The organism is Spirosoma profusum (assembly GCF_014699005.1).
GTDB classification, from domain to species: domain Bacteria; phylum Bacteroidota; class Bacteroidia; order Cytophagales; family Spirosomataceae; genus Spirosoma; species Spirosoma profusum.
In genome coordinates this window covers 1-53,513 of the sequence record NZ_JACWZY010000040.1, presented here as the reverse complement: position 1 = coordinate 53,513, position 53,513 = coordinate 1, and the positions used below count along the sequence as shown (strand labels likewise).

Annotated in this window: 29 protein-coding genes and 2 pseudogenes; 12 read left to right on the top strand and 19 right to left on the bottom strand. The window is 43.2% G+C overall.

Going from position 1 to position 53,513, the window contains the following annotated elements:
- Positions 1-168: 168 nt before the first annotated feature.
- From IC229_RS30280 to IC229_RS30250, 7 genes and pseudogenes are all read left to right on the top strand, one after another.
- A pseudogene (locus IC229_RS30280) lies at positions 169-1,292 on the top strand (IS3 family transposase); the annotation flags it as partial.
- Between the two features lie 98 nt (positions 1,293-1,390).
- A complete protein-coding gene (locus tag IC229_RS30275; protein ID WP_190891938.1) occupies positions 1,391-1,660 on the top strand; it encodes a hypothetical protein in 270 nt (89 codons plus the stop codon).
- A 177-nt stretch (positions 1,661-1,837) separates the two neighbouring features.
- Complete coding sequence (locus IC229_RS30270; protein ID WP_190891936.1) at positions 1,838-3,238, top strand: tyrosine-type recombinase/integrase; 1,401 nt, start codon at positions 1,838-1,840, stop codon at positions 3,236-3,238.
- Complete coding sequence (locus tag IC229_RS30265) at positions 3,235-4,482, top strand: hypothetical protein (RefSeq protein ID WP_190891934.1); 1,248 nt, start codon at positions 3,235-3,237, stop codon at positions 4,480-4,482. The genes IC229_RS30270 and IC229_RS30265 overlap by 4 nt, the downstream gene beginning before the upstream one ends.
- A gap of 99 nt (positions 4,483-4,581) precedes the next feature.
- Positions 4,582-4,869 carry a helix-turn-helix domain-containing protein gene (locus IC229_RS30260; RefSeq protein ID WP_190891932.1) on the top strand — a complete coding sequence of 96 codons (288 nt, stop codon included), beginning with the start codon at positions 4,582-4,584 and terminating at the stop codon, positions 4,867-4,869.
- A 1-nt stretch (position 4,870) separates the two neighbouring features.
- Positions 4,871-6,313 carry a hypothetical protein gene (locus tag IC229_RS30255; protein WP_190891930.1) on the top strand — a complete coding sequence of 481 codons (1,443 nt, stop codon included), beginning with the start codon at positions 4,871-4,873 and terminating at the stop codon, positions 6,311-6,313.
- A gap of 350 nt (positions 6,314-6,663) precedes the next feature.
- The gene (locus IC229_RS30250) at positions 6,664-7,008 is read left to right on the top strand and encodes a helix-turn-helix domain-containing protein (protein WP_190891929.1); all 345 of its coding nucleotides are present in this window, start codon (positions 6,664-6,666) and stop codon (positions 7,006-7,008) included.
- A 257-nt stretch (positions 7,009-7,265) separates the two neighbouring features.
- Here IC229_RS30250 and IC229_RS30245 read toward each other — a convergent pair whose 3' ends face one another.
- The 4 genes from IC229_RS30245 to IC229_RS30230 form a co-directional block, all read right to left on the bottom strand.
- A complete protein-coding gene (locus IC229_RS30245) occupies positions 7,266-8,198 on the bottom strand; it encodes a ketopantoate reductase family protein (RefSeq protein ID WP_190891927.1) in 933 nt (310 codons plus the stop codon).
- A 59-nt stretch (positions 8,199-8,257) separates the two neighbouring features.
- A complete protein-coding gene (locus IC229_RS30240) occupies positions 8,258-9,034 on the bottom strand; it encodes a class I SAM-dependent methyltransferase (RefSeq protein WP_190891925.1) in 777 nt (258 codons plus the stop codon).
- A gap of 77 nt (positions 9,035-9,111) precedes the next feature.
- Positions 9,112-11,028: a CocE/NonD family hydrolase gene (locus IC229_RS30235; protein ID WP_223834282.1), complete on the bottom strand. Its 1,917-nt coding sequence runs from the start codon at positions 11,026-11,028 to the stop codon at positions 9,112-9,114.
- Positions 11,025-12,470, bottom strand: coding sequence for an aminotransferase-like domain-containing protein (locus tag IC229_RS30230; protein ID WP_190891923.1), 1,446 nt, complete (start codon positions 12,468-12,470; stop codon positions 11,025-11,027). Before IC229_RS30230 ends, IC229_RS30235 begins: the two co-directional genes overlap by 4 nt.
- Positions 12,471-12,669: 199 nt before the next feature.
- Here IC229_RS30230 and IC229_RS30225 point away from each other — a divergent pair, with 199 nt between their 5' ends.
- Both IC229_RS30225 and IC229_RS30220 read left to right on the top strand, forming a co-directional pair.
- A complete protein-coding gene (locus IC229_RS30225) occupies positions 12,670-13,869 on the top strand; it encodes an aminotransferase class V-fold PLP-dependent enzyme (RefSeq protein ID WP_190891921.1) in 1,200 nt (399 codons plus the stop codon).
- A 47-nt stretch (positions 13,870-13,916) separates the two neighbouring features.
- Positions 13,917-14,444 (top strand): annotated as a pseudogene (locus tag IC229_RS30220) (DUF1572 family protein).
- Between the two features lie 669 nt (positions 14,445-15,113).
- Here IC229_RS30220 and IC229_RS30215 read toward each other — a convergent pair.
- The 9 genes from IC229_RS30215 to IC229_RS30175 all read right to left on the bottom strand — a co-directional run bounded on the left by IC229_RS30215 (position 15,114) and on the right by IC229_RS30175 (position 35,350).
- Positions 15,114-16,835 (bottom strand): hypothetical protein, encoded by a 1,722-nt coding sequence (locus IC229_RS30215; RefSeq protein WP_190891919.1) that lies wholly within the window; start codon positions 16,833-16,835, stop codon positions 15,114-15,116.
- A 112-nt stretch (positions 16,836-16,947) separates the two neighbouring features.
- Entirely contained in the window at positions 16,948-22,269 is a 5,322-nt protein-coding gene (locus tag IC229_RS30210) for an FtsK/SpoIIIE domain-containing protein (RefSeq protein WP_223834281.1), read from the bottom strand.
- A 12-nt stretch (positions 22,270-22,281) separates the two neighbouring features.
- Positions 22,282-23,688, bottom strand: coding sequence for a hypothetical protein (locus tag IC229_RS30205; protein ID WP_190891917.1), 1,407 nt, complete (start codon positions 23,686-23,688; stop codon positions 22,282-22,284).
- Between the two features lie 175 nt (positions 23,689-23,863).
- A complete protein-coding gene (locus IC229_RS30200) occupies positions 23,864-25,765 on the bottom strand; it encodes a hypothetical protein (RefSeq protein WP_190891915.1) in 1,902 nt (633 codons plus the stop codon).
- A gap of 21 nt (positions 25,766-25,786) precedes the next feature.
- On the bottom strand, positions 25,787-26,596 hold the full coding sequence (locus tag IC229_RS30195; RefSeq protein ID WP_190891913.1) for a phosphoadenosine phosphosulfate reductase family protein: 810 nt from the start codon (positions 26,594-26,596) through the stop codon (positions 25,787-25,789).
- Entirely contained in the window at positions 26,580-28,559 is a 1,980-nt protein-coding gene (locus IC229_RS30190; RefSeq protein ID WP_190891911.1) for a hypothetical protein, read from the bottom strand. The genes IC229_RS30195 and IC229_RS30190 overlap by 17 nt, the downstream gene beginning before the upstream one ends.
- Positions 28,560-30,938 (bottom strand): sensor histidine kinase, encoded by a 2,379-nt coding sequence (locus IC229_RS30185; RefSeq protein ID WP_190891909.1) that lies wholly within the window; start codon positions 30,936-30,938, stop codon positions 28,560-28,562.
- Positions 30,939-30,974: 36 nt separating this feature from the next.
- Complete coding sequence (locus IC229_RS30180) at positions 30,975-34,403, bottom strand: hypothetical protein (protein WP_190891907.1); 3,429 nt, start codon at positions 34,401-34,403, stop codon at positions 30,975-30,977.
- Positions 34,404-34,414: 11 nt separating this feature from the next.
- Positions 34,415-35,350, bottom strand: a complete 936-nt coding sequence (locus IC229_RS30175; RefSeq protein WP_190891905.1) for a DUF4007 family protein — start codon at positions 35,348-35,350, stop codon at positions 34,415-34,417.
- Positions 35,351-35,461: 111 nt separating this feature from the next.
- Between IC229_RS30175 and IC229_RS30170 the strand changes: the two genes are divergently transcribed.
- The gene (locus IC229_RS30170; RefSeq protein WP_190891903.1) at positions 35,462-36,643 is read left to right on the top strand and encodes a cysteine desulfurase family protein; all 1,182 of its coding nucleotides are present in this window, start codon (positions 35,462-35,464) and stop codon (positions 36,641-36,643) included.
- A gap of 1 nt (position 36,644) precedes the next feature.
- Here the strand turns inward: IC229_RS30170 and IC229_RS30165 are convergent, their stop codons facing one another.
- The 5 genes from IC229_RS30165 to IC229_RS30145 form a co-directional block, all read right to left on the bottom strand.
- Entirely contained in the window at positions 36,645-37,724 is a 1,080-nt protein-coding gene (locus IC229_RS30165; protein ID WP_190891901.1) for a nucleotidyl transferase AbiEii/AbiGii toxin family protein, read from the bottom strand.
- A gap of 25 nt (positions 37,725-37,749) precedes the next feature.
- A complete protein-coding gene (locus tag IC229_RS30160) occupies positions 37,750-38,655 on the bottom strand; it encodes a DUF6577 family protein (protein ID WP_190891900.1) in 906 nt (301 codons plus the stop codon).
- A 316-nt stretch (positions 38,656-38,971) separates the two neighbouring features.
- The gene (gene argH / locus IC229_RS30155) at positions 38,972-40,321 is read right to left on the bottom strand and encodes an argininosuccinate lyase (RefSeq protein WP_190891898.1); all 1,350 of its coding nucleotides are present in this window, start codon (positions 40,319-40,321) and stop codon (positions 38,972-38,974) included.
- 25 nt (positions 40,322-40,346) lie between these two features.
- Positions 40,347-41,027: a B3/B4 domain-containing protein gene (locus IC229_RS30150; RefSeq protein ID WP_190891896.1), complete on the bottom strand. Its 681-nt coding sequence runs from the start codon at positions 41,025-41,027 to the stop codon at positions 40,347-40,349.
- 77 nt (positions 41,028-41,104) lie between these two features.
- Positions 41,105-42,166 carry a fatty acid desaturase family protein gene (locus IC229_RS30145; protein WP_190891894.1) on the bottom strand — a complete coding sequence of 354 codons (1,062 nt, stop codon included), beginning with the start codon at positions 42,164-42,166 and terminating at the stop codon, positions 41,105-41,107.
- A 637-nt stretch (positions 42,167-42,803) separates the two neighbouring features.
- Here IC229_RS30145 and IC229_RS30140 point away from each other — a divergent pair.
- Both IC229_RS30140 and IC229_RS35485 read left to right on the top strand, forming a co-directional pair.
- Positions 42,804-44,402, top strand: coding sequence for a hypothetical protein (locus IC229_RS30140; RefSeq protein ID WP_190891893.1), 1,599 nt, complete (start codon positions 42,804-42,806; stop codon positions 44,400-44,402).
- Between the two features lie 322 nt (positions 44,403-44,724).
- Positions 44,725-45,078 carry a hypothetical protein gene (locus IC229_RS35485; RefSeq protein WP_223834280.1) on the top strand — a complete coding sequence of 118 codons (354 nt, stop codon included), beginning with the start codon at positions 44,725-44,727 and terminating at the stop codon, positions 45,076-45,078.
- A gap of 392 nt (positions 45,079-45,470) precedes the next feature.
- On the opposite strand, the gene IC229_RS30130 is transcribed toward IC229_RS35485, so the two are convergent.
- Positions 45,471-53,459 carry a putative Ig domain-containing protein gene (locus tag IC229_RS30130; protein ID WP_223834279.1) on the bottom strand — a complete coding sequence of 2,663 codons (7,989 nt, stop codon included), beginning with the start codon at positions 53,457-53,459 and terminating at the stop codon, positions 45,471-45,473.
- Between the last annotated feature and the right edge of the window lie 54 nt (positions 53,460-53,513).

Genomic DNA, 53,513 nt, shown 5'->3' with positions numbered 1-53,513 from the left:
TTTTGCTCATGATTTCTGAATGTAATAGGACTAAACTGTTTTTACAATTTTGTCCAACCATTCAGGGGGCTAAGACACTACATTTGACTGGACATTAAGTTAAGCATGATCTAACTTAGTGAACCATGAAAACCAGAAGACAGTACGACCGCAACGGCGGACCGTGAAGAATTTAAAAAGATGGCAGTAGAGCTGTCCCTCGCTAAGGGGTCCATCAAAAATACCGCTGACGAATTGGGCATCACCTCCCAGATTCTGACCCGATGGCGTAAAGAACACTCATCCCAACAGACAGTCAACCCTAGTGCTCGAATCGGGCAAAGTCAAGAACAACAAGAAATCTTACGCCTGAAGAAAGAGCTTAAACAGCGATATATTAAAAAAGGCGGTCGGCATCTTCTCCAGGAGCGACCGCGCGGCGGACCGTGGGAAATATTCGGATTTATAAAAGCTCACCAAACCGAGTTTTCTGTTGAGACGATGTGCAAAGTACTAAACGTGAGCCGCAGTGGGTATTACTATTGGCTAGCCCAACGGCCCACCAAAAGAGCTAAAGAGAATGAAACGCTTATATTACTAATAAGTGATTCATTTACAGCCAGTAAGAAGCGTTACGGCAGTCCAAAGATTACCCGAGAACTGAGGGCTAAAGGCATAGAAGTATCTCGGCCCCGAGTAGCTAGATTGATGAAGAAGGCTAATCTGAAAAGTATCATTCAGAAAAAATATGTGGTCACGACTACGGATTCCAGGCACACTTACCCGGTGGCCGAAAACCATTTAAACCGCCAGTTCAATCCTGTAAAACCGGGCCAGGTCTGGGTTTCTGACCTGACTTATATCCGCACAGGTGAAAGCTGGCTCTACCTGACTATCATCATGGATTTGTATGATCGAAAAGTAATTGGCTGGGCTTTAAGTAAGTCCATGAAAGCCACGGAGACGACCATTCCTGCCTGGCAGATGGCTATAAAAAACCGGCCCATCGAGCGGAATCTGATCTTTCGGACCGGGGCGTACAGTATGCCTGTCATGGATTTACCAAGCTGTTAAAAAAACACCCGCTGGTTTTGCAAAGCATGAGTGGGAAGGGTAACTGCTGGGATAATGCCGTAGCAGAAAGCTTTTTTAAAAGCCTGAAGTCCGAGCTGGTCTATCACCAGGATTTCCGAACTCAGTTCATGGCTAAACAGGCGATCTTTGAATACATTGAAATATGGTACAATCGCCAACGGAGACATTCAGTGTTAGGCTATCTTTCCCCTTTTGACTATTACCAACAAGTTGCTTAAAGATTTGTCCAGTGTTTTGTTGCAAGTCCAAAAGCAGAAACGATCTTATCTGTCAACACGGTCAATTGATCGGCCAGAGTTCCAGCTTTAAAAAATATATGAAGTATGGCTTCTCACTACTTCAAAACCTTACTGGATATTACAATCAAGCGTCTTTTGAAGTAAAACAGAAGATGATTGGTTCGATTTTCCCTGAACGACTGATTTATGTCGATAATAATTATCGAACCAATCAAATTAACGCTTTCGTTTCTATATTTTGCGGGAAATCAGGCAGTTACGAGGCAAGTAGTACAAAAAAGACCACGCATGTGCGTGGTCTGTCTACTTTGGCTCCCGAAGCTGGGCTCGAACCAGCGACCCTCTGATTAACAGTCATCAGAAATCATTTATCGCTAATTATATCTAACCCTATTCTTTAATATAAATGCATTGAATATCAGGCAATTGAATAATAACTTATAGCATAGATTTATTGCTATTTATCGTCTATTTTGTATTTTTGTGGTGTCCCTTGTGGTATCCCTAAAACTAATAAATAGGCCATGACAAAGGTAACAACCGCACTTGTTCTTGATCAGAAGAAGGTTCAGGATCCTGAACTTGGTATTATCAAAATTAGAGTTACCTATCAGCGAGAAAAACGTTTTTTCACCACAGGGATGAAAGTCGCTTATACCGATTGGCAACGCCTGGAAAGGATGAAAGGGGAATTAGACAATCGCATAAAAGACGAAAACTTCATCGGCCTACATCGTAGTTGTTACGGATACAAGGACACTAGGAAAGGTTATATAGAGGGATGGCTAGATAAAGCCCGTGCTATTGTTGAGCAATTAGGACCAAATTTCTCTTTTGATTCATTTAAAACCCAGTTAGCTAATTACGGGAAAGTCGAAGTAGACCATACCAAGCAGGGTGATGTCATTCAGGCACTGATCAATAAACAGACTGCTATGCAGGGACAGGAACGCATCGGAACGGCAAGTTTGTATGGGCTTGTCGCTAAATCATTGCTGCGATTCGTTGAACAGCTTCCCAATAAAGACCGGCTCCAGCTAGGCTTACCTCCTATACAAAAACGTGCCGCAACCGATGAAACTCATGAGTTATCATTTAAACAGGTAACCATCGATTTTTTGAATCGATATGAATCCTGGATGTTACACGAAGGAAAAGCTTCACAAAAACCTAACGGGAAGGCCCAGCCCGCTTCTCTGACCACAATTGGCATCTATTGTCGCCATCTGAGAGCCGTTTTCAATCAAGCAAAAGATAAAGGTATCATCACAAATCTGGAATATCCTTTTGGCCGTAATCGTTACGTCATTCCGGCTGGGCGGACGCCCAAGAAGGCATTAGCTAAAATAGATATAGAAAAAATAAAAGTATTCCAGCCAGAGCCTGATAGCCAAGAGCAACGAGCCCACGATTTATGGCTTTTCACGTATTATTGTAGTGGCCTGAATATGGCTGACCTTTGCCGATTGCGTTGGCGCGATGTCGACATAAAAGCTAATTGTTTCTTTTTCGTTCGACAAAAGACTAAGTTAACTCGGAAGGGAGATCGTATGCCTATTCGAGTACCTTTGAGGGACGAAACATGGGCTATCATCAACCGTTACTCAGATAAAGGGCGTGATCCAGATACCTATGTATTTTCGTTTTTAGAGGGCACTCAAACTGAAAAACGAGCGAAGCAAATCGTTGAACAGGTTGTCAAGCAGACCAACAAATGGATGCGACGAATTGGACAAAAACTAAACATTGACGGAGATTTGGTTACGTATACCGCCAGACATTCTTACGCCACTACACTACTACGCAACGGAGCACCTGTATCGATGATCGGTCAGCAGATAGGCCATACCCAAAGCCGATCAACAGAACACTATCTTGGCGCCTTTGAAGACGAAGATGTTCAAATCTATCTGAACAGTTTATGATTGATCACTTAAGTGAAGAAGAGATTTCGGTGAATTTCCAAAACCGGCTAACATCAGTCTTTTCGTTAGCTGAGCAACGAGTTTTATATTGTCTGGATAAATCAATCAATGAGGAGATTCGTACGACAATCGAACAGTGGAGAATTCAATCGCAAAGTGCTTTTTTAAAATTCGTTGCCCCGGACGGTACACGAATTCATTACGAACAAATAAGTAGGAGTTTAGTGGATAGCTTAATAACTTTCTATGAGCAAATATACTCCTCATTACCGATTCACGTCTGCAAATGCATTCAGGTAAAACCAATTTTTATCCCTAGATATGAGCAACTTGATTGGGAGGGATTACTGTATCGCTTTCTGAATCTAAAAGTAAGAATATTAGCTGCCAACAATGACTTTATACTTGAATCTCTGATAGAGCAGGCTCTTGCAATAGAATTTTATAACGTTGCTTATTTCCTTTCAATAGCCCGCCAACCTTTTGATCAAACTATTTATGATGATGGTCGTAACCGGCTTTCCCAATACATTAGTTACGTCTGCAAAATTATTTTTGAATATTATTGGGATAGCTTTGATCGCCCTCCACTTCGGGGTTCCCTACTTAAAATTAGAGAAAGGATTGCTACATATAAATTTAAACTCATTCAACTTAAACAGTTAGGATTGCCTTCCAAGCTCGATCCCATTTCTCGAGAATTACATACAGAGGAAAGTTTAACTAAGTCGCTAACTGATTTTCTAGAATCCTATGAGCGAAAAGAACAACAGTTAGTAGCGAGGATTGAGTTGGAAAATTTTAATGCAGAACAAAATTCTTCCGTACAGGCACTCTCTAGTGAACATTCTTCAGGTTTAGGTGACCATAAAAATGATACATTAGTCTCTCCTCCACAACTTTCCATTGAGGATTCCGAAAAACAGGAGGGCATTAAAAATGCCCTTGAAAAATTTGTGGTTGGTGAAAAGAAGAAACTCACAGATCTATTAGCAGGAGCAGATATCAAGGGTGTTATAGTCATTAAAGGTAGGCCGAGCAATGCACTGGCTTACCTTTTCCGCCAAGCTTTTGATGCAGACTATATAGCGAATTCAAAAGCAGACATCGTACGCTGGCTGATTTACTGGTTCCGGTTGTACAAGAATGGGGAACAAAAAGAATTGAAATATAGTGTGTTATATCCTGCAATAACTAAAGACAAAAAACCTGCAAAAAGGTCACGGATTCCTTACAAGCCATAAAAAATAATACCTCATTTCATACCCCAACTTAACACCTAGGTGTTGAGTTGGGGTATTTTCTTTTATCTGTTTTGCATCGGTCTTTAAATGACTGGCGAAATGGTACTTAATCTTCAACAAATCCTGGACGATCTGAGTGACATCAAAAAAGATGTATCCGCTATTCAGGGAATAATTAATCAAGCTCCGTTTCAGCCGACCGACGATAAGCCGATGTCGTTAACTGAAGCCGCCGAATTTTTAGGCATAGCCGAGCAAACGATCTACCAGAATATTAGAAAGGTACCGCATCGGAAACGCTTCGGACGGCTTTACTTTTTTAAGGCAGAATTACTAGCATACCTCGATGGTCATGAGATCAACCAGTCGCGTAAACCCAGATCATAGTATGCCAGTGTGTTTCACCACCGTCGAATATGGAGGAGACTTAGCCGACCGTTTACTAAGTAGCCCACAACTCAGGTTTGATGAGGTACGAGAACGGGGCAATAGGACTGTAAAACGTTATTACACGACGATAAAACTTCGTGACTTCAGTTTTACTATATACCCATCTACCGGTAAAGTAGTGATGAAAGGATCATGGGCTAAGTTTCATAATAACGGACAACATAATCATTCTCGCTACTCCACGAAAGATTTATGGGATAATATTGCTGATCTATCCGATATGTTTGGGTATGATCTTTCGGACGGATTACTTCATGGGCTTGAAGCAGGTGTTAACTTAGATCTCAGTAGTCTACTTCAGCCCTATTTTTCTCCTAACTACTTATTGCAGCGGATTATCTGCTACCAAGGACGGAAACCGTTTCTACCCATGAAATCTGTTAAAGGAGCAGGGCAAGGGATTGAATGCGTAATGACCAATTACCGGATAAAAGTATACGACAAAGGCACACAGTACCGTTTACCGCAACCACTGCTTCGCTTCGAATATGACTGTAACATGATTAAGGAATTAGAATCTCTGGTCATTCAAAGGCTAATCGATCTAACTGATTCTACTAAGATAACTTTGCTAGGTCAGAAGGTGCAGAGGATGTTATCGGATTTGATTATTGTAGAGCCGGTAATTACAAATTCGTTATCAAGAGCTGAACGAAAATTGTATGAAAAGGCAGAGCGGCCCAGTTTCTGGCAGCAGTTAAATTCTCGAGATCGTAATTATTATTTAAAGGAGTATCGTGAATTAATCAAAACGTATAGTGTACACCGTTTGCATGAAACACTCTGCGAGCAGGCTCAGATTGAGTGGAATATACTAACCGAAAATTGTAACATTTTTGCCGATGTGCATGCTTCAAATAGGGTTAACGGTCTGGCCAGAAATTGTAACGTTTTCTTACCTGTTAATGTAGGAAAACGTTACAATAATCCTGAGGAGATTGACAGCTCTAACTTAGACATAGTTACAAAAAAGGCTGATACTGGCTATGTTGTACAGCCGATACCAGTTGCAGAAGAGACTGGCGTACGTTGCTGCGAGGTGACAGGCGTATTGTTACATAAAGATCAGCCTAAGGCCAGTATGGTCGTTGGTATTACAACATTGAAGAAGACACCTGGCTTACTGGAGGAGTTTCGACAGCTATATGGGCAAAAAAAACGGAAGCGTTCCCATCACTCAGAAGAATACCGGTTGGCACATGGGCCACGTAATCAAAAGAGTAATGGCCCCAATAACTTGAGACGACGTGTTCTTAAATCAATCAATAATACTTTATTATTTCCGGCGACGACGGCGATAAGGCTTACAGATGAACAACTTGCCACACTGGCGTATTTCTCCGGAACACCCTACGAACTAAAGCTAGATTTTTTAAGATGAAGATTTATTTTGCGCTCCTAATTCACTTGTCTCAAAAGGATTGTTTTTGGTGTACTATTCCAGAAGCCCGGGGGGTATAAAAAAAACGGGCAGCTACCCGGGAGGTGCTGAACCGGTAGTCCCCACCGTTGCTCGTTTGACCACTAAAATGAATGAAGTGCTTGTTGAGCAAAGAGCGAAAATCTCATCGGCGACAGTCCCAAAACACCGATTTAGGTATCGAACCTAGCAAAATGTCGATAAAATGAGACATAATATATTGATAATAAGTATGGTATGTTGTTTTTAGTAGGCATAACTGTCTTCGGAATACGAAATATGTAGAACCAATTTTTATCCAAAATACCAAAATGGCCGCCAACGTCCTACAAAATCATAACCGAAATCCCTATGGTTCTTACAAGGATAAGCAACACCTCGTCCTGTTTACAGCCGATGACTTTTACATGAGTTTGCTGCTATTTCGTTGTAGCCCCATTGCCTTGCGGGTAATGCTCGTTTTGGCCAGCAAACTGAATGCGGACGGCTATGCCACAGCTAGTTTGGCTGAGTTGGCAAAGTCACTCCGAACCAATCCCAGTTATGTCAACAAGGCCATCCTGGAACTGGCCAAATATGAACTGATCCAGAAAAAGAAGCGGAGTGAGTATTGGATACAGCCTGATGTGTTTCGGCCTGCCCTCATCGAAGTGTGATCGTCAATTCGTATAGTAGGGTGTAAATGTGTTTACACCCTATCGATAAGCTCGAACCTACTTTATCAGATTCAACGCTTGCCCAAATCTAAAACAGACTAATTGGCCTACTATGTAGCGTTTCTTCCATACATCTGTCGAATAAAGGAGTGATTAGCCCAACAAAACCAATACGGCAATGCCCGCGGATGCGAGTTCGGCTCGATCTAGTAAATTTCGCCAGGTTCTCTATTGGGGCAAACCGGTTCAGTTCGTTCTCAAAGAGCACGACTCACTTCAGACTTTAACCGTGTCAGCTCACCCAGAAGTCGGGTATGGCTGGCTAGTTCGGGCTTACCAAGTCGGTCAGCGAGACGAGCTACTGCCAGATTCAACGTACCAATCTCTGTCACGCGCCCGTTGTTAATATCCACCAGCGTAGAGATAAGCTGACCATCGGAGCGTTGACTGATTTGCAAGAGTCGCTGCTCTATATCCGGCGGATTTAATACGACACCCTCCTCCCCCGCTACGCGCACACATTCCTGGATAATCTGGCGCGCTAAGGCCAGGGCCGACGTATCCCGATAAAAAATCCCATTATCGACGCCAAGCAGCGAACAGATGGCATTGAAGACACAATTGGCGATGACTTTCTTCCAGATAGTCTGCTGAATTTCTCGCTCAGCCCGGAACGGAAACCGAGCCGTACTTAGCTGTTCGACAAGTGCCATCAGCCGGGATTCATGCCCCCGAATCACACCAATGGGCGAAGGGGCAACGGGTTTATAGCGAACGGTATTTAGGGCCTGCACCTGGCTAGTCGCCAGCAAAACACACCGATATACCTGTGGAAAACCGGCTTCCAGGAATGGGGCTTCAATGCCCAGTCCGTTTTGCAGCAAAACCAGGGGCGATTCGCCTGTCTTCCCCCTCAATAGACGAGCTAACTCCTCATTCCCAAACGATTTACTGGTTAGCAAAACAAGGCCACTCAAGCGGTCAACCTGGTCCAACGTACGAATTGGAATGGAGGCTGTCAGAGTAGTGCCGTCGCCGTCGTCGTCGACCGTCAGGCTCGTTTCTTCGGCTTCCGGCACAGCTCCTGGACGACCACGCAGCAGGATAACTTCTTTACCCGACTGCCGCAGCAATACGGCTAAGGTTATTCCGATGGCACCAACGCCAATAATGTAGATTGGATGTTGCATGAGAAAAGTACGCAGGATGGGCTTGAGCAACTCAGGTAAATTACCGAATAGGGTATCTATTACATAGCTGGTTTTACGGCCATAAAACGCAGGCGTTTATAGTCAGCAAACCAGTGGCCGTCGCGAAAATTGGTCGGGTGAAGCTGGTGGTTTATAGCCGATAAAACGGTTTGCCGGTCTTTGTCCGAAAGGGCATTTACTACGTCCCCTCGAAACATGGCCAGCCAGTCGCCTATTCCGGTTTCTGGATCGGCCAGCGGGGTGTCGCGATCAAACAGTTCCATCAACGTAACGGAGAAACCAGCGTTCTCCAGCAACGTCGCGTACTGACCAACGCTCGGAAAGTAGTTTGGATTGACGGGTGGGCTCATCCCCAGCTCGGTCAGCGCCCGGGTTAAGGCGGTCAGAATGCGGACTACATTACCTCGGCCGCCCAGTTCGGCGACGAAACGACCACCCGGTTTGAGCGCCTGGAAGATATGCGTCAATACGGTTGATTGCTCTCTTTCGGCAATCCAGTGCAACGTAGCATTGCTGAATATGGCGTCGAAGGGTTGGTCCGTAACGTAGTGGCGGGCATCACCTTGCTGAAACGTAAGCGGAGGAAACGATCGTCGGGCATTAGCGATCATCGAGGCCGATGCATCAAGGCCAACCACGTCGGCACCACTTTCGGCGATTTTAGCGGTGAGCTCGCCCGTACCGCAGCCCAGATCGAGGATACGTTCGCCCCGTTGCGGCCCCAGTAAACTCACTACGTCCGCTCCAAATTGAAAGACAAAGGCGTGTTTTTGCTGGTACAGGTCAGCATTCCAGGCGTGATCAGATGGACTCATAGAGGGCGAATTAATGGTACGTATAAACGATTAGCAGTTGGAATTAACCTACCATCCGGTTCATTAAAATGACTTGTTCAAGGCAACGTAGTGACTTCAATCACCGAGCCACCATAAAGCCGATGACGAGCGGGTTTAAAATCGGCTTCGCCTGCTTTGTAGATATTTTCGACGAACGTCTGCGGGTTTCGGTCGATCAGCGGGAACCAACTGCTTTGCACCTGAATCATGACCCGATGTCCTTTTTTAAACGTGTGCAGTACGTCCTGAAGCGGGAACGTAACATCCGTTACCTGATTGGGGGTAAAGGGCTCTGGTTTCTCAAAGCTATGGCGAAACCGCCCCCGCATGACATCGCCCCGGACCAGTTGCTGATACTTGGCTAACTGCGTTTTGGGACTCACTAGGTAGGGGTGATTTGGCTCGTCGGGTGGGTACACGTCAATGAGCTTCACGACCCAATCGGCATCGGTACCCGTCGTGCTGACGTTTAGCCGTACCGTGATTTCTCCGCCTACCGTCAGGTTCTCCGGCAATACGTCCGTTTGAAAGGTGAGTACGTCAGGCCGATCACTGATAAACCGTTGATCAGCCGACATATAGCGAAACAACGCACTAAAGTCGGGCTCGGTGGTCAGGGTCGTTTCACCGTACGGGACCGGTTGAGCGGGGTCGCTGCTATATTCCCGAAAACCGGTCGGTTTCGTAATTTGTGTACTAAGCTGACCCGTAGGCGTTAAATACCAACGTAACGGCTGACTGTTGGGCATGGGCCACTGCGAAAACGTTCGCCAGGTTTTCTGGCCGGTATCAAACAGACAGACGGTAGGTAGTCCTGTTTTGCCGTCGCCAGCCCCTTTGAGGTAGTGGTGAAAGAACGGAGCCTCCAGGTTTCGTTGGTAGTAGGTCGCCAGACTATCGCCAAAATACAGATCGTTGTGCAGCGTATGACCGGTTTCTTCCGACCAGCCCCGGTGGCCAAACGGCCCCATCACCAGCATCGGACGTGATGCCGTACTGTGCCGGTCAAGCGTTTTGTAGCTACTCAGCGGGCCGTACAGGTCTTCCGCATCGAACCAGCCGCCAACGATCAGAACAGCGGGTCGAATTTTCTTCAGATGGGGCAGAATGTTTCGTTCCTGCCAGAACGCATCATAATTGGGATGCGCCACCGTTTGCTGCCAGAACGCATTTCGGGCTAGATACGGCTGTGCGTTTGCTAAAGGACCCAGTTGCTGATGCCAGGCATGCTCGGTCTGGCCGCCCGTTTGAATCCAGTCCTTACTAAACCAGGGCGCTGTGGTGGGACTAGTCGGACCACCACCAAACAGCGGATACGCCAGCAACGATACCTGCGTGAAGGCCCCATTGTGATGAATGTCTTCCCGGAAAAAATCAGCGATGGGTGCCTGAGGAGAAGACGCCTTCAACGCCGGATGCGCGTTGATCGAACCCGCCATCGCATAAAACCCGGCATAACTCGCGCCCCACAGCCCCACCCGACCGTTATGATACCGTATATGCTTGAGTAGCCAGTCAATGGTGTCATACGTATCGGTGCTTTCGTCAATCGCTTTGGTGGAGGATGGGTTTCTTCGGTCGCTGACGACGGGGGTCATGTTGGTCCAATGCCCTTCGGAAGCCCATCGCCCCCGCACATCCTGATCCACAAAAATATACCCATCCGCCTGGAGCCTGGGCGAAGGACCCAGCGTGGCTTTATACTGGTCAGTCCCATACGGCATCGATCCAAAGCAGCTACGTTGCATCAGAAAGGGATAGGTCTTGACCGGAGACGCATCGCGGGGAATGTATACAGCGGTATATAGCCTAACCCCGTCGCGCATCGGTATTCGGTATTCAACTTTCTGATACTGCTCACGCACGGGGTCAGCCGCGTATCCAGACGTTACCAGGCCGAATGCCCAAACCAGGATGAAAACTAGCGTCAACATCCCCTGCCCAACTTGCTCAATCAGGTCCAGGTGTTTCATAGTGCCAACTGCTGATGAATAAGTTCGCCGATAGTTTGCAGACCTTTCGCCACGCGCTCATCAAACGGCAGGCCGTAGCTGAGTCGCATGCAGTTGCTGTACTGCGGCTGAAGGCTAAATAAACGACCCGGCATAATGCTGATTTTATACGGAGCCAGCAGGTCGGCCAACTCCAGCGTATTGACCCGGGCATCGACTTCAACCCATAACGTAAAGCCGCCCTGAGGCTCGCTGATCCGGGTGCCGCTGGGGAAGTACGTACGAATCGTCTGCTGGTAGCGTTGACAGTTGCTTTTCAGCCGCTGCCGGAGTCGGCGCAGGTGCAATTCATAGCGGTCGTTGGCCAGGAACGTAGCAACGGCCTGCTGGGTGATGCCCGGTGAGAAACCGGCCTGATAGCGCTTCACCTGAAGCAACGTAGCATAATAGCGCCCAGGCGCCACCCACCCCACCCGATAGCCGGGGGCCAGCGTTTTACTCACCGACCCGCACCAGAGAACCCATCCCTGTCGGTCGAATGCCTTGCAGGGAAGTGGTCGTTCGGGCGCGAAATGCAGGTCGCCGTAGAGGTCATCTTCGATGAGGGGAACCTGATACGTTTCCATTAGCTGTACCAGCCGTTGCTTGTGGGTATTCGGCATACAGCAACCGAGCGGATTGCTGAAGTTGGGCACCAGCAAACAGGCCTGTACCCGACCCGCCCGCAAATGGCCTTCCAGTACGTCTAGGTCAACGCCCGTTAACGCATCGGTGGGTAGTTCGAGTACTTTCAGGCCAAGCGATACGATGGTTTGAAGAATCCCGAAATAGACGGGACTTTCGACCGCAACGGTATCGCCCGGTTGGACAACGGTCTTTAAACACAGCGTCAGTGCCGCTGTGCAACCCTCCGTTGTGATAATCTCGTCGTCGGTTAGCCGACTCCCCCAGAACAGGGCGTAGCGGGCAATCTGCCGACGTAGTGCCGCATTACCCGCGATCAGGTCGTACTCGATTCCGCCGTGTGGTAGGTCGCGTTGCGCCTGCTGAAGTGCCTTCGCTAACTTCGCTACTGGCAAGAGCGAAGGAGCGGGTACACTCAATGAAAAAGGCAGCCAGCCGGGTTGTCGCTGCTGGTGCATCAGCCTCAGCAGTACCGACTCCTGATCCTGATCCGACGGAGAGGTCGGTGGGGCCATAACCTGCGGGGCGGATCGACGCGGTACGTGTTTCATCCGTTCCAGCAGGGTTCGGGCGTAGTAGCCTGACTGGGGCCGAGCCTCTACCAATCCTTCGGCTTCCAGACAATAGTAGGCCAGCTGCACCGTATTGATGCTGACGCCAAGCTCCTGGCTGAGGCTACGAACCGAGGGGAGTTTATCCCCCTCAGTTAACGTACCCAGTCGTAATTTATCACCAAGCTGGCGAGCGATCTGCTGGTACCGAGGAATAGCTGCACGCATGGGCGAGGTTGTCTAGCGGTGTTTCTATTGTACAGGGCAAAAGTAGCGGTCGCAGCTGTACGTAGTACCATACAGATTTTGTCAAAGTGAACCATACAGTTTGATTCTTTCGGTTAACTACCTAAAAAGGAATTTGTATGGTGCTCTAGGGGAAAAAGTGTGTCTATTTCCGTACAGCTCGATGCTTTTGTTTTGCCGCATGCAATCCCAACCAATTCCCTCTCTCGATATCGACCGACTGCGGGCCGATACACCCGGCTGCCAGGATAGCTTGTTTATGAATAGCGCCGGTGCTTCCCTGATGCCTCAACCCGTGGTAACGGCTATGCAGGAGTATCTTCAGCAAGAAATCCAGTTGGGTGGTTACGAAGTCGAACGGCTTCGGATAAGTCAGACCACCCGGTTCTACGACGAAACGGCCCGGCTATTGAACACCCATCCGAGCAACATTGCCTATGCCTATAGCGCGACCGATGCCACCATTCAGGTGCTGTCGGCCATTCCGTTTCGGGCAGGCGATACCATTCTGACCACCACCAACGATTACGTCTCCAATCAACTGGCGTTTCTGTCGATGCAGCAGCGGTTAGGGATTCGCTTGCTGCGGATCAACGACTTACCCAACGGCGACCTAGATCTGACTCACCTCGAGGAATTGATTCGGGCCCACCGGCCAGTGCTAATCGCCATTACCCATATACCGACCAACTCGGGTCTCGTGCTACCGGCCGAGGAGGTGGGCAGGCTCTGCCGCCAATACGACGTCTGGTATCTGCTGGATGCCGCCCAATCGACAGGGCAATTGCCGCTCGATGTGACTCTCCTTCAGGCCGACTTTCTGGTGGCAACGGGCCGTAAGTTTCTGCGCGGGCCCCGTAACACCGGATTTCTGTATGTGTCGGATAGGGTCTTGGAGGCCGGACTATCTCCCCTCTTTATCGACCGACGGGGCGCTACGTGGACCGGGCCGGATGCCTTTACTTTACAGCCGAATGCCCGCCGGTTTGAGCCCCAGGAGGTTTCGCTGCTTCACGTAGGACTAACTGAAGCCATTCGTTACGCCAATCAAGTGGGTATCGAAGCGATTAGGGGGCAGAACCAACGCCTGATGCGTCGGCTCCGAACCGGTCTGGAGCAGCTCGACGGTATTAACCGCTTAGACTGGGGCTCTCATCAAGGCAACATCCTGACATTTAATACATCTCGTCAACCGCTACCGGCGCTCGAAGCGGCTTTGCGACAGGGGCGAGTGGTCTTTACCGCACAGTATCCGAGCTCCGCCTTAATCGATTTCCAGCGTAAGGGTATAGACTGGTTGATTCGGCTTTCTCCTCACTATTTTAATACGCTGGCCGAAATGGATGAAGTGGTCGATTTAATGGCTCATATTTTACGCTAAGCTTCCCAGAAATCGAGATTGATCTTGCTACTAATCTAACTTACCTGATGCAAAGCGATTATTTACAAAGTGCGATTCGCCAGTTTGAGTATTATAAATTGCTAGGCGAAAAAACATTGGCTCAACTTCCTGATGATGCACTTTTCTGGCAATCCAACGCTGAAAGCAACAGCGCTGTCATCTTGGTGAAACACCTTTGGGGGAATATGCTGAGTCGTTGGACGGATTTTCTTTCGACCGACGGGTAAAAATGCTGGCGTGATCGAGAGGGCGAGTTTAGTAATGATATTCAGACTCGAGACGAATTGCTACAGAAATGGGATGAAGGTTGGCACGCGCTTTTAGAGACCCTCCAATCGCTAAGGGAAGAAGACTTGACCAAAACCATCTATATTCGTAATCAAGGACATTCGGTGCTGGAAGCCATTAACCGGCAGTTAGCCCATTATACTTATCACATTGGCCAACTGGTATTTCTGGGGAAAATGCTGGCCCAAAACTGGACGTCACTCTCCATACCAAAAGGCGAATCCATGCAGTATAATTCACAGAAATTTGCCCAGCCAAGACATTAAGAGGATTTTAGGGTGGCGTTTCTCCATCAGCTCTTCTCCGTTTCTAAAAGGGAATAGAAACACTGGTTCCTGCCTAAGCAGCTCTGGAATAAGTTCGGCAAGCACAAAGTCATAATCCTCAGTTGGATGTCCCACCTCTGTTTACAGCGTACCTCGTCAGTTACCAGTAGACCGGTGAGGCTAAAAAAGTGAAAAAGGGTTGTCGTTTCTCTACAGGCAATTAGATATATGACTATTATGTTGTCTAATCAAAATTGTAACATTTTCGGTATCAGCAGATAAGAAAATGTTACAATTTTGGTTTGATTCTTATAATAGTTATGACTTCACCTGACATTAAGAGTTCTCAATTCGTCTCGTTTTTAGAGGGTTTTCCTGAACGATTTTATTAATGACCCGTCCTGGAAAGTGTTGACCGTTTATTGGTTATCCATTTTTTTATTGACCAGTAATTTAACCCCTATTTTTATCATCCGCCATAGTGACCACCTGCTTCTGGGGATAATAATTTTTCCATCTCCTCTTTAGCTTTTTTTCCCCGTTGTACGCCTGGTCCGGGACCAGCATATCACAGCTCATGTGTGGCCGTTTATAGTTATGACCCGTTCTGAATTGTGTTGACCGTTTGTTATTTATTCAGATTTATTATTTATACCCTATTTTAAAAATCTATAATTCCCCTATTTGCATTTTGCTTATTTCCATAATACGGTTTCCAGCATGAGTTGCAATATCGCTATATTTAGCACGGAATTTATTTCTGAAATAGTGATTGAAGGACTGTAACCTCTCTAAAGGTTCAATTTCATTTTTATCAATTTCAATAAAATACTCTTCTATTGTAGCGCAAAACAGGTCAATGTTATTTTCAATAATCGGTTTATAAAAAATAAATAAGTCAAAATTTATTAGTATAACAGGTCTGATCGTTTGATTTAATGCTAAACCATTTGCCAGCAACTCATCCTTAAACCAAGATATAAGCAGTCTATTTAAACCAGGAACCTCAAATAATCTTTCGTATACCACAATTACTGTATAAATTTTTAGATCTTTGGTATCGTAATCGCTATCAAATTGAAATGTTTTATCAAGTACACGATTAAGATTTAAGACTAACTGTTTGACTGCTTTCGGTTTAATATTACCATTAGCTTTGGTATCAAAGTACAATTTACTTTTTAGAGCATCCGATATTATACCATAATCGCTTGACATCTTTACAGTTGATTCAATCTGAATATCTTTGCTTTCAAAAAGTACAATATTATTATTATTTCTAATATATAAATCAGGTTCTGCTGTTACACCAGTTGCTTTGATTTCAGAGCCAGTTTTTAAAATTGTTGTATTTCTAAAAATAGATTGTATTTCATTATAAAATAAATAATTTTCTGAAAAATTTTGACATATAAAACTATTTAATTCTGGTATTTTTTTATCATTCTCCAAAGTTAGATTTAATGATCTTAGATTAAACATTAAACTTTTATATAATTTTTCAATGAGGAATAAGTTATAGATTATAGTATACTTACCTTCATCTTCTTTAAACAAAGGTGAATTTCTTATTAAACGAAAATCAACGTCTGCAATTGGATTTTTATCTTGCAGCATATAATTTTCAAGAAACCGTTTATTTTCCTCATAATCTTCGTTAACTGGTACTTCAATCGATGTTATAGTTTTATCCCCTTTAGAAAGTTCGAAAAGAATAACTGGCAGGTATTTAATTAAAAATTTCTTCCATGAATCACACTCTAGGTTCTCTAAAAATTTATTGCATAAATATGACAGCTTTAGACTCGTACTTGAGAAATCAATGAAATGGCTCAATTTTGCGAATTGAGCTAATAAAATTTCTCTAATATCGTAGTTTAAGGTATCCCAATATCCCAAACTTCGACAAATTGACATCGCAGTAACTTTACTAAATCCTGATAAATTATTTGTTGTATGGATCGCAGTCTCATCAGCTTCGTTTACGATTTTTTGATTAATAAGCAGATAGCCTTTAAATAAGTCGAGTTCAAGTTGTGCTTCTGCTTTTAAATCAACTTCTTCTGTAATGTGATCAAATACATATTCAAAGAAGGATAAGCTTCCTTGTGTAGTTATTATATGAATTTTAGTTTCAATATTTTTTTCAATTTCCAATATTAAATTATATAAACGATTTCGCTCCTTAGAATTATGGTTACCAAACCATCGTCCTAAAACTTCTTCATTATCGGTCTTACCATTATTAGCTTCTATCGTATTAAAATAAATTAGAAGAGCACCAACTTTTAATAAGGTTTTTCGACTAATTCCTGAAAAATACGTTTCTATTGGCCTAACTTCTTCTTCACCAAATACTTGAGAAAATCCTAGAATTACGGTGTTCGGCATTGGAATTAGCTACGTTTAATTAAAATCTCACTTTTCTTTTATTATAATTCAGATATTATTCCATCCAATTAACTTGGAATAAATATAGTACTTTTCTATTTTAATTTGAGCTTCAATGCTCTTCTTGGATTACACCTAAAAAATCATTCAAAAATTGTTCACTTACGAAAGGAACTTGCCCAAACAATAAAGTTGACTCTCCTTCTAGCTTAGCCAATAAATGGCCCTTTCCTAGTAACCGTTCGGCACCTTTTTCACCTAGTGCTATTTCTGAAGTTCCTTCAGAATCTACACGTAAAATTAATCGATTACCGAGGTTAGCCCTTAATTGCATCGGCATTACGTTCGCATCGGGCCGTTGAGCTGCAAAGACTAGATAGATTCCTGCTGCACGAGCTTTAACGCCCAATCGAGCAACTATTGAAGTTACTTGTTGCTTATAGTCTTCAATCATCATCCATTCGGCAAACTCATCATGTATTACCCAAATTGTTGGTAGTCGATCTCCTTCAGGTACTTTTTGGTTGTAAGCAGCTAAATTGGATGTACGTGTTTCCCTAAACCGACGGTAACGATCATTCATCTCATCCACTAACTGTTTTAATATGTCTAGTGCTTGATCCTGATCGTCCACGATGCCATGAGTCAAATGTGGCAATCCTTCTAATGCAAAATAATCAACGCCTAATTTAGGATCAACTAATATTATTTTCGCCTGAGACGGTCGATTGGTTGCGGCAATTGACAGGATTATGTTTTGCATCAATACTGATTTGCCACTTCCAGTTGAGCCTGCAATAAGTGTGTGTGGTGCGTTTTTCTGGGGAGATAGAAACATTATTTCTCCATTGTCTTCCCGAATGGCAATTGCCAGCTCTTGATTAGAACCCTCTTTTATAGTCCACCGGGACCAAATTTCTTCAATGGCAACTAATTTACGTTCTGGTCGTTCAATCGATAAAACAACTAATCCTGGTTGAGGCTGTACAGAAATAACCGATAAACCATATGTTGTTTTAAACTCGGTAATCTTTCGAATGACTTGATCAACTGTAAGATTGGCACTTCCTTGAAAACGTAATAATGCAGCATTTGGGGTCAATGAACTGGAAACTAACTTTGCCTGAAGATTAAACCCTTGTAGTGCAGCTTTACAACGTACTTCGACTGTCTTTAGCCATGCTAGATCTGTTGAGGAGTCATAATATTGCTTAACTTCAAGTAAATTATTTAGCGCCGGGTAAGCCCAATTGCGAATTAATGCCGTATTTACAACATTCTCCTCCTTAATATCTGTATCATTTTTTAAAGTATTTATGGCTTCTTGAGTTGCCGTAACTTCTGTTGAATTTATAATAGAAGGTTTTGACTTAGTACTATTTGTTGAAGTTTGAGTAGCGCTAATTATTTGTTTTGGCTCCTTAACTATTTTTCCCGATATAGGAGTCTTATACTCAACTTCTTGCCAATCTGGAAAATCTAGATTCGTCAACCGTAAAGGTAATGGACTTAAATTTTGCTGATATAAAAGAATAAGCTCCTTCAGCTGCTCTGTATCAAATATTTCTTGATAGGCATTCTCTAAACCATTTAGTTTAATTGCTTCAGAACAAGAAGGTGATTCCAATGGTCCAGACACAAATACATGTGAGTAACCTCGAATCCATATAGCACATTTTCCTGCTCGTATAGCCTGCCGCCAATCGGTCAATGCCAATGGTGCGTTGGCCGGAAATAAAACACCATCAAGTAGTAAATCTGATAAACGGCTAAGCCACAATTCTCTGTCAAAACGTGCTGGCGTACCGAAAATAGCATCTTCAATCCGAATTACTGTATCGCGAAGTTGTTTAGCTGAATTTTTCTTGCCTCCAATTAAGCTTGCGTAGTCAATGTATTTTGATTCAGATACTAAAACCATGAGCGTAAAGTTGCCATCCTCGTCTTGTGAGGGACTTAACGCTAGAATATCGGCGATTTGCTCTTCTTTTTGGCCCAACCATTCTGAATAATCATCTAGGAAGTACCATCCAATATTTCGATCTAATCCCACCTCGTGACGAATGAGGTATCGACTTAATACAACGCCAATTAGCTCACTAGCATTACGACCACGCTTTGCGGCCCTTAATACAATATCGCCTGAAACGTCATTAGCTTCATCAATAAAGCGTTGTGCTAGTTCGCGCTCAAGATTACTGGTTAACCCTAAATTTAGTGATCGAAGACGGCTTCGCACCATAGATAACAATAGGCCTAATGGAGCTTTTGAAGAAATAACTAGATTTCGACCTTGTGTTGCAAGCTGTTTATACCGGATAACTCTGACATTTTGATTTAATAATTGCCTACGATCTAACAATTCATCGTAGTTAACTACCCAATTACCTAAGTTGTGCGTTTCATCGAAAATTTGGCGCATTTTACCGTCTTGGAAATCTAATTGGCGAGCTGGAAGCAGCCGCTTTTCTGTATTTCCATCCCAGTCGCCTTCAATAAAGGTGGTCATGGCAGTAAGATAATTCCAGCCAGAAATCGTTTGTACTGGACAACATAAATACACCACAGATTTCATGTCATCACTTGCTCCAGGACGCCTGCGCGAATAGCGTGCTGGTAACAAATCTTCTGCCGGAAGTACATAAGCCTTCTCGGAAAACCACCGAACTTTAGCATGTCGCGATATGACATCCTGCGAAAAAACGATATCGTTTGGGCAACCGTCTTGGGGATTTGGTGGAACTGCTTGTTCAATAGAAATACTAATTCGAAGACGGGCCATAAAATCTCTAGTAGATTCAGAGGCATTGTATGCATCAACATCAGTATCTGCCGACTCGACAATTCGTTGGTATAGCTGACTTAATTTAGGCGTAGTCTGATGCATTAGCACAACTTGACAACAGACCTCTTCCTCCTCTTCGTAAAGTGAGCCTAGTTTATCAACTACAGTCTGGGGTAACCTTGCCGAATCACAGTTATAAAGCACGACCGATAAATTCGCACTTTCATGGGGATGTAAGGCTAAATATCGCTTTACTAAATCAGACACGCAGTTAGCCGCATCTGTTGGATTTTCACTGGTCTCCTCGGAATTATTTTCATTTACCCGGGGTAGTTCATGTAAGGTATAATCACCACACTTGTCAGTATACGTAAGTAATTCAGGGCGTGTTTCTCGCCAACTAAGGGCCACTTCGGGGTAAAAAGGATGCTCTAAATCTTCTGACAACTCTCTAAAATAAAGGCGTCCCGTATCCCCAAATCTGACTTCTTCAGCCGTAAGGAATCGATCGATCAGTCGTCCAACGTATTGTGCCTTTACGGCTATTGCCATTAATCGTAATGGATGCCAGGGCGCGATTATTTCCGCAGATGGTTCTCCAGCTACTGTAACAGAGCCAATTTGCAATAGTGGCCTCAATAATTTTTCACGACTGTAATCACCTTTTGCTTCTTGACAGATCAATGCAATTAAGTCAGACCAAAGCGTGGCCTGATGGATTAAGTTAGCATCCGATAGACCTAGCTCTTGAAATCCTTGAACCGCCTGGGAGTATGTTTTTTTAAACCGAGCCCAATATTGCTCAATAGCATCACAAACTTGAGTCGACAACAACCCCTGCTGGCGTGCATTTTGTAGATTTTTTTCCCAGTGTAACGCCAGATCACGTTCGGCTTTATACGTTGGTACTAATGAGCCACGGCTTTTCCCAAACACAGGTACTAGGGTTCGAACATCATTTAAATTAATGATTTGTTGACGCCCCTTGGCACTGGTAGGTTCACGAGTAGCCGAGCAGAAAACGAACGGTTTGCTACTCAATCGAGTCCAGTCATTTTTAAATTCAGCAATTATCTGATTCGGGTTGTATTTCCAAATAAGCTGGGCAGGGTATTCTTCAGACCGGCCATCTGGATAGTCTACAAACAGTTTTAAGGAAAATTTTACCTGTAATGCGGATTTTGCGACAGAGCGATTAGGAGTGTATTTATCTTTTTTACGTGTTCGCCATTCCTCTACCACTTTCGCATAATCGAACAATTTACCTACATGCCAACTTACTTTATGACCGCATATTTTATCGACTCCTTTGTAACGGGCTGCAAAATAATTACCAGCGTCAGTGTTTATTTTCTCTAGATCGCTATTTGAGCGCCAATCAGTATGTATCTCTAGCCGCCTATTAGCGATATCCTCATTACGGGCGAAAAGACGTTCCAAGCTCAGAGCTAATCCAGCTAAAAAATCATCTGATTCCAATGGTGTACCGAAAATAAATCGATCCCATATTGATTTAAGCTTGCCATTTTCCTTTAGCTCATTTCGATGATTTTCGTAAAATTCTCGCCCTTCCCCGTCTGGTTTAGTTGAAGGTTTTTTTGATAGGCGGGCCAGGAAATCGACTTCATCTTCACTTAGGAGCTCTTCCGGCTCCTTGTCCGTATAAAATTGACTGGTTAACGTACCTAGGTTGACCTTTTCACGTTTTAGCCCATCAAACAGTGGCTCAATTGAGTCCCACTCCAACTGAGCCAGTGCACTTGTTTCAGCATGCCAGCCTGTTGGAGAGTCTATAAATGCAAGTACAATTGGATGATATAGATCTGGTATACTTTCTTTTACCCGCTCAAATGCTTTAAGTAAGTCCTCTTTACTTAATTGTGATTGACTTGGGGTATACTTACGAAGATAAGGAGTTCGCTTTCGATACGCTTCTTCAAATCTGTTCCGCCACTGGGATGGTTGTGTTCGTTTTTTCTCTGGTATGTCATCAAAATAAGTCGTGCTTCGTGGTATTTGTAAGGTTGGCAATGCCGCTCCCAATGCTTGTAACATTGGTAAACCTTCGATATCAACTAACTCTTTAACGGAAACAACATAGTTTGAAAAACGCTCTAATGTTACAAAACTTAGGACACTTAATCCTTCTAATGCCTTCTCCCAAATGATTCGATCAAGGTCAGAGAGTAAAAAATTTTCTGAAGCTATGCGTACCCACAAATTTGTCATAGACATAATCTGCGTCGAGTTAATCTGTGTTAACAGATTAAGGGATTGCGCTTCATCATCGCCAGTGTTTGCTAAGAGTAGTATTGGTTTATCGCAGCTTGCATTTCGCCAATAAGTCGTTCTTTCATCGGTTAAAATATCCGGCGGTAAATTAAATCGGATAGCAACGCCTTGTAGAAAATTACGAGGTAACTTAATAGAGATACGACCTGAAATAATTGGATCAGATGCTATAGCTTTTGCAATGGCAGCAACTGGTTCTGCTTGCAGTTGGTCAAGTATATACCGATCAGTTTGTTTACTCTCTTCTGAATTAGCTAATCGCTCATAAAGATAAAGGGCTACAACACGGCCAGTAAATAGAAGGGATGTGGAAACGACAGCCGTTGGATTAGACGGAAGTAAAGTAGTAGGGTTCATTTTACGCTGTCGTCAAATAAGTGGATTGATAACATAGGCACACCCATCTGAAAGTCGACGGAGCATCCCTAGGCTGCTTAGTCGCTGTTCCAATCGGGTCGTATTTAAATCAAATGGCCTTTTATCAAAACTGTCTGATTCAACTACTTGGATTGCTTCTCTTTCGCCAAAAACTAGCCCGTAACGATCAAACAAAAGCGCTAAAAATTCGCGAAATTCCATTCGGGTGGGGACATTGGCTAATAAGAGTGTTTTTAATAGGCTGTCAGTAGGAGCATACCTAAATCGTGTTGTTCCCCGGCGTGATATGAATCCAATGTCCCGGCCAATCTCTCTATGTACATTGCCTTCATGCTGCTTATGCCGTTGCTGTACTTGCTCTTTTAAATCAGCTAACAAGGCTTCGGGGGTAGAAGCGCTATCTTCCCCATCCCACCACACAGTTTCCATCAAATACTGCTTACATCGTGCATGTGCATCAGCTGTGGAAGGAGATTCAAGTAAAATTTCCTGCCAGTCTGTGGATTGCTCAATTCGATTGATGTACGAGTCGATTGCTTTACTTGGAAGCGTTGCATTCTCTTGGTAATTCAATATGGAAAGTTCACGTACTAAGGTCTTACGAGGTGCTACAACTTCACAGATAAAGTAAGTTCGTTTGTCTGTTTGATTCCACTCAGCAGCTATTTTTAGCTGATAAAGCATGATATAGTAAGCACCTAATGTAACTAAATGACTAATGACATCATATCCGGGAAGCTCTAGATTAAATAGGGTTAGCCAATCCCTTCCCAACTCATCATAAATAGGGTGTTTAATATAGGGTAAATAGCTTTTCCCCCTTGTTGACAGATTATCCGTCACGTCATCATGCTGTAGTAAACCTAATAGTGAGTTCCATATGTTATGACCTTCTAGCAGGTTCTTAAGCTTAGGAGTTAGATCAGTAGCGAAAGCACTTCGTGAAAGCATCAAATACAACAATTCACCCGTACGAGTGAAATTGATATAATCCCGAGAAAAGCTCTCTTTTGAATCTAAATCTTCATAAATAGCATTAGCTCCAAAAGGAAAGATAAAGCGTGAGGTCCATCGTTTATTTGATTGACTTTCAACCGCCGACTCGCGCAACATTGCCACTAAATCGGCAAAATCGTGGAACGTATTAAAACGTTGGCGCAAGCTTTCGACCATAGTAGGCTCGATTCCTTGGCCCTGGCTTCTCATACGCTCGATCCAAAGACTCCAAGCTGCGGAAGAATCTTTATTCGCTTCAGAAATTTGACCGATTTGGTCATTATTCCACAGAATATTTCTTAGTAAAATTCGCTTCTGTGGCTTAAAGGTAATAGGATAATAATTTCCGCTCGGGTTAAACGGATTCAAGAGTTGACCAGACCGATTCGTGGCCTCTGCCATACTTAGAAATTCAAGGAAAAGTAGCCACGGAGGCTGGGGATATATTCGATGCCCCCAAATTTGTTCATCAATCCAGAAAGAATTCTGTTTGTGATCACTTTGGGGTGGAGAGGGGACTATATTGGCTACTTGTTCAGGTGTGGGTGCGTTTAGGAACATAATTAACTAGAGGTTTTCAATCAGGCATAGTAAAGTTGATTTCTCTTGGAATTGGATTGCCATTGTCGTCTAAAACCATTCGCTGAAAAACATGCTGCTCTTCCTCTACTGACCCATCCTCTTGACGTCTCAACGTAAGCCTTTTCAATAATTTGCTTTTAAACGACATAACATCCTCATAACACTCTTTTGAAAAAGAGCTCGGTAAAGCCCCTTCCGCTACTCGAGATAAGAATTCATAACGAACTAAGTTTAACGTCAAGGACTCCAGGTGGTTATTGGATAAAGAGACGTTAAGAATTGGTCGATTATTATACCAATCAACTTTCACAGATTGCCCATTTTTAGGTCGCACTGAAATATTATCTTCGAATACCCGGCACACTCTTGCGCCTGATGCATGCAAACTACTACCTAGAAACAACTCTCGATCACTATTCACTAGCATACCGACAAAAACCCGGTTAATACCCCGTACTAACCTCCCTACAATATCACGTTCTACCGGTACTTTCTTAGTTTTCAACGGTTTAATTACTTTCTCTAAATATTCACCTGCATAGCTAAAAACTGTCAAATGCCAGAGTTTTAATTCTAAAACTTCTTCTTCTGCTATTTTAAAGAACAAGGCTCTTCGCTGACTAGCAAGCATCGGAAGAAATCCCTTACTGCGATCATCATCATCAACACCTTCTATGTAAATGCTTTGTTCCCTTAGATAAGCTTCACTGGCCCCGTATATTGGGTCATTCGCCAAGTATTTAGTAAAATATGGAGTTAACGTTTCGTCAGTATTTCCATATATCAGCAGGTTATCTATTCGATTAGACGTTTCTTCGCCAATCCGAAAACGACTTAATGCAGAAAAAACCCCAATACTATCTCTGCGCGAGTCAGTTAGATTGATACCAAAAATATTGTCGTAAATACTAGCCTGAGGTACCAGTCGATCATGGATAATAGTTCGAACATCTGTCGGTAGCATTAAGCGATCCGTTACTTTAGGGTGACCCAAAATAGCATTCGCTAGTAAGGCTAAAATCTCTCGAATCGGAATGTGTATATCATTATAATCACATAACTCGAAAAGTTTGCGAAGTCTAGACTGAAGTAACGAATCCTGTAACCGTTTATAGTTTATGTAAATAGGAGAATACTCGTTATACTCTATTCGAGTATCATTTCCTTCATTAAAGCAAAGTTGCCAACCAGGGTGAGACAAAAAAGCAGTTATACAGCTATCGAATAAAACGGCTGAAGAACTACGGGACAAATTAAAAAACGATAGCTGAACACCATCACTCTGTTGGCGATCTTCGACAAGTAAATCTTCGAACAAAAGCCGTGTCTTTTGAATAGCTAAATTCTCCGGCAAACGTTTCCACGTTTCAATTAATTGACCATCGTTGCCTGCAATAAGAAAGTATTCTGTAGGATTTTGGCTATGTATTGATTCGCTAAAACGGGTCAACAAGTCTACTTTTTCTGGCTCCCATTCGCTTCCTTGTGACGGTACCCAGGCGCTTAAATCCCGGATGACATGCAACATTAATCCATTAGGTAATTGGTGTCTAATATAAGGGGCACTGGAATCGCTGAGTGCAGGGTCACCGCCTAAACCTTGCCATACTCGATGGCATAGATTCGTCTTCCCGTCACCGGCGTGACCAGTAAGCACGACTGACCTTACTTCTTCAGTTAAATTAAAGCAGCTAAGCACATCTGTTAGTAACGGATGCTGAAACCGAATTGGCATTACTCCAGCTCGCCTGGAAGCCTTATTTATATGTTCTTCAAAAGCAGAATCATTCCTAGGAATAGGACCGTATTGGCGGACAAACTTTATCCAGCTCTCAGCCGTTGCGGATGGGTCGAGAGTCTGTTCTGTGACAACTGAAGCGAAGATGGACAATTGCAAACTAGTTATGAAATGGCGGATTTACAGTTGACATATTAAACAGCCTTCACGTTCTTCATAAACGTCGTCAGCTCCACCAAGCACTTGAATAAGAGGCTTGTTTGGTGCTTTTCTTCGAGCTCGTTCACGAGCGACTTCATGTTCACGCTTGATTTGCTCTACTCGTTCAGGTCGTTCCAACTCGGCTAAAGATTCATCACCGCACCAATAGAAAGTAGTTTCAGCTTTTTTGCCCGGTTTTTCATAAGCTTTCGCTTCTTCATAGAGGTGGGGATGTGCTTCTTTCAAGGCGACCCATTCTCTTTTTTGTTGATAAAAGCAAAAGAAGCAGCCTGACCTGGTGCGACCCCATTTTGTATAAGAAGGCATCCCTAATCCTGATTCTTCTAAAATACGTTCGATATCGGCTTTTACTAAGCCATCCTCGCGGAATGGATATACTGGGGTTATATTGGGTTTGTGACTAATGTAGCCATCTCGTTTTTCATCTGCCCGCAAGCCCACATAGTTATAGCAAGGTTGCTCGCCGATGAAACGCTCAAAAGGCTTTAGTTTCATCATTCGGGTACACCAACGACGATGGTTGGATGGGATCATCCCTCCATAGACCTTAAGTAATTGATCAAACCCGACAAAGTCACCATTTTCCTCAGTCGTTTTATGTATTGGCTTGCCAAGGACAGATTCTAGTCGAGACAGATAATCAATCGTTTCAGGCAATTCTTTACCTGTGTCATGAAATATATATTCCATTTCAGGTACACGGTCTCGCATGTAAATGGCAAGAGCTGCGCTGTCTTTGCCCCCCGATAAGCTAAGAATGTGTCTCATCTAATTCTACTTTATTTTGCTTTTCAGCGTTAGGAATGGACTCTTCCAGAGGAGCACTTTTTGTTGTAAGCACGTTAATAAGTAGTGGAGTACTTAAGGCCCCAGGTTTCCAGTTTGGTTTTATTTCAATAGCTGGGTCTTTTTGAATGCTTTCCTTAAATGATTGATTAGAAAAAAACCATTTATCATATCTATTAATTAAGGCTTCAACAAGTCCAATATCTTTACTTGGATCAGTCGTTGCTTGACCATTTGTCTTTAATTCTTTCAAAACGCTATAATAATCTTTAAGAGCATCAAGTAACTCATATGCAAAACGCAACGTTAATCCCACTTTACTTACATCTTTATTTTTTTCTCTGAGCGAAACCCTGAAAACACCATTTTCTGAAGAAGAAATTAGTTTTGGTGATTTATTAGAAGTGTAATCTCTTGCCCAGAGCTCTACCTTTACAACTTGCATTAAGGGTGGCGGTGCATTGAGCCCAACTCGTGTCAAAGTAGAGGCTATTTGTTGTTGTATATTTAAGGCGAAGGGAAGCTTTAGCCGATGTTTACGATCTAATTCTTCTGTTTGTATCCATTCAGTAAAAGAACCGTATGGTTTGGAAAATAGGCGTTTTGAATCCCAAATTATTTTATAAGGTTTACTATTAAGCAAAAATAATTCAGTTGTAATTGTACTAGAAGGTTGATGCCCCATTTCTAATGAGGCTAATTTACCTGGGAGTAACAAAATACTTTGATCAGCCGCCACTGTTCGTTCTAAATCACATTGTGGATTGATTACCAGCCAAACTTGATCTTTTTGTATATTTGAAAATATATCTCCTAAATGTAAAAAGTACTTTGGAGTTTCTCCAGCAATATGTGTAATTAAGGGGTTGGGAGCTAATTCACCAATATGCTCTTCATAGAGTGCACTCGCATACAAATTTGATACATGCATAGATGGCATTTCGGGTAATAACCACCCTGTCTCCATTCGCATAGAATCTAAATTTATCTGACTGCTTCTTAATTGTTCATGAGAAAACAATAAACTTCCCCACCTTGATCCATAAAGCCAATTCATATAGTCACCCAGAGGGTGCTCTTCTTCATTTAAGCGTGATTGCTGTATAAAGGCGTAATCCTGGATTGTTAAAGCTTTTATTTCCTTATTGAAATTGTCAGCGGCATTAATAGCGGCATTAGATAATGCTTGGACATACTGCTGTACTTGGTTTATGTATTCTAATAAGGCAATAACAGCACTAATTTTCAATTTAGCAGTAATACTGTTAGTCAGATTTGATTTTGGTTCAAACTGAAATGCAGCCTCTGTCAAATCAGCCTTTTCACGAAATTCTCGTTTCCGTTGTTCTACATTTGCATGAGAGGACATTAACACCGTAACAGGTTTAATGTTATTTACTAATTGAGAATCAATTTTTTTTGCTATTTCAATTGCGCGTTCTTCACCCATTAGATCGCCATGTACTGATAGGTAAAAATCTATAAAAACAAGGTTATAACTCTTATCTTGAAATTCCGTTAAAGACTCTTCGAAGTTTATTGATCCATACCTAGATACGGATATATTACAAGCTACAATATTTGCACAAACTGCATTTAACTGATGTTTTTTATCCGCTCTAGTTACGAACAACTTTGTCAATAAATGCTCAGACAATGCCCCATCATCATTTGTCTGGTCCCAAAGCTGATTAATATAATCAATATAAACTTCATCCTCTTCAGTGACTTCATCTAAATCAGGGCATGAAAGGGGCAATCCTTCTAATTGAAGTTTTAGGCTTGAGTTATATTTCTCTTCAATAAATTGTAGAAATGCTTTGACTAGATCAATGGGAATTTCACCTGGCTGAATTTTGTCAAATATATCATCAATGACTGCGGCAGTAAATTGAGGTTTTTCGGATGGATTCTCCGTAACAGCTGAATCAGAAACAGGCACCATTTATTTTACGCCTTCTAGGTTTAGAATGAATGTATGTAATACAGACTGACTCACATCAACAACTTCACTGAGATTTAATGAAGCTCCATGATATTTTGCAATTTCTCGAGAGATAAATAATCCTAATCCTTTTCCTTGACCAGGTGGTTTTGTGGTAACAAAAGGAAGAAATATGTCTTCTTTCCACGCGACCGGAATTCCAGGACCATTATCAGTAAAATAAATGCACTTGCTTACTTTATCTAAATACACCTTAATCAGTGAAATGCGGCTAGGTTGACTGACTTTTTCTTGTTCAAGCCAGTATACTGAGTTCGCAATTAGATTTTCCAATATTTGAACAAACATACCTTTCACAGCTTTGATCGACCAATCTAATGAAGTTGGCTCAAGATGGAACTGTATGTTATGTCGCTCAAATTGCACTTGATGCGAAAGAAATATATCACTTACTAGTTGATAAATATTGAAGGTTTCTTTTGACTGTCGACCAGAGGGGCTTAATGGATCCAAAATTTTCAACCTACTTTGTAGCGTTTTGAGTTGACTACCTAATAAATTCAACAACTTACGTGTTGATTCAGTTAGTACCTCATCCTGAACACTATCTAATGTTGATAATGTATGTTCTGCCGAACGATTTATCTCATGGGCAATGATATCGACCATTAGACCTAGTCCTGCTAAATGAAGTGTTACTTCCATTCGCTGCTCGACTGACTCCTTCTCAGATCTTACATCATCTAAAAGCCTTTTGTTAAGTGATAATGTCTCTTTTATAGCATTTATGGATGGCTCATTCTGGCCGATCTGCGGAAACTTGGTAAGTAAAATTTCCAAATTATCATGTAATTTTTGTTCATTACGTTCTAATCTAGCTTCTAATTCTTCCAAATTTAGTGGCGTATTCGTTAACCGCTCATCCTCGGCTGCATCTAAAAGCGTTCTAAATTGGTCCCATAGCACATATTGAAGTAATTGAATCAAAGCCCCTTTTTCTGGACAATCCCGTAAACCTTCCCGATTAGTTTGATCAATTAAGCTTGGGTTTTTCTGAGAAGAAATGTCCACTTTCCCAATTACTTGCCTTCTGTTAACTTTGTAACCACCTGCCCCAAAGGCTATGGGGTCAAGTTGTAACCAGTCATCTTCTAAACTACCGTAGGGAAAAACGCGAAAGCCGTCTCGATAAACCATTAGGCCTCCTGCCCAAGCTTTAATCAAGTCACGAACCTGTTTTATTTTACCAATACCTTCAATCTCTTTTACAATTCGATTATTAAACCAGTAAAATTTATATGAAAATGAACCTAAATTAACTAGGGTGTCTAGAGTTGTTTTATTCACTAGTGTTCCAGCTAGACGCGAATCACGCTTTCCAGAACGTCTAATCTCTAAGGGCTTAATTACTGAAGCTAAATGTGTCCCTTCTAGAGAAAATGTCTTCTTTTTCTGATACAAATCATAGTCGATTGATCCAGATAGAATAGGAACTCCATTTGTGACTGTAAGTTGTCCTTCTACGTAAGCGTGATAGTTTTCAAAAAGTAATTTGGTAAGTGTTGGAATAATGATTGGTTCTGTATTAAACCAGAGTTTAATGAACGAACGGTGAAGTTTTTGAAAAGGATCAATAAACTTACTTAGTTGTTCATTCGCTATTGTTTGAAGTACATCTGCTGTCCAATCCGTATTCAATTTATAAATGTAAATGCGAGAGCCTGAACTGTTCGGATCTTCCTTTTGAGTTCCTTGATTTGGCGCAACTTCGATTGTTTCTAATAAATCGTCAGAATTGTGCGAAAATATAGACCAATCGATGTTAAGTTCATTGTTCGTTAATTCACCACTCTTCGTCGTGACTATTTTAAGGCCATCTCCAAGCCGCATTACAGAAAGTCGTCCAATTCCCTTTTCTCCTAAAATCGGACGACTATTGACCGTCGCTATCTGACGCTGTTTCTGGCGAGATCTTGTACCAATTGTCAAATAAATAGAATCTAATTCTTCTAATGACATTCCCTCGCCTTTATCGCTGAAAAGAATATAGTTAGCTCGTTCAACCTTTTTAAGTAAGTTTTCGACTGAGTTGGCATCTCTGATATATGCTTTATAATCATCTGCTTTATAAGCATCGTGTATTACAGTTTGCAAGATTCGATTTTTTAACCCTTCTAATGCATCTTGATTTGCATTGCGAAGTTGTTTCATGAAATCCTCATACTTTTCTTTACTTAACCGCTTAACTACCCGAACTACAACCGTTGCTGACTGAGCATCAAATGCATTCTTAATTAACTCATAAAATGCAACAGCATCCGAGCTAATTAATTCAGAACCTAATTGAAGTAGGGTACGAGCTGTTACTTTAAATGCCATATCAAATAGTTAACATCTTAATATCAACGATTGGCTTTAATCCGCTTTAAATAAATCCCAAAGTGCACGAGATGCAGCTACCATTCCCACTTGGTTATTTGTGCCAATGAGGTTCATGATTTGTTGTTTTAAAGTATCGGCTTGCTCCTGTTCTTCGTCCGTTAAATGCAAGACACGCTCTCGTTCTTCGCCTGTAGCTTGAGTTAAAGCAACGCGAACAGCTTCTCCAGATTGAGTTGCCTTACTTGACAGAAAAGCGACGGCCTCTACTCTAATAAATTGGGCAACTAGATTATGAATTTCTTGCTCAAATCGGTGAACATCTGGGTCGCGCCAGCTGGCTGGTGGAACAGAACAAATTAAGCTTCCCATTGACTCCGCCCATTTCTCCTCCGGTAAGCTACGATCAGCTATTCGAAGACAAAAGCTTTTTAGACGGGCTTCTTTCACGTATAAACTTAATGCTTCTCCCCGATCGGCTAAAGCTACTCGAAGTGCATTTACGGTTCCTTCTAGCTGAAATTCCGTTAATAGGCGAAGTAGAATGTGTTGAAGTAACTTCGGATAAGCTCCCCTTATTTCATCTATAGAAAGCTGTAAAGCATTTACAAGGGGCAAAGAAACATCTTCCTGGCGGCTCTCCCGCTTATCAATTTTACGAAGGCCACAAGCCTTAGGTAGTTCAGAGAATAATAAACTACTTGGATCACGAGCGGCTATCAATGCGTCCCGTACAGCAATTGACTGTGGCGAGAGACGTTTGGTATTAATAGTATACTTTGGCAGAGCAGCCGCAAAACTGGCTAATGGTTTGACGACATCCAGTAGATCAATTCGCTGGCTTCCTGTTTTACCCAGATTTAGTTTTGTAAATAATTCTCGAAATAAACTGGTTCGAACCTGAGTAAGAGGATAATATTGAATATCGAATGTCTCAGGTGCTTTGGTAATTCGCTGAAAGACATTTCCAGTAACCCGAGGAATAAACGTACCGTCCTCATAAAAAGCTAACTCTTGTTCATTGATAACCGCATAAATCGCTAAAAGCAAATAAAAAAGCCCATCTCGAACACCGTACGGTTCTTTTTGCAACTCACTATTCAAATACTGTATCGATACTCGTTGATCAGCCCGATCATTTAGGATATATCGAATGTGGGTAAATGTGGGTAGTAGGAGGTTCAAATCTTCTGTCTCATCCGGTAAGGCAACAGTCCATTTTTCATTAATTAGTCTATGTAAACCTGGCTGCTGAATAACTGACAGGTACATAGACATTTCCGGAGGAGTTTTATCCGGCTCTAAACCAATGAAAGGCTTATCGGGGCTCCTAAATAGCAAGTCAATTAATCGTAAACGTGCTTTTGATGCAGCCGAGGAGACAACTCTTCGATTAATGAGTTCATTATTGATTCGCGGTGCTTTAGAATAAACCTCATCAAACACCTCAGTTAAAAGTGTCATAATGGATCTAGAACCGGTATCAGGTTTTAAAAGTCCCTTCCAGAACCACTTCGTTCCGTCTATCTCGGAGGTGGTGGTGATTCCAATTGTTAAACGAATTTGATTTTGGAGATTAAGCTCAGCTGCCGCAATTTGCCGACTCACCTCCTCCTGTGCGAAAATGTCATGCTCTAGACCAGCAATATTGCGCTCAATCCAATTCCATCGCTGACGTTCCGTAACTAGTGGTCCTAAGCCTTCCAGAGGTGCTGGTACAGCCAGTAGCACCTTGGGAATTTCTTGCATAAATTGATCCTCAGCCAGAGCTATAGCTTTTTTACAATCCTGAGGGGTTTCACATAAGGGTATGATAATGCGGCCGTCTGCTTCAAAATTAGTATTAGCGTAGTCTCTAATACTTGATACATCGCAATAAACAAGCTCAAAATAGCGCAATGTACCTGTTTGTATGTAGTGCCGTCTAGCAATAATAGGTTTATAATCAAGCCAATCAGTTATAGCTGCTGCTATATGTCTAACAGGTTCCACAGCTTTCTTGGCCTGTTGATAGGCATCCTCCAGATTAATACTGGTATGGGGCCAAAGACTATATCCCCCGGCTCGGCCTCTTTTGTATAAGTGATGACTTTCACTTAATTCCGATACTTTTCGAACTGTATCCTCCTTATCGGGAATTGCTATTTGCAGCAATTCATCGGTAGGGATTAAATTATCGGCATTTAAGACATTTAATAAGCCGATTGTCTTAACGAGTTGGCTATACTCATTTTTACTGTCCCCAAAGTTACTGACGATGGTCTCAATAGCTTTCCAGTGGTTTCGATGGCCCTGCATTTGCATCCGGGCACCAAAAACATTTCGTACATAATCGTAAAGATCGTATAATCTGAAAAAGGTATTACCACCAGTACGACTTACAAAATCTTGGAGACCAAAGGGTTCATTGCCCAATAGGAAGGCAAACAAAGACCGCTCGTTTTGCCCAAAACTAGAAAATAACCTGATTAATGGAGGAATAACCGTCGGATGTAATGGGTAGAGTCGGTCGGCCAACATAGACAGAAGTGTCTCCGCAGCCGCAGCTCCATACCAATGCAGATGTATCATCGCATCCATATCGGTTCGTGCCTGCTCACGTAGCTTGACGTCAATTTCAGAGAGTCGCACGTCCAAGGCATTCGCAATTAACTCAGCTAATTGCTCAGCGGGTTGATGCCAAAGAATTTCTTCATAACGACCAGCAACTTTTTCCCATTCTTTCTGCTGAACAACTGGCAGGGTTTCTGCGTATGCAGAGATACCTTGATGCAGTAATGCCGTGATATAGAATGGATGCTTCCCACTACGAACGGCGAATTCCGATAAGGATTGGAGTAAATAAATATCCTGTCTATCTGGATACATCGCAGCAAATTCCAAGAACTTGCCAACTTCATCTAATAGGAGGAACGTACCTTGGGATTGCCCTGTGCTAACAACATGTTTATGGGTAATCTTGAGCCACTCAAGCACTTGTTCATCGGTAACCACTTTTTCCTTTAAAACCTGGCTCCACTCTTGAACAATAGTTTCAGAAATGGGAACTATTAAGTCAGTAGATGAGGCATAAAGCCCTCGTACGATAGCCAAGCCTAAGGCTTCCCGAGAACCGGTAATTAATATTGGAAATAAGTTAGGTGCCTTCTTGAATGTAAGTAGAGCAGATTCCTTTCCAAATGATTTTTTGAAGGAATTTGGTAGTTTGTCAACGCCTGAGTGAAGCAGATGAGCCAGCAACAATCCGAATGAGGATTTGCCCGACCCGTAATCGCCCGTAATTCGCCAAGCCCGAAGGCCAGAATTTTGGGATAATCCTGCGGCAATCTGACCAATACTTTGGCGTGCTTGATTTGTCAATACATAGTCTTGTAAGGCTTCAGGATCACGCCAATCCCGTTCTAATTGTGTGGAGCGTAGAAAACGCCGTTGAATCCTAAAAAAGGATGGAGCTTCATCAACCATGGTTAACGCGATTAATTGGCTGGTTGATTATATATATTCTGCAATAACTCAGAGTCAACCTGTTCATTATTAAGTTCACGGTGTTTAATAATTCGAGGCAAGGCAGCAGAGGCTTGAAATTCGAAAGGTTTCTGTGGGTCTCGGTTCATGCTCTCCAATCGGTCCCGCAAATCGATCTCGCTTAATTTAAAAACTTGCCCAATGCTATTCGGTAGCACAGATACTTCACGAAACGTTAACGATGCTTCGTGGGGACGATGTAGCTGCCAGTAGTCATATAGACAATATGCCAACAAAGCATTTGAAATTTCAGGTTTACTATCCCGTCGGAATGTGTAAACCTCCTCACGCCGACCACCAGCTACTAATGCTCGTTCCCCTGAATGCTGGATTAAACGCAGTTCCGTAAGGGGGCAATCCAGGCTATCTTCGGCAATCGAGGCTCTTCTAATTCTGGGTGGCCGATATGTATGAAGAAAAATATCCAAATGCTGTTCTAAGGTAACCGTCGATAAGAGTCGTTCTTGTTTTTTAGTTTCAGCAATGAAGGCTTCAACTACTTCAGAGCGAGTAAAATCAGGAGCTGGCCATTGGTTTAGCATAAAGTACCAGGCAAACATAGGGTCTGTCGGGTGAGCTGTCATCTTCCAGTGAAGTAACCAAAGAGTTTGGATATCCTCCATGTAGGGATCAAGTCCCTTTTCTTCAAAAATCAATTTACCAAAAGGGGTAACGGTTAAACCTTGCCCTTCAGAGACTGCCACCTTTGTTAGTTGAACCCAAAATTTAATGGCTCGGACCATATTTTTACCTACTCCCAATCGAACCATAGCTTCGTTCTCGTTGGAAAATAGAAATGGGTCATCTTTAATGGCGCTATAAGCCTTAGGAAGCCAGGCATACCGGCAGGCAAATGTTTCATGGCCGGAGTAACGAAACTGAATCATAAAAATAGAGGCCACATATACAGAACTTTACTAATTTGCCCTGAATAGTTGTGTTTTGGTCGGTGTGTTTAATTTAGTCAAGAGTTGTCTCAATGTAGGCAAATATAAGGTATGTCTCAAACAATCTATTTAGATAATCATGCGACTACGGCTTGTGATCCCCTAGTTGTAGCGGACATGCTGCCTTTTTTTACTCAAATCTATGGTAATGCTAGCAGTGCCCATCAGTTTGGCTTTGAGGCAAATGAAGCTGTCAATCTAGCTCGTTCTAGGGTAGCTAATCTCATTGGGGCACAGGCTGAAGAAATTATCTTTACTTCAGGTGCAACAGAGAGTAATAACTTAGCTATCCTTGGTTCTGCCATAAAGCATCAGCAGATCGGCGGCAAACGAAAGAGAATCATTACGACATCCATTGAACATAAATCAGTTCTTGCTCCCTTTCAATATTTAGCTGACTTGGATTGGGAAGTAATTTTACTGCCAGTAGATAAACTTGGTACAGTTAGACTTGACATTGCTGAAAGGCTAATTAATGAGGATACTCTATTAGTCTCGATCCAAGCAGCCAATTCTGAAATTGGCACAATTCAGCCTATAACGACGATTGCCCGAATGGCACATCAGGTTGGCGCGCTATTGCATTGCGATGCCGCTCAAGCAGTTGGCAAAATCCCTCTTAGCGTCGTAGAATGGGATGTCGATCTACTGTCTGTAAGTGGGCACAAGTTACATGGGCCTAAAGGTGTAGGAGCTTTATACATTAGAGGGGGGACAGATCAACTGCCGCTTAGTCCACTGATTAGAGGGGGGAGCCAAGAGCAGGGCCTTCGTGCCGGCACGTTACCAGTACCTTTACTGGTTGGCTTTGGTAAAGCCTGTGAATTAAGCCAAGATGATTTGCCTGACCATTCACAATGGATGAGCACATTGCGTGATCAGTTAGAAACGAATCTTCTCAAAAACATAGGGCCCTTACGCGTAAATGGTAATGTCAGCAATCGACTTCCCAATAATACTAATATTACTTTTTTTGAGATCGAAGCCGATATGCTTATGGCCTGTCTTCCTGATATTGTATTAAGTACTGGATCTGCCTGCGAATCAGGAAGTATGGAACCCTCTAATGTGCTCATCAACATTGGTATGGATTATGAAGAATGTTTTTGTACCATTCGTTTTGGACTTAGTCGTTATACTTCTTTTGAAGAGATAAATCGAGTAACTCAAACCATTGCCAGTGCTTGGCGTAGTTTGGCTCCTAGTAATGTAAATAGTGTAAATGGACTTTAGTTTATTCGGCCTGAATAGCTAAAAACCAATAATAAAATGCTTCTGGTTGCGTCTTCTTTAGTTTGTTTAGCCGGTTATTGGTTGGATTCGTGAGCTGCCAATTGGCAATCTGACTTGGATGACTATACCGCTCAATGACTGTTTGATTAGTTTTTAGTAATTGGCTTAGATAAGCGGCTTTTGCACCGGCGAGGATTGCATCTTCAATACGAAAGTCAGTCACAATAAAGTTATTTAACCGCTTGACACCCTCCTGTAAGAATGAAAATCGTTCATCCTTAGGGTTACGAATAGCCAATATAAAGGCGGTCTCAATGACGTCATTTAATACATCGTTTGGCACTACATCCTGCATACGATAGGCTATTTCTTGTATGGCTAATCGTTCAAATGTCTGTTGTGTTATAGACAAGTCGTTAGCTTGGTCAAAAAGCAAGGCTACATCAAATAACTGCTTAATTACCTCTAAAGGCCTCTTTTTACTATATAGAATCCCAGTCGTATTTGGGGCAAAAGCGGTAAGTTTGTCCCCTAACAGAGAATTTATATCGGGTAGCTGCACCGTTAGAATCGGCTCTTGAACCTGCAACCAAGGGTGATTCAATGGTTTTTCTATCACACTTGGATATTCAGGCTCCGTATATAAAATATCCAGCAGAATTGGCTCATCCCCAAATCTAGGCCCAGAGTCTTTTGAGGCAACTCCACCAAGATCAATTGCACTCGAATAGTAAAACTTGTAATGTTCAACTGGTATTTGATGATGACTCTTACGATCAGAATCATTTGACCAGCGATTAAAAGCTCCTGACGAAACAATCTTATCAAACTGAACGTGAAGATCATCCGGTTTGTCTGCCATTACAATGTCTATATCGATTGAGAATCGACGTGGCTGTTCAAAATGTAAAATCAGTGAGGTGCCTCCTTTGAAAACAAATTGCAAATCTATTAATCGAAGCTGTTCCAATAAGCTTAGTGCCCTCACTACTTTTTCTAGTAATTTAAGATCAGACGTTTTCTTGAATTGGTGAGCGACTTGCTGAAGCCAGTCGCGCGTAAAGGTCTGGGGGAGGATCATGTTGTTACGTTTTGCTGGTTGTAGATTAAAGGTCTACTTGAGCAAATAATTTATTAATAGAGGTCAATTTATTACGACGTCGGGCATAGCGCCGAAGTTTATCTAGGTTTATGGCATATTCACGGGTTGCTTCTTGTACAATATTGGGTAGTTCCTCTTGGTATTGCTCAAATACGTTCTCATCAGCCAGTAAATCAACAAGCATTTTTTCTAATGTAACAGTAAAAATACCATCAACCTGCTGTAAGGGGGCTTCGCTGATGAGTTGCTTAATAATCACAACGGTTTGTGTATCTGTTCTATAGCGCTCAGTTAGGTTTAAGTCAGTCGCTTTGACTATGGGCAATGATAATTTAGCTAGTAGTACGATTTCTAAGACAGTGTCAAGAGCAGTTCTTTCCACTTCAATAAACCAATACGTTGTAAATGATTGGTAAGAGGAAAAAGCTTGTATTGATTGCGTAGACCAAATACAAAGAGTAAGATACGGAAATGATTTTCTCAATTTCCGGTCCCACTTCTTTAATTGATCTGGAATACTTGGTCGAAACTGACGTCGATTGGGTGTAAGCGATTGACTAACAGAGTCTTTATTGAGTCTATAGCTTCCTCTCCCTTGCCGATATAAAATACCCTTTTGAACGAGATCGTGAATATGCCAATTTAGCGTCGAAGGTTTAGCTTGTGGATATTTCCCCATTAAGAACTGGATCAGTTCCTGTTTACTGATCGCTCTCCCGTAGGAAAAGTGGCTAATGAACGGCGTTTCTATCATGCACCAAAAGTACACCCAATTATTGGCAAATAATCCATTATTTGCCAATAATTGGGTGTACTTTTGGTGCATGATAGAAACGCCTATTCGCTCTTTAAATAAATAAGCAAATTCATTGCTGGCGCAGACAGATCTAATGAGGACTAATTCGGGCACTATGTTCCTTTTAATTCTTGAAAGGTAAAAGAGCCGAATTATTAACGGAACAGGTTTATTGAACGCAAAAAAGCCTGTTTTCGGCTACTTCCCTTCTAGCCAGCCACGGTTCAGAAAATGTCCAAAAAATTTCATACAAGACAAATAGCGTAAATTGTCTTGTATGAAACCGCACGTATAATTGGATTGATTTAGCCACTGTTTCCTATTTAGGCCAACCTCACAATTAGCTATTACTGAGAAAAACTTAATCCGCCCAGCATTAGTAGTTTAACGCTGGACGGATTAGTCAGTCTATGGTATGAAGGGTACCCGGTTACGTTATTAACTTATTAATGGATTGCTCAACCCGATCGGACTGAAAACCAAGCAATATCTCGTTCATATAACGTTCGATTTGCTGATTCATAAGGTTACCTATGCTTCCTTCATGGGTATGTTTTAATGGTGCAGGCGCTTTATAGAACCCATTGACAATTTCTTTTTTTACTAAACCATAGGCATCCCGGAAAGGAATACCCTGTATAACCATCTCATTAGCACGTTCAACGCTGTAAATTAAGTTATACATTGGCTTGTCGAGCGAGTTCGGTAGTACCTGAAGATGTTCGAGTATGAAGGCAGTCATATCGAGGCAAGCCTGCATTTCATCGAAGGCAGGTATCAAAATTTCCTTTAGGATCTGCATATCACGATGGTAGCCCGATGGTAGGTTACTCATGACCAGCATTACTTCCATCGGCAGCACTTTCAAGCGATTCATTTTTGCTCTAAGCAGTTCAACTACATCTGGATTTTTCTTGTGGGGCATAATGCTGGAACCCGTCGTCAGCGCATCTGGTAAAATCAAAAAACCAAAATTTTGGCTATTGTATAGACAGATATCCATAGCCATTCTTGACAACGTAGCAGCTACAGCAGCTAGTGCAGTGAGTGCTGTCTGTTCTGTTTTTCCTCGACTCATCTGCGCATAAACTACGTTGATGTGCATCCCTTCAAAGCCCAGAAGTTCTGTCGTTAGCGTTCGATTAAGCGGAAATGACGAACCATACCCTGCCCCCGACCCTAACGGATTGCGGTTCGCCAGCCGGTAAGCCGTTTGCAGAATGAGCGTATCGTCTGCCAACGCTTCGGCATATGCACCGAACCAAAGCCCAAATGATGAAGGCATAGCTACTTGCAAGTGCGTGTAGCCCGGCAGCAGGTCATCTTTATGTTGTTCTGAACGGTTAATGAGCTGATCAAAAACATTTTTCACCGCTTTCGACACCCGCCAGAGCCTGTCACGGGTGAAGAGTTTCAAGTCGACTAGCACCTGATCATTCCGTGACCGACCAGAATGAATCTTCTTCCCTATATCGCCCAACTTCTGAGTCAGTAATAATTCGACTTGAGAGTGTACATCCTCTACGCCCTTTTCAATGATAAACTGCCCATTCTGGGTTTGCAGGTAGATTTTTTTTAATTCTACCTGCAATTGTCTGAGATCTTCCTCGCTGAGTAGACCAATAGTCTGAAGCATTTGTGCATGGGCTAGGCTACCCAGCACATCGAACGGGGCGAGGTGGTGATCCATTTCCTGGTCGCGCCCAACGGTGAATCGCTCGATTTTATCAGCGACTCTCGTAAATTCGGCGGTAACATCTTCTTTTTGCCAGAGTTTCATAAATAGCTGCGTTGAAATCAGGTAACTAATAAATAATAGAGTTGATCTTACCTCCGCAGTACTGGGAGATTCTGGATGATATTGTATCCAGAGTTCGAGCTAAATCTCCAGGTTGAAGTTGGTCTGTTGGACACTCCACAAATAGTGCTATTCGCTTTGATTCCGGCGTGATTTGAGTCTTATAGCAGTCCCTATAATTCCAAAAGCGGGTCAATATCGTTTGCTGATCGCTATAAACAATTTCGTCCTTTAACGTTTTATCCTCTTTTCCGTCAATCGTAACGAATGGTTCATTACCTTCCGATAGTCTTAGTGTAATAGCCCCTTCGACTTTATCCAAATCATACCCGCCAACCGGACATAAAGTAGTTAGCTCACCGAGAAGGTAAGTATTAACCACCGTGTTAATAAATGGGAATGAATACCCTTTTTGGATACGTCGAACTAAAGATTCGACAGTAGGCATAAATTTTTTAGGGTTTACCCCTTGAGTTCGGTAAACCTGCCGCCATTCTAGTATTGAACGATGGTTATCCAAAGCTTCTAAATCAGGGTAAATTGCCCTTACCTGTTGCTCTTGATACCTAAGTTCTGCTTCTAGGTATGTGTTATTCGTCGCTGTATTATCAATGCCTTCGGCAAGTAACACACCGATGTGCAGGCTGGGAAACCGCACACGTATTGAGTTGTCAATTTCGAAAGTCATATCGAATGGTAGCCAAACCTGACCGATTAACCTTGGCTAATCGGTCAGGAGAAGCATGTTTGAAGTAAATAGGATGATTATAACGTACTAGGATAGCGGCCGATCAAGTCTTTTATAAGGGATTTTGGGCCGGTAAAAAACGAGTCGTATTTAGACGCGGCTGCTTGATACTCGGAAATTTGGAGCATCAGATTGTGCACTCTCCCTAGATTTGGCATTGGTACACCTGGATTGACATGATGAAGTAAATGCCAACCATCGTTCTCAGGATATAAGAACCAAGATACCCACGTTGTTGGAAGCGTTCTTGTATAAGCAGCCATAGTAATAGGAGCCTTTAAATTGGGCTCATCTCTGTGCGGATGGTCCGACAATTCTGCAAAGCATTTTACTGCGTGATAAAATGAAGCTCTATTTAAGAAGTAATATAGGACGACAGATACAATCGCTGTTGGGCCAAATAAAAAGGCTATAGTGCCACCAAGGCCTGCCCAAAATATTGTTGTTCGTAAAAGAGCGGCCTTAGACATACCACCCAAATCACCAAATAAGCTTTTCATCCAAATTTGTTTATCTAAGAGCAATGGCTTATAAACCTTCCAGAAGGCTATGAGTATACTGTCATCGTCGTTAATATGGACTGGATAGCATAATATATCAGGATCTAATCCAAGCGTCGCCAAACCTCCGTGGTGTTTCATATGTCCTTTTATATAACTGTTGAAATCATATAGCATAACAGGACCTAATAACCACTCTCCTATCACATTATTCCAGTTTCTAATCCCTGATCGTAAATCAAATATGTTTCGATGGGAAGCATCGTGAACTTGATTTCCAAGAGCCCGAATCGCTCTTGCAGTAAAAGGTGCGGTCAGTAAGGAGGTCAATGGGTTCCAATAAAACAGGCCTGCACAAATCACTAGTAGCAGCAAATTTCGTGCGATCCAAAAAAGGGAGACGACCGTGTTAGGTTTCTCTAGTTCTTTAAATGCAGCGGTTAAACCATTGTCTGAAACCTGGAGTTTCCATTTTCTAACCTCAGTTGCCACCTCAATACTACGCGTTTGAGAGTGATTATCAGGTAGCCGTTGTGTTCCTTCTGGGCTTACCCTATTTTTTTTTGTTGTAGTCTTCATCGGGTTTTAAGCTTCTTTTAAATGATTAGACCTGAGATGTGCAGATGTTTTATCCGTAATGTGAGCGACCTTGTCGTGTTCACTTGCTTCGTTGGACACCTGGGAGGTATTGTCCATAAGTCTACCCTCATGCTTGCGGGTCTCCTTTTTCGCACCCCTAGAATTGCAATTTGTGATCTCGACCAGACGGCATAGGCCATCGTCTGACCGTGGAGAAGCCTTCACCTTGTTCAGGCAAACTCCAGTGGTTTTACACTTACACATAAGGGTAGATGAGCTACATCCTTACATCCACATTGGAGGTTGCCAAATAGCATTGTCAACGATAAACCCGGACTTTACGTTAACTTTGTAATACGGCTCCCAATGTGGATGTCGGCTTTGCGAGTACTACTGTTCTCCGGCTCTGTAATCGGATCAGTAGTACTTTTTTTGCTAAATACCGAAGCAAACATAAGGAAAAGTATAAGTGAGTCAGAATAAAATTCTGATTTATTTGTTTTGACAAAATATATATTTATTATAAATATTTTTCACAAAATTTAATTTGTTTATAAAAAAATTATAATTTTTTTATAAATTTTTTAACAATTAGTCAATACTATACTATTTTAGCGTACATTTTTTATAGCAGATAATGACACGTAGTAAGCGTTCAGGGGCAGACATAAGCTATTTACTTCGGATAGGAAAAATTTTAATGGCAGTAGGCGAAGAATACTGTCGAAATGTCAAAGTGGCCTTTCAGGCTGAAGGAGCAGGGATTAAAAATGTAGGCGAACTATCGCGTTTAAGAAAACTCTCTGTTGAAAAAGTAGCTGAATACCCTTACACTATTATGCATGCGAATAATATATTTACATTATATATACGGTATGCTGTTGGTAGAAGTAAGTTAAGTCAGTCTGAAAAAGATGACATTTTAAAGGAGTGTAAAAATGACTATTCGGATCATTATGATTTGCAAAATTTTATTAAGCTACTAAATATTGATGTTTCTGAATCAGAAGTAGAAGATGATCAGTCTCGTAAAGTAATTACAAAAGAACCAACAGTATTTATAGGTTACATTTGGAATGTTACAGAGATGTATATTAAAATAATTAGCATTACCTTTTCATTTTCAAAACAACCTAGTAAAGGCACATGTCTGTATAAAATATATGATCACAAGCGGTATGTTAGTAATTTTAAAATGAATGGAACATTAGCACTATTTTATAATTCTCAGGAAGGCGAATTTAGACATTTGAAAAATAATTTAACTGCTATTACGAGGTCGACAGAATTAGATGATGTATTTGAGACATATTTTTCAATCCGCGCAAATTATTTTTTGGATAGAAAAGACAAACATGCATTTCGGACAGGTTTTTTAACTACTATACTTGGCACAGAAAATATAAGTACTGGTCTAGTTATTCTCCAAGCAATGGAAAGCGAAGAGGCTGTTGAGAAGGAAGTAATTGAAATCTTTGAGGAGCGACGTAAACACGACGAGAGCGAAAAAAATAATAAGCTTAAGTTATTTTATGAAGACACAAGAATCCATCCATTTATCCAACATGTATTATACAACCACAGTTTTAATACTATAAAGGAGACCCTTGTTCAAACTATTGATGATCTTGATCCAAGTCAGTACACATTTGAAATAAATGAAGAGTCTAATAAGCGAATAGCTGGCTATTACGAATATCATTATTTAGATGCTAAGCACAAAGAAATTGTCAATGGAATAATGTATATTGGACCGAATGGAAGGTCATTTATGTACACTCATAAGCAAGTCTTTTACTTTGGTCTTTTTCAAATAATACAAGATGATACTGCCAGTCTACGGTTTGATTTTAAGGAGAACAAGCGATTTCACCGTTTAAGTATAATAATAAGCCTATATGATCGGCTAAACACACCGTATCTTTATGGAGTTTATAGCGCGATAGAACACGGCCACGACCTGCCAGTACACGGAAGAATAAGATTTACAAAAATTCAATGTAATTCATTCCTTGAGGCCCAAAGTACGTATCCACCAAGTGTTTCCATTTTCAACTTAAGAGAGTTAAGCCAAAGAGATTCTGATAATGAAGAAAATTTGAAATCGGATTTATGGGAATTTATAAGAGGAAAATTACCTACCAGGGATGCATTTGGCGAATCTCTCTATTTTTATGAAGATGTATTGAGTCAGCAGAAATTAGATTTAATTGATGGAAAACTCATCTTTAAGTAATAACTGAATTGTCTCTTCCCCTTTTGTCCACTTTTGCTTGACGAGGTACAGTTGGCGCGTCGAGTTAGCGATTTTGCAGGCCATTGAACAGAATAAATAACTCACCTGCACACGACCATTCTATGAGTCCAGCCACATTGTTTTATCTAATTGGTCCATCTGGTTCGGGCAAAGATGCGTTGCAGGTGTATGCTCGTGAGCACTTGAGGGGATCAGAAAACGTTTTATTTAGTCATCGTTATATTACTCGGTCCAGCCAGGCAGCAGGAGAAAATCATATTGCTTTGACGCAGCTGAGTTTGACCAACGACAGCAACTGGGTTTGTTCGCCCTAAGTTGGCAAAGTCACCAGTATGCGTACGGAATTGGGGTTGAAATTGACGCATGGATGCAGGCAGGCGCGCATGTCGTGATCAACGGATCACGAGAGTACTTACCCCAAGCCAGTCAGCGGTATCCGGATATGCGGGTCATCTTACTAGAAGTAAATTCGGATATTATACGCCAACGTTTAGTGGAACGAGGTCGGGAAACGGTCCAGGAAATTGAGGCTCGCATCGCCCATAACCAGCAACTTCCACCCGTTGGGCATCCCCGCCTGTATGTGCTCAATAATGACTCTTCTTTAGCCGAGACTGGAGCTAAACTTATGGCTTTACTGAAAGGCAGGGATTGATTAATAGGGATTCCGTAGTCCATGCTCGTCGCCAAAATCGTCCAAATAAACGGTGTAGAGGTTCAAAACTCAGAACGACTAAAATGAACGGATTTATTGGACGCAAGAAAGCCTGTTTTCAGCCACTTCCCTCCTACCCTGCAACCGTTCAGAAAAACGTCCATATGTTTTTAAAACAAGAAATACTGTATCGGAGCCTGCGATAGGCTGGTTTCGCTGCAACGGGTGAAAAATCATTACAATCCCTGCAGAGCCACAATAAATAAAGTTAACCCGCTAATAAATGACTAATAGCGGGTTAACTTTAATAGGGGATGGTTTGTTTGTGGTATTTTATAACCGCTAGACTGTACAACAAAAGGTAGAAAGCTGTTTATTAGCCCAGCCTTTTATCAATTGCCATTCAGTCTTAATCGACTATCGGTATTGAACAATAATCTCCCTGTAGTATTGTAGATTACCCGTAAGGCTTGCCCCTGGTAACTGGCCGGTAAGCTCACCGCATGACTGATGGTTACTACATCCGTATTGACTGGTATTCGACCGCAGGACCAGACTGTCGGATCGTTCCAAGGACCAGCCTTAACAGTCACCATCTGGGTACAGTTGCTGTTGGTGCAAGCCCCTAACCAGTTGTAACTATAGCTAGCTATTTGAGGGCTGCCTTGCTGAATCGCTCGCAGTTGTATCACTGGATTATCCGTGTACAAATTCAGCGTATATGGGCCGGGATTAGTGGTAACTAATTGTTCATTGACCACTGAGAAACTGATAGGCTGACCCGTCAAACCACTATACACCGGATTGAATACGACCCTACGTTGAGTGGAAGCGACAGCCGAACAACTAATCAGATTGACACCCGTAATCGTGAAGCCACTAGGCGTGGTGGCAGCCGGGTTCACGGTTAGGTTAAAACTGGTGCGGGCGGTCAATCCTCCTGGGTCAGTAGCACTCACCGTCACTGAGAAAGGCGAGCCTACCGTGGTGGAGGGCGTACCCGAGATTGTAGCTGGAGCTGTGAAACTTAGCCCCGCAGGCACCCCACTGACGAATAGGGTCAAACTGTTGGGCGTTTCGGCATCGGTAAACGTATTGGCCGGAATGTTCAGCGAAAATGCCTGGCCTATAGTTGCCGATTGAGGGTTGATAGCATTCGCTATGGTAGGCGGACAGTTCTGGTAGGTGACATTCACGGTAGCCGTTGAGGAACAGCCTGCCGCATTAATGGCCGTTACCGAATAGGTGCCGATAGCATTGACCAGAGCGCTACTACTGGATGGTCCTGTGGATTGGGTCGCTCCTTGGCTAAAGAGGTAAGTATTGAAACCGGCAGTAGCCGTCAGCCTAACACTGGTGGTGGAGCAGCTTAATTGTCCACTGGCGGTCAAACTAACCGCAGTAGCTGCTGTACTGGCGAAGACGGTGGTGGTTTGGCTAGCCGTGCAGCCATTAGCCCCTGTCACCGTCACGGAATAGGTGCCTCCCCTGTTCACCACCGCCTGATTGCCCGACATAGTGACTACGCCTGATCCGGCAAACTGGTAGTTACTACCCCCTCCAGCGGTAAGCGTCACGCTGGTTTGAGCGCACGTCAACGTACCACTAACGGTCAGGGTAGCTGTGGGACCCGCTGTATTCGATGTGACGGTGGTAGAAGCTACAGTACCACAACCGCCAGCTGCCACGGCTGTCATGGAGTATATGCCTGTCGTATTGATCGTGGCGGTGGCGCCCGTAGCCGTGAAACTATTGGGTCCCTGCCAATGATAGCTTAGTCCAGTCGTTGACGAAACGGCGGTCAGACTGGCCGTGGGTTTGGCGCAGGTCAGCGTTGTAGAAGCGGGGCTGATGATTGCATTAGGTACGGTATTTACTACTGTTGTTTGGAAGAACGACTGACCATCTTTACTATACGTAATCGTATGGGAACCTACCCCTGCTACGACAGGATTAAAAATATTCCCTGAAATACCAGGACCGCTAAAGGTTCCCCCGGCAGGAGCACCAACGAGTGTTTGCGAGGTAGCATTGCTACAGTAGGTGCCATTTAATCCAGTAAAGCTTATCGGACTGATAAATTGTGACCAACTGACCTGCTTGCCCGACGTTCCGGAAATGCCCTGCACATCTTTAACATTCGCTGCCTGTGCCGTAAATACATACTGGCCGCTTCCGGTCGTAATCGCCGTAAGATCTATGTTGAAGGAAGCCGAATCGAGCTGCGTAATAACAACCGACGAACTCATGATATTTTGGCCACCCTGTAATGAGAGTGTCATATCTTCGTAAGTAAAGGTGGCCGGATCGATTCGTTTGTTGAAGTAAATCTTGAGATTTTTTACCTGCGTCGACGATACCTGAGTCGGAGCGCCACTGATGCTATCCACTTTGGGTACATTCATATCCTTTGGCTTCCACACAACGGTGTAGGTGGCCGATGCCGTTGAGGCAAAGTTGTCTACGAAATGGAATTTGTTTTCATAAACCGGCGACCGGAGTACAGGCAACGTAACAAACGTCAGCCAGGCATTATTCAACGGAATGATCTGACCATCGCTACGGGTCACACTGACCAGTTCGTAAAGCCTGTTGCCAGGATCAGGTAGCTTGACGTAATTGAATCCGGCTTCGGATGGGGTTACCGTTAACGTATTGGTGAACGTCGGGCCTGATACGGGGGCACTAAAACTGCCACTGGTAGCCGCACTAACTTTGGCGGTTCGGTTCCCCTGCGAGAAATAAATGATATCGGGTACGTCATTGACATCGAAAATATCATTGACCAGGAAGTCGGTTATCCCATCTTCCAGTTCGCCATACAGCCGGATACTTTTGGTCAGCTCGTGGAGTTGAACACCCTGTACAAGGCTTAGGTCTTTATTGCCAAAACTACTCTTGTGGACAACCTTGGCGTCGTAACTGACAAATTTCCCAAGCAGCGAACTTGTAAAGTACCACTGCCCAATTTTAGTTCTTAACGGCTCGATCGTACCGAAATTGATATTCGTCAACCCCAATTGTACCGGTTGCCCCTGTATATTAGAACTAATCAATTTGAAATCGATTAACAACCCTTTATCATTTTCAACAATCTTGGGCTGGGCCGACGAGATGATCATATCGCGGGCGGGGCCGTACCCTTTGTTTTCGACCATGACCGCTAACTCAGCCGGTACCGAAGGTTCTACCTCCTGAGACGTAAGCGCATCGTCTCCTAAAATATTCCGCTCTATGAAATAGTGGAGCATCAGGTTTGGACTGGGGTTAACCGTTATGGGGACTGGGGTTAACGGCATCGTGACCATAGCTTCCACGTAAGGGTCCCAGTAGGTTACAGAACCACCGAATTTATACACCTTTGACGTCTGTGGTGCCGCATCTACACGCGGAATAAACAGGAATTTGGTCGAACCTTTTTGCTGTGCATTGATGTCTGCGGGATTTGCCGGATTTTGGGGCTGAATTTCAAAAAGGCCGTTGCTGGACGTTCCATTTTCGTCAGTGATCTGGATGTTGACAGAAATAGTCTTCATGGCATCCGTCGGGTGGCCGTTGAAGATTTCCAGAGTTCCCTCAAAGGCTTCCCGGGTCATGGTCAGTTGCTGGTTGAACTGAACAGTCACCGATGCACAAACGCCCTTTTGTTCACCATCAATGATTTCATTGAGAGACTTTATTGACTCCTTATGCATCCCATCAATGGTATTAAACCCTCTATTAACCGAATAATTGTGGGCCTGAATTAAGGTATCCACGTAATTTTTAACCTGATTCCAGTTAATAATATTGGGATAAGTAGCATTAGGGGCAAGGACATTATTAGCCTTGGCTTCCAAGGAGGTATTCCAGCGGGAAAAGAAGGCCGAGAGTTCGGATGGTGATATATCATATCCGGCCATTAGCTCGATAATGTTACTTTGAACATTGGCAGGAATAGGCACATGATTGTCTAAGTAGTGATTGACTAGAGTATATAAAATTGGCCCACACTCTCTCTCTATCAAATCCCCAAAAAGCTCACCCATCCAATTCCTCAGTGCAGAGTATCCATTTATCACGACCTGCAGATTACCTGAAATTTCATTAAGAACTGCATTGGGTAGTGCACCTGCCGCCACTCTTCCGCCACTGCTTATTTCTTTACTGCATTTATATATAGCTTTCGCTATACCATATACACAAAAGACTTGTTGTGCTCCAGGTAGCTTTTTAGCAATTTTTTCAGGTAGCTTCTCCAGAATCTTACCATAACCTATTTGTGCTCCCCCTTCAGCTGCACATACCATTAATCCAACTCCTTGATCCATACCATCATCCCCATCTAGATATGCATTACTGTAACATAAGAGAATTGCGGCTATATCAGCACCTGGAATACAACCTATTATTGCCTCCCCTATATCTGAGATACAGTTTAAACAACGGGTCTTACCTGTCTTAACCGGAGCCGGATAAATCATTCCTCCTTCTCCGGCTGCACCGCCAATTGGATAGCAATTGTAGCATGGCCCTCCAGAACAAGCGCGGCCTTTATATGTAAATAGAATCCCAGTCTGTTGTTGTAATTCAAGGTTTTTACATTTATACTTATATACTACACCCGTGAAATCTGTACAGGATCCACTAGCGGCTGCAGCGCGGCCACCCGGCAATCCGCTTCGCCTACGCATCACGACCGGAATTTGAATGCTCTGTTTCGCCAAAAGGTCTCCTGGGAGATAATTGGTTATGAATTCGTATTCACTATCCGTCGTCGGTAGATTTAAGGTCACTTCTTCGGCCGTGATGAGTCCGTGGTTGGTGAGTGTGACCATAAATTGATACGATTGCCCGGTCGAAAGTTCAGGCATTTCATTGGGCATTTCGATCGTCACGACCGGTATCGGCACATTGGTCTCAAATGTGGCCTCAAGAACCGTCTCATATTGATCCTCTACAGTTGTGGGCACCACATTCCAGCTAAAGGTTATGGCCTGATAATTTAGAAATACGGTGGACTCTGTTGTGGCTCCTGGGTTAATCTCCAGGACATCTTCGTAGGGTAGGTGCTTGTCTTTTTCGACCTTAATGCGGTGTTTTCCTTCTGGAATATTTGCTCCTAGAAATACCCCTTCTGCTGTGGTATACCCCTGCGCGTACAGTTCACCGGTGAAGTAGTTCGTAATTTTAACAAGCGCGTCTTTTACATTCGGCCCATTGCCATTATTTGTGTTATACGTGAACTGATTGGTCGCCACAATCCGCGCGGTTCCTGTCGCTTCAGAAACTTTCTTAAAAGTAAAGGGAATGGAGAATGAGTTTCCATTCACTACATTGACCCCAATTGTTCCATTGATGGGATTGTTAACCGGAACTTCACTCAGGGCACTAAATTTCAGCACCACGACAGCCGTATCGCCGGGCGCTAATGATGTCAATGTTTTGGACGTAACGCTGGTTAGCCAGTTCACGTTAGGCAGATTGATGGTAATAGCGCCCGTCGCGGCTTTGCCTTTATTAATCAACTTAACGTCGATCCGGCGCTCGCCCGAACTCTGAGATACACTGGCCTGAATGTGCGCTACGTCAGCAACAATATACGCACGGGCAGCCTGGCAGTAGTAGTAGGTAGTTACTTTCTGGATAATCCCCTCGTCTGATTTTGCCTGGAGAATGGCTTCCTCGTAATTATTTCCACTGGTCAGCGCAGTACCGCTAACCGTGTACCCAAGATTAACTGACGTATTACCGGCTACGTTTGGCAACACCGCGAATTGGACGGTAGCCCCGCCGGGCAACGTAACAGGCGCCAGGGTAAAGTTACTGAGGCTCTTGCTGCTCAGGTTTTCCACCGTTACGTACCCGCTTAGGATTTCGTTTTGAGTAGCAGTAAATAGTACGTTATTTCCCCCATTGACTCGAACCCCGAGAATATCGAACCCATCCTGTGCGGTTGTTTGATTTAAGCCGGGGAAACTGGCACCGACAACGTAGTGACCCGCTTCGCTCGGCAGCGGTATAAACGGTACCGAAAAATTCCCGGAGGCATCCGTCGTGTCGGAAAGCGTTCGTCTGATGCCGTTCGTTATGACGTATATTTCAACCGGTACATTAGCCGCCGTTGACCCATCAGTTTTTGTCGCCGAACCGGTAATGGGAACAGTAGTACTTTTCAGAAAATACAGGGAAGCCACCGCAGCCGTGACCGTATAAGCCGGGTCAATCGTGACGCTAACCGGTGCCGATACGTTGTTGGTAAACAGGAGTTCCGTCAGCGTTTCGTTCGGGTTCGCCCAGTAAAGCAATTTAAACACTCCCTGTTTGATCGGAGCCTTCGCCGACTTAGCGAGTATTTTTGTCTGACCGGCTGGAATGGCTTCGCTGAGGGTGTCTTCCGAAAGCTGGATATCCGATGCATCAATGACGTTGTCTGTTGACAGATACCCTCGGACTAATATTCCGCTCGGTGCGGTAGTATAACCGCTATTTTTAACCGAAACCTGATAGCTAACAGTAGCACCGGCCTGCACTTTAGTACTACTGAGCTGAACCAGCGGGATTTGTAGGTCTGGCTTATTCAAATCCGTAACGACCGCAAACGTCGATCCCGAAGCAAGTCCAACGGTTCTCGCTGTGAAATAGACGTTCTGATTCCCATCGGTTATTCCATCATTGAGCGTGGTGATGGCGACATCAATAGATGCTTGCCCGACTGGTATGACAGCAGTTGCGGGTAGCGTAGCCTCCGTTAGATCGGACGAAGTAAGCGTTACGGACAGCGCGCTAGTCGTAGCTCCATTGCGAGTGATACGTAGCGATCCTGCATTTGCCAATCCCTCACGTAACGTTTGTGGGATTACAGTTAGCGAAAGAGATGGCCCATCATCATCGTTTACGATGACTGTTCCAGAAACCGAACCCGACGACGTAGTAGGAGCATTACAACCGCACGACGACACAAATAAAGAAGTGGTAACCCTCACTAACCGTTGGCCATCCAGTAACGAATTATCTACTACGCCAATGGTAAATGTTTTCTCGTTTTCACCTTCCGCCAACGAAATGGTGCTCGGTAACACGAGCGTATTGGGCAGGTTAGCCGATAGATTGGCCGTAAATGCGATTGAACTACTGGACGTTCGTCGAAGTATAGCTTGCGTAGCGTTTGCGCCCGCCGATTCGGAGATGTTCGACGCTAGAATTACCAGCTCCAGATTAGGCAAATCGTCATCTTTTACTAGGATGGTGCCCGTAGCCTGATTATAGTTTGAAGCACCTGCCGTAATCGTAACGGCCAGGTCAATCTCAGGAATGCTGTCCTGTGCCAGCGTAACCGACACATTCGTGGAGAGAGCACCCGCAGCAATCGTGACGGATGCCGGAACGGGGAAACGTGTGGGGTTACTGGATTGTAGGAAAACAGTCAATGGACTGGTTGGAGCAGGATTGGTTGCTACTCTGAAGGTTACTGTTTGCCCTTCCGAACTGCTAGTTGGAAGATTGGTGATGGAAAGAACAGGTAGAACAACCACAAAGCTGCGCTGAAGGGAAGACGCTGGGTTATATACCCCGTTGCCGGGTTGTCGGGCTTCTACAACAACTGTTCCGGCCCCCGTCAGGGTAAGGGTATTGCCGTTCAACGTAGCCGGCCCCGATAGCACGATGAAGCTAACCGGCAGACCCGACGTGGACGTGGCTGTCAGGCTAAATGGTGCATCCCCGACTGTCTTGGTAGGGATAGCTTTAAAAGTAATGCTCTGGTCCCGATTCGAAACGGTAAACGTTCGCTGCAACTGCACCGGTTTGAAGTATTCATTTCCAGCCTGGTAAGCCGTAACCGTTACTTGTCCAACCGCACCAGGGAAGGTAATCTTGTTTCCGGTGAGTACTGCTACGTTAGAAACGGGTTGCGTAGTCATCGAAAAGCTTACCGGCAGCGCGGAAGTGGCGGTTGCAGTGAGAACCAGCGTATCGCCCACGTACTTATTCGGAATTTCGGCGAAGTTGATCGTTTGGTCTACCTGGATTACCTGATCAACCCACGGCGTAAACAGCACTCTATCGGATACTTTGTTCCCTTTGCCATTCGGGTTGAGCGTTGAATGCAAAGGCCCCGTTGGCGACCCCCAATATGTGTTTCGAGCATCAATGGTTTCACTACCCCCGTTATTTATTCCATAGTCGGTGTTGCTGTAAATTTTATTATTTTGAAGCGTGGGCTTTCCGGTACTATTATAAATACCTGTTAAATTCCCGAAAACATTCGACGTAGTAATCGTCAAGGAACTGGCATTAGTACGAATCCCTATTGCCTCGCTATTACTTATTGTAGACTTCTCAATACGAACTCCATCCGTATTTATCTCAACGGCCTTACCAAATGACCAGGTATCACCCATGCGGTCGATGGAGACATAGTTCAGGATGGAGGCTGAACTACCCGCATTGAAGAA

What these genes read in the sequence shown, in the direction of transcription:
- IC229_RS30275 (WP_190891938.1), top strand. Translation starts at nt 1,391, where the DNA reads ATGAAGTATGGCTTCTCACTACTTCAAAACCTTACTGGATATTACAAT.
- IC229_RS30270 (WP_190891936.1), top strand. Translation starts at nt 1,838, where the DNA reads ATGACAAAGGTAACAACCGCACTTGTTCTTGATCAGAAGAAGGTTCAG.
- IC229_RS30265 (WP_190891934.1), top strand. Translation starts at nt 3,235, where the DNA reads ATGATTGATCACTTAAGTGAAGAAGAGATTTCGGTGAATTTCCAAAAC.
- IC229_RS30260 (WP_190891932.1), top strand. Translation starts at nt 4,582, where the DNA reads ATGGTACTTAATCTTCAACAAATCCTGGACGATCTGAGTGACATCAAA.
- IC229_RS30255 (WP_190891930.1), top strand. Translation starts at nt 4,871, where the DNA reads ATGCCAGTGTGTTTCACCACCGTCGAATATGGAGGAGACTTAGCCGAC.
- IC229_RS30250 (WP_190891929.1), top strand. Translation starts at nt 6,664, where the DNA reads ATGGCCGCCAACGTCCTACAAAATCATAACCGAAATCCCTATGGTTCT.
- IC229_RS30245 (WP_190891927.1), bottom strand. Translation starts at nt 8,198, where the DNA reads ATGCAACATCCAATCTACATTATTGGCGTTGGTGCCATCGGAATAACC.
- IC229_RS30240 (WP_190891925.1), bottom strand. Translation starts at nt 9,034, where the DNA reads ATGAGTCCATCTGATCACGCCTGGAATGCTGACCTGTACCAGCAAAAA.
- IC229_RS30235 (WP_223834282.1), bottom strand. Translation starts at nt 11,028, where the DNA reads ATGAAACACCTGGACCTGATTGAGCAAGTTGGGCAGGGGATGTTGACG.
- IC229_RS30230 (WP_190891923.1), bottom strand. Translation starts at nt 12,470, where the DNA reads ATGCGTGCAGCTATTCCTCGGTACCAGCAGATCGCTCGCCAGCTTGGT.
- IC229_RS30225 (WP_190891921.1), top strand. Translation starts at nt 12,670, where the DNA reads ATGCAATCCCAACCAATTCCCTCTCTCGATATCGACCGACTGCGGGCC.
- IC229_RS30215 (WP_190891919.1), bottom strand. Translation starts at nt 16,835, where the DNA reads ATGCCGAACACCGTAATTCTAGGATTTTCTCAAGTATTTGGTGAAGAA.
- IC229_RS30210 (WP_223834281.1), bottom strand. Translation starts at nt 22,269, where the DNA reads ATGAACCCTACTACTTTACTTCCGTCTAATCCAACGGCTGTCGTTTCC.
- IC229_RS30205 (WP_190891917.1), bottom strand. Translation starts at nt 23,688, where the DNA reads ATGGCAGAGGCCACGAATCGGTCTGGTCAACTCTTGAATCCGTTTAAC.
- IC229_RS30195 (WP_190891913.1), bottom strand. Translation starts at nt 26,596, where the DNA reads ATGAGACACATTCTTAGCTTATCGGGGGGCAAAGACAGCGCAGCTCTT.
- IC229_RS30190 (WP_190891911.1), bottom strand. Translation starts at nt 28,559, where the DNA reads ATGGTGCCTGTTTCTGATTCAGCTGTTACGGAGAATCCATCCGAAAAA.
- IC229_RS30185 (WP_190891909.1), bottom strand. Translation starts at nt 30,938, where the DNA reads ATGGCATTTAAAGTAACAGCTCGTACCCTACTTCAATTAGGTTCTGAA.
- IC229_RS30180 (WP_190891907.1), bottom strand. Translation starts at nt 34,403, where the DNA reads ATGGTTGATGAAGCTCCATCCTTTTTTAGGATTCAACGGCGTTTTCTA.
- IC229_RS30175 (WP_190891905.1), bottom strand. Translation starts at nt 35,350, where the DNA reads ATGATTCAGTTTCGTTACTCCGGCCATGAAACATTTGCCTGCCGGTAT.
- IC229_RS30170 (WP_190891903.1), top strand. Translation starts at nt 35,462, where the DNA reads ATGTCTCAAACAATCTATTTAGATAATCATGCGACTACGGCTTGTGAT.
- IC229_RS30165 (WP_190891901.1), bottom strand. Translation starts at nt 37,724, where the DNA reads ATGATCCTCCCCCAGACCTTTACGCGCGACTGGCTTCAGCAAGTCGCT.
- argH (WP_190891898.1), bottom strand. Translation starts at nt 40,321, where the DNA reads ATGAAACTCTGGCAAAAAGAAGATGTTACCGCCGAATTTACGAGAGTC.
- IC229_RS30150 (WP_190891896.1), bottom strand. Translation starts at nt 41,027, where the DNA reads ATGACTTTCGAAATTGACAACTCAATACGTGTGCGGTTTCCCAGCCTG.
- IC229_RS30145 (WP_190891894.1), bottom strand. Translation starts at nt 42,166, where the DNA reads ATGAAGACTACAACAAAAAAAAATAGGGTAAGCCCAGAAGGAACACAA.
- IC229_RS30140 (WP_190891893.1), top strand. Translation starts at nt 42,804, where the DNA reads ATGACACGTAGTAAGCGTTCAGGGGCAGACATAAGCTATTTACTTCGG.
- IC229_RS30130 (WP_223834279.1), bottom strand. Translation starts at nt 53,459, where the DNA reads ATGGGTGATACCTGGTCATTTGGTAAGGCCGTTGAGATAAATACGGAT.